General features: G+C 67.4%; 48 protein-coding genes (1 of these 48 running past the window's edge). 18 read left to right on the top strand and 30 right to left on the bottom strand.

All coding sequences use genetic code 11. The annotated features are described in order from the left end of the window. The 3 genes in view from Q0A27_RS11020 to Q0A27_RS11010 are tightly spaced (at most 47 nt apart) and all read right to left on the bottom strand, a layout consistent with a single transcriptional unit that may run on beyond the window. Positions 1–299: the 5' end (the start) of a phosphoenolpyruvate carboxykinase (GTP) gene (locus Q0A27_RS11020; RefSeq protein ID WP_291475450.1), read on the bottom strand. It extends 1,540 nt beyond the left edge of the window; 299 of the gene's 1,839 nt are visible here — the first part of the coding sequence; it begins with the start codon at positions 297–299; its stop codon lies beyond the left edge, outside the window. Between the two features lie 47 nt (positions 300–346). Continuing rightward, a complete protein-coding gene (locus Q0A27_RS11015) occupies positions 347–739 on the bottom strand; it encodes a DUF6802 family protein (RefSeq protein WP_291475449.1) in 393 nt (130 codons plus the stop codon). Continuing rightward, positions 736–1,692 carry a hypothetical protein gene (locus Q0A27_RS11010; RefSeq protein WP_291475447.1) on the bottom strand — a complete coding sequence of 319 codons (957 nt, stop codon included), beginning with the start codon at positions 1,690–1,692 and terminating at the stop codon, positions 736–738. Before Q0A27_RS11010 ends, Q0A27_RS11015 begins: the two co-directional genes overlap by 4 nt. Before the next feature lie 104 nt (positions 1,693–1,796). Between Q0A27_RS11010 and trmB the strand changes: the two genes are divergently transcribed. The 5 genes from trmB to Q0A27_RS10985 all read left to right on the top strand — a co-directional run bounded on the left by trmB (position 1,797) and on the right by Q0A27_RS10985 (position 7,331). Next, entirely contained in the window at positions 1,797–2,615 is an 819-nt protein-coding gene (trmB, locus tag Q0A27_RS11005) for a tRNA (guanosine(46)-N7)-methyltransferase TrmB (RefSeq protein ID WP_291475445.1), read from the top strand. Then, positions 2,615–3,280, top strand: coding sequence for an NYN domain-containing protein (locus Q0A27_RS11000; RefSeq protein ID WP_291475443.1), 666 nt, complete (start codon positions 2,615–2,617; stop codon positions 3,278–3,280). Before trmB ends, Q0A27_RS11000 begins: the two co-directional genes overlap by 1 nt. A gap of 42 nt (positions 3,281–3,322) precedes the next feature. Further along, positions 3,323–5,707 carry an MMPL family transporter gene (locus tag Q0A27_RS10995; RefSeq protein ID WP_291475441.1) on the top strand — a complete coding sequence of 795 codons (2,385 nt, stop codon included), beginning with the start codon at positions 3,323–3,325 and terminating at the stop codon, positions 5,705–5,707. Between the two features lie 94 nt (positions 5,708–5,801). Continuing rightward, entirely contained in the window at positions 5,802–6,896 is a 1,095-nt protein-coding gene (locus tag Q0A27_RS10990; RefSeq protein ID WP_291475513.1) for a YbhN family protein, read from the top strand. A gap of 9 nt (positions 6,897–6,905) precedes the next feature. Further along, entirely contained in the window at positions 6,906–7,331 is a 426-nt protein-coding gene (locus Q0A27_RS10985) for a DUF3054 domain-containing protein (protein WP_291475440.1), read from the top strand. On the opposite strand, the gene Q0A27_RS10980 is transcribed toward Q0A27_RS10985, so the two are convergent. Further along, entirely contained in the window at positions 7,315–8,241 is a 927-nt protein-coding gene (locus Q0A27_RS10980) for a LysR family transcriptional regulator (RefSeq protein ID WP_291475438.1), read from the bottom strand. The genes Q0A27_RS10985 and Q0A27_RS10980 overlap by 17 nt on opposite strands. 65 nt (positions 8,242–8,306) lie before the next feature. On the opposite strand from Q0A27_RS10980, the gene Q0A27_RS10975 reads away from it, so the two are divergent. The 3 genes from Q0A27_RS10975 to Q0A27_RS10965 all read left to right on the top strand — a co-directional run bounded on the left by Q0A27_RS10975 (position 8,307) and on the right by Q0A27_RS10965 (position 11,580). Further along, positions 8,307–9,494: an MFS transporter gene (locus Q0A27_RS10975; protein WP_367273323.1), complete on the top strand. Its 1,188-nt coding sequence runs from the start codon at positions 8,307–8,309 to the stop codon at positions 9,492–9,494. 131 nt (positions 9,495–9,625) lie between these two features. Next, the gene (locus Q0A27_RS10970) at positions 9,626–10,195 is read left to right on the top strand and encodes a DUF6230 family protein (protein WP_291475434.1); all 570 of its coding nucleotides are present in this window, start codon (positions 9,626–9,628) and stop codon (positions 10,193–10,195) included. Then, positions 10,195–11,580, top strand: coding sequence for a DUF6114 domain-containing protein (locus Q0A27_RS10965; protein ID WP_291475432.1), 1,386 nt, complete (start codon positions 10,195–10,197; stop codon positions 11,578–11,580). The genes Q0A27_RS10970 and Q0A27_RS10965 overlap by 1 nt, the downstream gene beginning before the upstream one ends. Positions 11,581–11,895: 315 nt before the next feature. On the opposite strand, the gene Q0A27_RS10960 is transcribed toward Q0A27_RS10965, so the two are convergent. From Q0A27_RS10960 to Q0A27_RS10870, 19 genes are all read right to left on the bottom strand, one after another. Next, positions 11,896–12,408: a hypothetical protein gene (locus Q0A27_RS10960; RefSeq protein WP_291475430.1), complete on the bottom strand. Its 513-nt coding sequence runs from the start codon at positions 12,406–12,408 to the stop codon at positions 11,896–11,898. A 240-nt stretch (positions 12,409–12,648) separates the two neighbouring features. Beyond that, the gene (locus tag Q0A27_RS10955; protein WP_291475428.1) at positions 12,649–14,256 is read right to left on the bottom strand and encodes an acyl-CoA carboxylase subunit beta; all 1,608 of its coding nucleotides are present in this window, start codon (positions 14,254–14,256) and stop codon (positions 12,649–12,651) included. A 16-nt stretch (positions 14,257–14,272) separates the two neighbouring features. After that, positions 14,273–19,213, bottom strand: coding sequence for a polyketide synthase Pks13 (pks13, locus tag Q0A27_RS10950; protein ID WP_291475426.1), 4,941 nt, complete (start codon positions 19,211–19,213; stop codon positions 14,273–14,275). A gap of 175 nt (positions 19,214–19,388) precedes the next feature. Then, on the bottom strand, positions 19,389–21,266 hold the full coding sequence (locus tag Q0A27_RS10945) for a FadD32-like long-chain-fatty-acid--AMP ligase (protein WP_291475424.1): 1,878 nt from the start codon (positions 21,264–21,266) through the stop codon (positions 19,389–19,391). A 105-nt stretch (positions 21,267–21,371) separates the two neighbouring features. After that, on the bottom strand, positions 21,372–22,322 hold the full coding sequence (locus Q0A27_RS10940) for a cutinase family protein (protein WP_291475423.1): 951 nt from the start codon (positions 22,320–22,322) through the stop codon (positions 21,372–21,374). A gap of 233 nt (positions 22,323–22,555) precedes the next feature. Further along, positions 22,556–25,372 carry an alpha/beta hydrolase-fold protein gene (locus tag Q0A27_RS10935; RefSeq protein WP_291475421.1) on the bottom strand — a complete coding sequence of 939 codons (2,817 nt, stop codon included), beginning with the start codon at positions 25,370–25,372 and terminating at the stop codon, positions 22,556–22,558. A gap of 493 nt (positions 25,373–25,865) precedes the next feature. After that, positions 25,866–26,405: a DUF732 domain-containing protein gene (locus Q0A27_RS10930; protein ID WP_291475419.1), complete on the bottom strand. Its 540-nt coding sequence runs from the start codon at positions 26,403–26,405 to the stop codon at positions 25,866–25,868. After that, positions 26,405–28,384 (bottom strand): alpha/beta hydrolase-fold protein, encoded by a 1,980-nt coding sequence (locus Q0A27_RS10925; protein ID WP_291475417.1) that lies wholly within the window; start codon positions 28,382–28,384, stop codon positions 26,405–26,407. The genes Q0A27_RS10930 and Q0A27_RS10925 overlap by 1 nt, the downstream gene beginning before the upstream one ends. Positions 28,385–28,730: 346 nt before the next feature. Then, entirely contained in the window at positions 28,731–29,444 is a 714-nt protein-coding gene (locus tag Q0A27_RS10920) for a hemolysin III family protein (RefSeq protein WP_291475415.1), read from the bottom strand. A 94-nt stretch (positions 29,445–29,538) separates the two neighbouring features. After that, complete coding sequence (locus Q0A27_RS10915; RefSeq protein ID WP_367273322.1) at positions 29,539–30,600, bottom strand: alpha/beta hydrolase; 1,062 nt, start codon at positions 30,598–30,600, stop codon at positions 29,539–29,541. A 166-nt stretch (positions 30,601–30,766) separates the two neighbouring features. After that, a complete protein-coding gene (locus Q0A27_RS10910) occupies positions 30,767–31,816 on the bottom strand; it encodes a decaprenyl-phosphate phosphoribosyltransferase (RefSeq protein ID WP_291475413.1) in 1,050 nt (349 codons plus the stop codon). Beyond that, positions 31,813–32,331, bottom strand: coding sequence for a phosphatase PAP2 family protein (locus Q0A27_RS10905; RefSeq protein WP_291475511.1), 519 nt, complete (start codon positions 32,329–32,331; stop codon positions 31,813–31,815). The genes Q0A27_RS10910 and Q0A27_RS10905 overlap by 4 nt, the downstream gene beginning before the upstream one ends. A 61-nt stretch (positions 32,332–32,392) precedes the next feature. Next, the gene (locus Q0A27_RS10900) at positions 32,393–34,444 is read right to left on the bottom strand and encodes a glycosyltransferase (RefSeq protein WP_291475411.1); all 2,052 of its coding nucleotides are present in this window, start codon (positions 34,442–34,444) and stop codon (positions 32,393–32,395) included. Positions 34,445–34,787: 343 nt separating this feature from the next. Next, the gene (locus Q0A27_RS10895) at positions 34,788–35,411 is read right to left on the bottom strand and encodes a hypothetical protein (RefSeq protein ID WP_291475409.1); all 624 of its coding nucleotides are present in this window, start codon (positions 35,409–35,411) and stop codon (positions 34,788–34,790) included. A gap of 59 nt (positions 35,412–35,470) precedes the next feature. Further along, a complete protein-coding gene (locus Q0A27_RS10890; RefSeq protein WP_291475407.1) occupies positions 35,471–35,716 on the bottom strand; it encodes a hypothetical protein in 246 nt (81 codons plus the stop codon). Between the two features lie 105 nt (positions 35,717–35,821). Continuing rightward, on the bottom strand, positions 35,822–36,655 hold the full coding sequence (locus Q0A27_RS10885; protein ID WP_291475406.1) for an ABC transporter ATP-binding protein: 834 nt from the start codon (positions 36,653–36,655) through the stop codon (positions 35,822–35,824). Between the two features lie 23 nt (positions 36,656–36,678). Then, positions 36,679–37,800: an iron chelate uptake ABC transporter family permease subunit gene (locus Q0A27_RS10880; RefSeq protein WP_291475405.1), complete on the bottom strand. Its 1,122-nt coding sequence runs from the start codon at positions 37,798–37,800 to the stop codon at positions 36,679–36,681. Continuing rightward, complete coding sequence (locus Q0A27_RS10875) at positions 37,797–38,891, bottom strand: iron chelate uptake ABC transporter family permease subunit (RefSeq protein ID WP_291475403.1); 1,095 nt, start codon at positions 38,889–38,891, stop codon at positions 37,797–37,799. Before Q0A27_RS10875 ends, Q0A27_RS10880 begins: the two co-directional genes overlap by 4 nt. A 290-nt stretch (positions 38,892–39,181) precedes the next feature. Continuing rightward, positions 39,182–40,270: an ABC transporter substrate-binding protein gene (locus tag Q0A27_RS10870; RefSeq protein ID WP_291475402.1), complete on the bottom strand. Its 1,089-nt coding sequence runs from the start codon at positions 40,268–40,270 to the stop codon at positions 39,182–39,184. A gap of 296 nt (positions 40,271–40,566) precedes the next feature. Here Q0A27_RS10870 and Q0A27_RS10865 point away from each other — a divergent pair, with 296 nt between their 5' ends. Further along, on the top strand, positions 40,567–41,037 hold the full coding sequence (locus Q0A27_RS10865) for a hypothetical protein (RefSeq protein WP_291475400.1): 471 nt from the start codon (positions 40,567–40,569) through the stop codon (positions 41,035–41,037). Here Q0A27_RS10865 and Q0A27_RS10860 read toward each other — a convergent pair. Together Q0A27_RS10860 and Q0A27_RS10855 are read right to left on the bottom strand one after the other, a co-directional pair. Continuing rightward, positions 41,030–41,869, bottom strand: coding sequence for an AraC family transcriptional regulator (locus tag Q0A27_RS10860; protein WP_291475398.1), 840 nt, complete (start codon positions 41,867–41,869; stop codon positions 41,030–41,032). The two genes, Q0A27_RS10865 and Q0A27_RS10860, sit on opposite strands and share 8 nt — an antisense overlap. A gap of 8 nt (positions 41,870–41,877) precedes the next feature. Further along, a complete protein-coding gene (locus Q0A27_RS10855; RefSeq protein ID WP_291475396.1) occupies positions 41,878–42,783 on the bottom strand; it encodes a siderophore-interacting protein in 906 nt (301 codons plus the stop codon). 223 nt (positions 42,784–43,006) lie between these two features. On the opposite strand from Q0A27_RS10855, the gene Q0A27_RS10850 reads away from it, so the two are divergent. Next, positions 43,007–43,798: a hypothetical protein gene (locus Q0A27_RS10850; RefSeq protein ID WP_291475394.1), complete on the top strand. Its 792-nt coding sequence runs from the start codon at positions 43,007–43,009 to the stop codon at positions 43,796–43,798. 215 nt (positions 43,799–44,013) lie between these two features. On the opposite strand, the gene Q0A27_RS10845 is transcribed toward Q0A27_RS10850, so the two are convergent. Further along, positions 44,014–44,997, bottom strand: a complete 984-nt coding sequence (locus tag Q0A27_RS10845) for an ABC transporter substrate-binding protein (RefSeq protein ID WP_291475392.1) — start codon at positions 44,995–44,997, stop codon at positions 44,014–44,016. Positions 44,998–45,185: 188 nt separating this feature from the next. Beyond that, positions 45,186–46,283 carry an ABC transporter substrate-binding protein gene (locus tag Q0A27_RS10840; RefSeq protein WP_291475369.1) on the bottom strand — a complete coding sequence of 366 codons (1,098 nt, stop codon included), beginning with the start codon at positions 46,281–46,283 and terminating at the stop codon, positions 45,186–45,188. Positions 46,284–46,490: 207 nt separating this feature from the next. Between Q0A27_RS10840 and Q0A27_RS10835 the strand changes: the two genes are divergently transcribed. Both Q0A27_RS10835 and Q0A27_RS10830 read left to right on the top strand, forming a co-directional pair. Next, on the top strand, positions 46,491–48,137 hold the full coding sequence (locus Q0A27_RS10835) for an ABC transporter ATP-binding protein (RefSeq protein WP_291475367.1): 1,647 nt from the start codon (positions 46,491–46,493) through the stop codon (positions 48,135–48,137). Next, positions 48,134–49,840: an ABC transporter ATP-binding protein gene (locus tag Q0A27_RS10830; protein ID WP_291475365.1), complete on the top strand. Its 1,707-nt coding sequence runs from the start codon at positions 48,134–48,136 to the stop codon at positions 49,838–49,840. The genes Q0A27_RS10835 and Q0A27_RS10830 overlap by 4 nt, the downstream gene beginning before the upstream one ends. A 24-nt stretch (positions 49,841–49,864) precedes the next feature. Here Q0A27_RS10830 and Q0A27_RS10825 read toward each other — a convergent pair whose 3' ends face one another. Next, positions 49,865–51,649, bottom strand: a complete 1,785-nt coding sequence (locus tag Q0A27_RS10825; protein ID WP_291475363.1) for a long-chain-fatty-acid--CoA ligase — start codon at positions 51,647–51,649, stop codon at positions 49,865–49,867. Positions 51,650–51,709: 60 nt separating this feature from the next. Between Q0A27_RS10825 and Q0A27_RS10820 the strand changes: the two genes are divergently transcribed. Together Q0A27_RS10820 and Q0A27_RS10815 are read left to right on the top strand one after the other, a co-directional pair. Then, entirely contained in the window at positions 51,710–52,144 is a 435-nt protein-coding gene (locus Q0A27_RS10820; protein WP_291475362.1) for a VOC family protein, read from the top strand. Between the two features lie 121 nt (positions 52,145–52,265). Then, positions 52,266–52,664: an elongation factor Tu gene (locus Q0A27_RS10815; protein ID WP_291475360.1), complete on the top strand. Its 399-nt coding sequence runs from the start codon at positions 52,266–52,268 to the stop codon at positions 52,662–52,664. A gap of 15 nt (positions 52,665–52,679) precedes the next feature. Here the strand turns inward: Q0A27_RS10815 and glf are convergent, their stop codons facing one another. After that, positions 52,680–53,840, bottom strand: a complete 1,161-nt coding sequence (gene glf / locus Q0A27_RS10810) for a UDP-galactopyranose mutase (protein WP_291475358.1) — start codon at positions 53,838–53,840, stop codon at positions 52,680–52,682. A gap of 36 nt (positions 53,841–53,876) precedes the next feature. On the opposite strand from glf, the gene Q0A27_RS10805 reads away from it, so the two are divergent. The 4 genes from Q0A27_RS10805 to Q0A27_RS10790 all read left to right on the top strand — a co-directional run bounded on the left by Q0A27_RS10805 (position 53,877) and on the right by Q0A27_RS10790 (position 56,944). Next, a complete protein-coding gene (locus Q0A27_RS10805) occupies positions 53,877–54,983 on the top strand; it encodes a zinc-binding alcohol dehydrogenase family protein (RefSeq protein WP_291475356.1) in 1,107 nt (368 codons plus the stop codon). A gap of 194 nt (positions 54,984–55,177) precedes the next feature. Continuing rightward, on the top strand, positions 55,178–55,360 hold the full coding sequence (locus Q0A27_RS10800; RefSeq protein ID WP_291475354.1) for an RNA-binding domain-containing protein: 183 nt from the start codon (positions 55,178–55,180) through the stop codon (positions 55,358–55,360). An 8-nt stretch (positions 55,361–55,368) separates the two neighbouring features. Beyond that, positions 55,369–56,169: a hypothetical protein gene (locus tag Q0A27_RS10795; protein ID WP_291475352.1), complete on the top strand. Its 801-nt coding sequence runs from the start codon at positions 55,369–55,371 to the stop codon at positions 56,167–56,169. Beyond that, entirely contained in the window at positions 56,090–56,944 is an 855-nt protein-coding gene (locus tag Q0A27_RS10790) for a winged helix-turn-helix transcriptional regulator (protein ID WP_291475349.1), read from the top strand. Before Q0A27_RS10795 ends, Q0A27_RS10790 begins: the two co-directional genes overlap by 80 nt. Here the strand turns inward: Q0A27_RS10790 and Q0A27_RS10785 are convergent. Then, entirely contained in the window at positions 56,886–57,389 is a 504-nt protein-coding gene (locus Q0A27_RS10785) for a YbjN domain-containing protein (RefSeq protein WP_291475347.1), read from the bottom strand. The two genes, Q0A27_RS10790 and Q0A27_RS10785, sit on opposite strands and share 59 nt — an antisense overlap. Positions 57,390–57,671: the final 282 nt, after the last annotated feature.

The following is a 57,671-nucleotide window of genomic DNA, read 5'->3' as shown; positions in this document are numbered from 1 at the left end:
CAGTTGTTGGTCGGGCCGGCGCCCTCCTGCTTCTCGGAGCAGATGAAGGTGCGGGACTCCACGCGGGCGACATCGGCCGGGTTGGAGCGGGCGAGGTAGCTGTTCGGCCGCTTCTCTTCGTTGAGCTTGATCAGAGTGCCGGCGTCGACGAGCTCCTGGGACAGTCGGTCGCGTTCCTCCACAGAGCCGTCAACGAACACGACCTGCGCCGGCTCGAAAAGAGCTACCGCGTCGATGATCCACTGCAGCAGTTCCTGATTCGTGGTGGGTGCCTGGCCGACGAGCCCGGGGATGGTCATGAATTCTCCTGACAAGGGTGGTGAGTTCGCGTCTTAACCACCCCAGCCTAACCCCATTCCCCCCGTTCCACACATTCCCACCCACCGGTTGTCCAGTTATCCGTGGGCCCGGTGGGGGTGACGGGGGGTTCAGCGTCCGTGTCACCGGCTTGTCCGCCGCGCTCCCAGTGCGACCAGGAGCCGTCAAAGCCCACGACAGACAGTCGGTCGACGTGTCCGTCTCCGTCGGTGTCGGAACAGACCGCCATGCCCCGGTCGTCGGTGAGGGTCACGGCGTCCTCCGCCGCGTCCTCTCCCAGATCGTGAGACGCCGGCAGCCCGTAACTCACGTCGCCGATGTCGAGGATCAGGTGCCCGTCCGTCGCCGGATCCACCGGCTCCAGACCGTCCAGCCCGTCGAGTCCGTCGAGCCCGCCCAGATCGAACCAGTCGCCGCTCATCGCTTCGCCCCTGTCGTTTCAGCCACCACGGCGTCCGCCACCGCCGGCACCCGCAGCCGGGAGACCACCTCGGTGGCCACCGCACCCCACTGCCGACGCAGCTGCGCCGCCCCCGCCGCCCGGTCACGTTCCCGGCGTGCCCCGGCGAGCATCCGCCGACGCACCAGGGCGAGTGCCGCGGCGACGACCACACCCACGAGGACGCCGACCAGCGGCCCCGCCAGTCGACCCACCGCCACGGCGGCGGCAAGGCCCGCACCGCAGGACGCCACGAGGACCAGCAGTTCCCGTTGCCGGTCACCACCGGACACCGGTGATACCCCGGCCGGGGCCGGAGACTCCGGCAGGTGCGGCCACTCCACACCGTGTTCCAGCACGGTGCAGCGCAGCCGGGCCCGGAACAGCGCGTCAAGCCGTCCCCGACCGTCCGACGTCGCGGTGTCCCCGGACGCAGGCATGTCGGTCTCCAGCAGGTCGGACGCATGACGTTCAGCGGTGAGACGGACGGCCACCCGTACCCGGTCGATGCGGTCGGCGTCTGCCCGTCGGGCGTCGGAGACCCACCGGGGTACGTCGATCCAACGGTCCATGACCACCTCGGCGAGCCGGTCGATGTTCCTCCGGTCGGCCGCGTCACCGTCCCAGGGCACGACAGTGACGCCGGGTTCGGTCGACAGTGGAGTCTGTGACGCCGGTTCTCCCCCGCTGTAGACGACACAGCCACCCATGGCGTCGCGGACCGCACGGACGATCGCTGCGTCCTTACCGTCCTCACCGTCGTTGTCTTTCCGACCCGCTGTCACGGCGATGACGCCACCGGCGGTGTCCGGTCCCGCACCGACGACGAACCGTCGGCCGGGAACCCTCTCCTGAAGGGCCGCGGCCACGGCCACCACCTCGTCACGCTCCGGCCCGATGACGGACACGACTGTCGGTACCGCTGGTGCACTCACAGAGTTCACTGGTGCCTCCCCCTTACCGGCGTCCCCGCCGGATCGTCTGATTCTGCCGGACCAGAAAGCCGGCGTTGTTTCCCCTGCGCTGCGGTTCTGCCACAATGACAGGGATGTCTATTACTGAAAATTCCCCGGAGTCCCCGCAGGAACCGGATTCCTCCCGAGCCGCCCACCGCGGTCGGCCGCTCCAGACCGAGTTTAACGACGGTCGCGATTATCCGCGACTGGGTAGTTTCAGCTTCCGTCGCGGCACCCTCACCGACAACCAGGAGAACACCTGGGACGAGAACTGGCCCCACCTCGGCCGCGTCCTCGACGAGAATCCAGTCACCGCCGACGACCAGGTCATCGACCTCGATGACTGGTTCGGCCGCACCGGCCACGACACGATCGTCGAGATCGGTTCCGGCACCGGCACCTCCACCGCGGCAATGGCCCCGCTGGAGACAGACCACAACATCGTCGCCGTGGAGATCTACCGCCCCGGGCTGGCGAAGCTGCTCGGTTCGGTCGTCCGCGGCGACATCACCAACGTCCGCATGGTCAAGGGTGACGGCGTGGAGGTCCTGCAGCGCATGTTCGCCCCCGGCAGCCTCGCCGGGGTGCGCGTGTTCTTCCCGGACCCGTGGCCCAAGGCCCGCCATCACAAGCGCCGGATAATCCAGACCGGCACGCTGCACCTCATCGCCTCGCGACTGAAGCCCGGCGGGATCCTGCACGTCGCCACCGACCACGCCGACTACGCCGCATGGATCGACGAACTGGTCAACGCCGAGGACGACCTCGAGTACCTGGGCTGGCCGGATGATCGCGACGAGACGGTCCCGGTGCTCACCGACCGGCAGATCATCACCAAGTTCGAGGGCAAGGGCCTCGACAAGGAACATGTCATCCGCGAGTACCTCTGGCGGCGACGCTGATGGGTGCCACCTTCTCCTACTCGGAGGCACCGGAGCGCCGTCCGGTCGTCCTGCTCGTGTGGGACGCCCCGAACATCGACATGGGCCTCGGTTCGCTCCTGGGATCCCGGCCGACCGCCGCCCACCGGCCCCGGTTCGACGCGGTGGGCCGTTGGCTCATCGGCCTGGCCACCGACATCGCCGAGGAGTTCCGTGGCGATGATGACGAGGCTCTCGCCCCCGAACCCGAGGCGACGGTGTTCACCAACATCGCCCCCGGCTCCGCCGACCAGGTCCGCGGCTGGGTCGACGCCCTGCGCAATGTCGGTTTCGCCGTCTTCGCCAAACCGAAGACCAGTGACGATTCCGATGTCGACCCGGACATGCTGGACCACATCCGGCGTCGCCACGCCGAGGGCGTCCTCGACGGGCTCGTCGTAGCCAGCGCCGACGGCCGCAACTTCCGCGACCTGCTCGAAGAGCTCGCCGACGAGATCCCGGTGACCGTCCTCGGTTTCCGGGAGCACGCCCACTGGGCGGTCGACAACCCCGTCCTCGAGTTCGTGGACCTGGAGGACATCGAGGGTGTCTTCCGTGAGCCGCTGCCGCGGATCAGTCTCGACACCCTGCCTGACGGCGGTGCCTGGCTCCAGCCCTTCCGTTCCCTCAGCACCCTGCTCGGCTGATCTTCTCCGGCCACTTACGGACTTTCGCGAAAGGATTCCACGATGTTCACCAGATGGGGAGACGCCGCCTACCGCTGGCGGCGGGTGGTTCCGGTCATCGTCGTCGCGGTGATCGCGCTGCTGTACCTGCTGCTCGGGACGAAGCTCGGTGACCGGATGAGTTCCGAGGGCTGGGACGACCCGCACAGTGAGTCCACCCGCGCCGCCCAGATCGAGCAGGACGTCTTCGGACGCGACGCCTCCGGCGACGTCATCCTGCTGGTCACCCGGGACAACCCGGACGTCGACCTCAGCTCGGAGGAGGTGCGCACCGACTTCACCCGCCAGCTCAACGCGATCTCCTCGTCCCACCCGGACCAGGTCCGCCAGACCCTCAGCTACTTCGACAGCCAGCAGGCCCAGCTGATCACCGACGACGGCTCCGCCGCCTTCGCCTCGGTGTCTCTGCAGGGCGTCGAGGACGAGGTCCTGAAGAACTACCGGGAGATCGAGGACGCCCTGCACTCCATCGAGGTGCCCGGGGCGACCGTGGAGGTCGCCGGTGCCACGGCTGTCTCCGGCGCCCTCGACACCGGTATGAGCGACGACATCGCCCGCGCCGAGGTCATCGGCCTGCCGGCGGTCGCCCTGCTGCTCATCCTCGTCTTCGGTTCGGTCGTCGCGGCCTGTATGCCGCTGCTCGTCGGTGTGCTGTCGATCCTCGGGTCGATGGGTGTGCTCTCCCTGCTCGCCGACATCACCATGGTCAACACCTTCGCCCAGTCGGTGGTGACGCTGCTGGGTCTGGGCCTGGCGATCGACTACGGCCTGTTCATGGTCTCCCGCTACCGGGAGGAACTAGCCGAAGGACGCGACGTCCGCACGGCGGTGCGCAACACCACCGCGTCCGCCGGAAAGACGGTGGTCTTCTCCGCCCTGATGGTGGCCGTGGCCCTGTCGAGTCTGCTGCTGTTCCCGCAGGCCTTCCTGAAGTCCGTGGCCTACGGCGCGATCTCCGCGGTCGGACTGGCCGCCCTGCTCAGCGTGATCGTGCTGCCGAGTGTCTTCGCACTGCTCGGCCAGAACATCGACAAGTGGACACTGTTCCGCCGTGGCCGGACGAAGGAGGACACGGTCAACTCCTGGTGGGGACGCGTCCCCGCGTTCGCGATGCGGCACGCCAAGGTCCTCACCGTGGGCCTGGTGGGCGTCCTGCTGCTGCTGACCATCCCACTGGGCGGGGTGAAGTTCGGCGGCATCAACGAGACCTTCCTGCCGCCGGACGACACCACCCGCGTCGCCCAGAACCACTTCGACGGGAACTTCCCCGAGCTGCGCACCGACCCGGTCAAGCTCGTCATCCGGCAGGACGACGGTGCCTCCGCGGTCGGCCAGGTGTATCAGCAGGCCAACGCGGTCGAGGGGCTCACCGGCCAGTTCCAGGTCACCCAGCCCACGAAGGACGGGGTGACGGTGCTCTCCGCCGGTATCGCCGACCGGGACGACAATGACCGCATCGTCAACGAGCTGCGCGACATCTCCGTCGACGGGGCGGAGGTGCTGGTCGCCGGCACTCCGGCGATGGAGGTCGAGTCGATCGACGCACTGTTCGACAAGCTGCCGTGGATGCTGCTGTACATCATCGTCGCGACCTTCATCCTGCTGTCTCTGGTCTTCGGTTCGGTGATCCTGCCGGCGAAGGCCGTGATCATGAATCTGCTCGGCACCGGTGCCACCCTCGGCATCCTCACCTGGATGTTCGTCGACGGCTTCGGTGCGGACCTGTTCAACTTCTCGCCGGGTCCGCTGATGAGTCCGGTGCTGGTCCTCATCGTGGCGATCATCTACGGACTGTCCACGGACTACGAGGTCTTCCTGGTCTCGAGAATGGTGGAGGCCAGAGCCCACGGGGCGACGACGAAGGAGGCGATCCGCTTCGGCACGGCGACGACCGGCGGGATCATCACCGCCGCGGCCGCGATCATGATCGTGGTCTGCGGCGCGTTCGGGTTCTCGTCGATCGTGATGATGAAGTACATCGCCTTCGGCATGATCGCTGCCCTGGTCATCGACGCCACGATCATCCGTATGCTGCTGGTGCCCGCCCTGATGGCGCTGCTGCGCGAGGACTGCTGGTGGGCTCCGGCGTGGGTCACCCGGATCTCGGAGAAGATCGGGCACAATGAGCGGCTCGAGGGGGTGGACGCCTCGACCGCCCCGGAGTTCGACGCAGCGGACAACCGGCAGTCCGCTGGCGAGGGCTCCGAGCGGAGTTTGCGTCACACTTCTGCCGTCTCCGTGGCGACGGATGCCGGAAACGGTGACGCAGACCCGGCACCCTCCGCGTCAGAGGTCCACGAGTCCGGCGCCCACGAGGACGGCCCCGTCCCCTTCGCCGAGCTCATGGCCCGGCTGGAACGCGACCGACGCAACGACAGGAAGGGCTGACCCTGTGGCCGCTGAAGAGACGCCGGATCACCTGGAGGACTCACACGGCATCATCGTCCGGGAGACCTCCAGCTGGAAGCGCCTCAGGCTGTTCATGAAGGACTTCCGTGTCCGCGCACTGTTGACACTCGCACTTCTCGTCATCATCGCCTTCGCCGCCCGCGGCCACTACCACCTCTTCTACGACGGCTGGGAGGCCATCAAGAAGGCGAACAACTGGTACGTCGTCGCCGCCTGCGTGGCGATGGCCCTGGCCATGATCGCCCAGGCCGAGGTGATGGTCGTCCTGCTCCGGTCTGCCGGCGTGAAGGTGAAGCGCACGACCGCCAACGCCCTCGGGCTCTCGGCGAACGCCTGGTCGGCGACCTTCCCCGGTGGCCCGGCGATCTCGGCGGCGATGATCTTCCGTGAACAGCTCAAATGGGGTGCCACCCCGGTCATCGCCAGCTGGTACATGGTGCTGTCCGGCGCGCTGGCCGGCGCAGGCATGGCGATCCTCGGCTTCGGCGCGATGTTCTTCCTCAGCGCCGACGTCCACCCGTACTCCATGGCCTTCACCCTGGTCATCCTGTGCCTGCTCGCCTGGGGCATGAACTGGGTCGCGAAGCATCCGCAGAAGGTCGAGTCCGGCCTGTTGCGCGTCCTGACCTGGTTCAACCGGAAGCGCAAGGCGCCGGAGGGCCGCTGGCACGACAAGATCCGTGGCTTCTCCGACCAGCTCAGCGCCGTGGAGCTTCCCCCCACGAAACTGCTGTGGTCGGTCATCCTGTCGCTGCTCAACTGGGTCACCGAGATCCTGTGCCTGCTGTTCTGCGTCCACGCGGTCGGTGCGACCCCGTCCATCGCCGGCGTGGTGCTCGCGTTCATCACCGCGAAGCTCGTCGGCCAGGCCCAGATCACCCCCGGTGGTCTGGGACCGGTGGACGCCGCCCTGGTGGGCATGCTCGTCGGTGCGGCACAGATGGGCTCGGCGAAGGCTCTGGCAGCGGTGATCGTCTTCCGCATGATCAGCTTCCTCGGCCTGGCGATCATCGGTTGGCTGGTGTTCCTCTGGAACTTCGTCCGTGACTCGGTGGATACCCAGCACTCCCCCACGCTGCGCCAGATCGCCAGCGGGACGGCGGCGCGGGGTGAGAGCGACTCCCCCGGTGCAGACGGTAAGGACACGGCCCGGCCTCCGTCGAACTAGACTGTCGGCATGTCCAACAGAGACGCCGGAAGCACCACCGAGCCCGTCGGTCCGACCTCCGCCACGGCAGGGCTCAGCACCCGCAACGCCATCATCGCCGACGTGATCGCCGTCCTGGTCTTCGCTCTCCTGGCCCGGATCGCGCACAACTCCGATGACCTGCCGCTGTCCTTCACCGGCTGGCTCGACACGACCTGGCCCTTCCTCATCGGCGTAGCCCTGGTCTGGGGCCTTCTCGTTGCGGGACGCATCCATCCGGCCCCCGGTTCCGGCTGGGTCATCGTCGGGGTCACCTGGGTTGTCGGCATGCTCTTCTGGGCGCTGCGCCATTCGGAGATCCCGCACTGGTCCTTCATGATCGTCGCCGCGGTGATGCTCATCGTGCTGCTCATCGGGTGGCGCGTCGTGATATCCCGGGTCACCGCCCGGCACTGACCCCACCGGTCACACCACCCACCACGAAATCCAGGAACGCCGCAACCGGTGGGGCCGGTGTACCGTGCGCTGACCACACGACACCGAGTTCGCGACGTCGGCCGGTGTCCAGCGGAATAACCTGCATCTCGGGCAACTGCAGGTTGGGGTCGTCCAGCGGCAGCAGGGCCACACCCAGCCCTGCCGAGACGAGTCCCGCCACCGTAGTCAGCTCCATCGACTCGAAGACCAGGGTAGGGCGGAAGCCGGCGTCCTCACTGAGCTGGTCGAGGATCATCCGGGTGCCGAAGCCCTCCAGCATCGCGATGAAGCGCTCGTCCCGCGCCTCGCCCAGGGCGATGGTGGTACGGGGTCGCCCCGCCGTGTCCACCGACAACGGATGGCCCTCCGGGACCGCCAGTCCGAGGCCCTGCTGGGCCAGTTCCTGCCACCGCACCTGACCGGCGCGGATCTGACCGACCGGCTCCGGACCGACGAGTGCGAGGTCGGACGCACCTTCCACCACGCGGTCGATGAGCTCGCGGGCCGCGCCCTGGACCAGCTCGAAGCGGACCGTGGGATGCTCCGCACGCCAGGACCGCAGCAGGTCGGGGACCATCCAGGTGCCCAGCGAGTGCATGAATGCCAGACGGACGGTGCCTCGTTCCGGGTCGACGGCCCGGCGGACCTCCTCGACACCGTCCCACCAGGTGTCGCGGGTGCGCCGCGCGGCCGCCGCAAGGATCTCGCCCCGGTGGTTGAGCACGAGGGTGCGTCCCCGCCGGTCGAAGAGGCCGGTACCGACCTCGGCCTCCAGTCCGGCGAGCCGACGGGACAGGGAGGACTGGCTCAGGCCGGTGGCCGCGGCGGTGTCCGCCATACTCTCGGTCTCCACGAGGTCGAGGAACCATCCCAGATCATCAATGCGCATAACGGGACAGTATCCTGTGTCTGTTGCATTTTGTGGAGGAAAACCCGCGGTGCACCATGGGATCCATGACTGAGACAGGACTCTCCCCCGGCGACCCCGGCTACCGGCGCGTCATGGTCGCCGCAGCGACGGCCGGCCTGGCGTCCTTCAACGCCATGTACCTCACCCAGGCACTGCTGCCCTCGATCAGCGAGAATCTGCACGTCTCCCCCACCACCGCCGCGCTGACCGTCTCGGCGACGACCGGACTGCTCGCCGTCGCCGTCGTGCCGGTGAGCATCATCTCCGAACGGGTGGGACGCCGCCGCGTCCTCCAGGTCTCCGTCCTCGCCGCCACCGTGCTCAGCCTGGTGCTCTGCCTGGCTCCCGGTATCGGATCCCTGATCGCTCTGCGTGCCCTGCAGGGCATCGCCGTGGCCGGGGTACCGGCCGTGACGATGACCTTCCTCGCCGAGGAGATCCACCCCAACCACCTGGGCCGCGTGATGGGCCTCTACATTGCCGGCACCACCCTCGGCGGCCTGCTCGGACGCCTCATCCCCTCCTGGTTCCTGGAGATCACCGACTGGCGTGGCGCGACACTTGCCGGCGCGGCCGTTGCCTTCCTGCTCGCCGTCGTGTGCGCCTGGGCCCTGCCCGCACAGCGCAACTTCACCCCGAAGAAGATCACCCTGCGTCACGAGATCAACGCTTTCCGCCGGCACTGGAGCAACCCCCGACTGGTACCGCTGTTCATCCTGCCGTTCCTTCTCATGGGAGTCTTCGTCTCGCTGTACAACTACCTCGGGTTCCGCCTCACCGACCGGTTCGGGCTCTCGGAACTGTGGGCCGGGATGGTGTTCCTGCTGTACCTCTCCGGCACCTGGTCGTCGGCACGGGCCGGGGCGCTGGCGACGAAATACGGGTCTGGACAGGTACTCACCGGGGCATCCTTCCTCTCGGTGGTCGGACTGCTCATCGCCCTGGTCCCGAACCTGTGGGTCACCGTCGTCGGCGTCCTGATCTTCACCGCGAGCTTCTTTGCCGCCCACTCCACAGCGTCCTCGCTGGTCGGGGCACGGGCAGAGGGTGACCGGGCCGAAGCGTCCTCCACCTACGTGATGAGCTACTACCTTGGGTCGTCGATCCTGGGCTGGAGTCTCGGCCATGTCTTCGACCTGGGATGGATTCCCCTGGTTCTGGCGTTGACGGGGATACAGATCCTCGCACTGATGCTCACGATCCGGGCAGGTCAGCGCACCGTCCGCCGATAGTTACGGGGAAAATATCCACATTGCGCAAGAAAAACGTTGCGGAGCGCTAGGATGATCCGGACAGGACGAGGCGGACTGACCGCCGACACCATACTGACGGACGCCGACGGGGCGTCTACGGAGGAAACACAATGGGACATATCAAGGGCAAGCGCTTCGCCGGCATTCTCGCCGTCGGACTCCTGGCCACCGGCGGCATGGGCGTCGCCGTCGCCCAAGGCGGTATCTCCGCCAACCTGGCACTGTCCAACACCATCTTCTCACAGACTGTCACCGGCCTCGACGGTGAAGGTGTCGCCATCTTCGTCGGCAACGACAAGCTCGAGGGCGGCGACGTCGCCGTCGCGAAGCTGAAATTCAACAAGGCCAAGGTCACCGACCTGTGCATGGCCGCCCCGATCAAGCTCCCGGGCCTCGGTGAGAAGAAGTTCCAGATGAAGGTCCCGGGCCAGAACTTCAGCGCCGACAATCTCGTCATCGGTGCCCCCGGCCTCAACGGTGGCATGACCCTCACCAACCCGCAGATCGGTGTGGACGCCTCCCAGCTCGACGACAGTGCCGGCGCCGGCCAGTGGGGTATCGCCGCCGACACGATCCACGCCTTCGACCAGAAGATCAAGGCCACCTCGATCGCTGCCGACGAGCTCACCGCCGCCGGTTCCCAGGTGTCCGTCGTCGATGCGGACAAGGCCGACTGCTGATGTCCGACGCCTCCACCCCCGACACCCCGACGGACGCCAACGCGCCCGTGAACGGTGCTGAGGACCCGGCGAAGGACTCCACCGGAGAGTCCCGGTCAGAGAAACTCGAGAAGGGGAACCGCCGGTTCACCCGTTGGCGTAGGCAGCGCGCTTTCGCCGCCGGTCTCCTCATGATCATCTCCGGAGCGTGGATCCTCACCCCGGCGTACCTCGCCCTCAGCGTCTCGAACATCCAGATCCAGGTCTCCACCATCGGTGGCGTCTCGACACTGGTCATCGGCATCCTGCTCATCGTCTGCGGGCTGATGACCTGGTTCCGTGGCGAAGGGCGCATCCTCACCGGCGTGGCCGCGATGATCCTCGGTATCGTCGCCCTGCCGCAGTCCAACCTCGGCGGTTTCTTCATCGGTACCCTCCTCGCCGTGATCGGTGGCGCTCTCGCTCTGGCGTGGGTCCCCCAGTCCAAGGAGGACGCGAAGGCCGAGAAGCAGTCCAAGAAGGACAAGAAGAAGGCGAAGAAACAGGCCAAGGCCGCCGGTGGTGCCGGTGCCGCTGTCGCCGCTGTCGTCGCTGCCCTGACCGTCGGTCTGGGTTCCAGCACTCCCGACGCCAACGCCCAGCTGCCGGCACTGCCGGATCTCCAGCTGCCGACGATCCCGGGCCTGCCCGGTGGTGACAACGGCACCGGCGACGAGGGCGACGGCGAGGACCAGAGCAACAACACCCCCCGCCTGCCGTCGCTGCCGGAGATCCCGACCCCGCAGCTCCCGTCTCTGGACGGCAATGACCTCCAGGACCAGATCGACGGTGGTCTGGATGCCCTCGGCGTCGAGATCCCCGGCCTGAATGTCGCTCCCCCGGAGCCCGTCCCCGGGATGGGGACTCCGACCGGCTCCCCGTTCGTCATCCAGGCGGACACCACCGCGATGACCCCGAACATGAAGATGTCCTTCGTGACCATCGACACCCTGCAGGGGCCGAAGCAGGCGATGCGGATCGACTCTGACGAGACGGTCCTGGGCAACCTGAAGGTGCAGTTCCCGAATGCAGCGGGTGGTACCGATCTGATGCAGGACACCCGGGGCGGCACGACCACCCTGTCCGGCAACTTCCACATCTTCGTCAAGAAGGTGACGATGACCCTGGAGTTGATGGGGCAGAACACCCAGATCCCGATCACCATTGACGCGGACTGGGCACCGGAACAGATCATGGCGGAGCTCTCGAAGATCGGTCTGGGTCTGCCGGATCTGCTGTCCGAGAAGACCCGCATCCTCAACGGACGCATGGACACCTACCTGGTCATGGCTGACAAGCTCGAAGCCCCGACCACAGAAATCCATGAGTGGAAGGACTCCGGTCCCTACCACGCGATCCGGGACTGATTCTTCCCTTCCCCGGCGCCGGTGAGCCCGGCATCCTCAGTCATGAGGGTGCCGGGCTTCTCCGTGTGCGAGGTCGGTATCAGTCACATGACGCTGCCTCTGTCTCAGTTGTCCCGGTTCCGCCCCAGCCCCAGCTGTCCGGAAGTAGTGCCGGGAGGTCGCTCGGAGGGCGCAGAGCCGACTCCTCGGCGCTACTTCCGTACATGTGGGGTTCCAGGACGCGAGCCTGTACGCCTGTGAACGGAACGAAGCCCGGCACCCCCTCCCAGGAGGGGTGCCGGGCTTCGTCCAAGCAGAAGGCGGTTGGGGCCGTTCTTACTCGGCGGGGGTCTCCGGGGTCTCGGGAGCTTCCGGGGAACCGGTGTCGTCGCCCTCATCGGAGCTGCCGGCAACGGCGTCGGAGACAGAACCGATGACGTCGTCCAGCTCGATGCCGGAGTCAGCGGAGAGCTGTGCGGCGTCCGCCAGGGTAGAGCTGGAGACGGTGCCGCTGGAGAAGGCCGCGAGGACCTTGAAGAGAGTCACCCAGTCGGTCTCGGCGAGCGAGCTGATGACGTCGGCGCCGTCGGAGCCCTCAGCCTCGGGAGTCTCGGGAGTCTCCGGGGCGTCGGTGTCGTCGCCCGGGGTCTCCTCGGAGGAGCCGGAGGACGGGTCGGCGGAGCCCTCGGAGTCGGTGTCGGTGGACTCGGAGGAGGGCAGCGCGGAGCCGGAGGCGTCCGCCTCATCAGCGGTGGCGGCCGGGACAGCGAGTGCGGCAGCGGTGGCCACCGACAGCGCGGCGGCACCGGCACGACGGGTGAAACGGGAGGAAAGGGTGGAACGAGACATGTGGTGAACCGTCCTTACGAGGTAGGGGAGAAAGTTGAGGTGTGCGGATCGTGAGAGGTGTACACGGCGGATAGTCACATCCGCCGCTCACAGTAACCGCCATCCCCTACCTCGCGCTGCCCGCTGTTCCCACTGAGTGGAATGCTTCGGAGCCACCAGCGTAAAGAGCCACCTGGCCACCCCTGAATCAGACCGGGTGGCCTCCCCCGAATCGACAGGTGGCCCTCATTGCCGCAATGACTACAACGGCATGATGGTGTGCTTCTTGGGCACCTCGGGCACCTGCTTGTTCGCCAGCATCCGCAGCGACTGACGGATCCTGAGCCGGGTCTCGGCCGGGTCGATGATGGCGTCCACGTAGCCACGCTCCGCCGCCACGTAGGGGCTGGTCATGTTGGCGTTGTAGAAGTCCATGAACATCTTCTTCGCCGCCGGACGCTGCTCCTCCGGCAGGGCGGCGAGCTGGCGTCCCTGGATCATCACCGCGGCACCTTCGGCGCCCATCACGGCGATCTGTGCGGTCGGCCAGGCGAAGTTCATGTCGGCGCCGAGGTTCTTCGACCCCATCACCGCGTAGCCACCGCCGAAAGCCTTGCGGATCACCACGGTCACCTTCGGCACGGTCGACTCCACCATCGCGAAGCCGAGCTTGGCACCACGGTGGATCAGGCCGACCTTCTCCTGCTCCAGACCCGGGAGGTAACCGGGTGTGTCCACGACGAACACCAGGGGCACGTTGTAGGCGTCGCAGATGCGGATGAAACGGGTGGCCTTGTCCGCGGCGTCCGCGTCCAGGCAGCCCGCCAGCTGCATCGGCTGGTTGGCGACCACACCGACCGACCGGCCGTCCACACGGGCGAAGCCGGTGATGATGTTCTGGCCGAAGTCCGGCAGCACCTCGAGGAAGTGCTCGTCATCGAAGATGCGGGTGAGGACGTCGGTCATGTCGTAACCGGCGTTCGGGTCGTCCGGGACGACGTCGAGCAGCTCCGCATCGACATCGTTCGGCTCGTCGCCCACCGCCCAGAACTTCGGCGTCGGCTCGAAAGCCGAGGACGGAAGATGGTCGAGCAGGTCACGGACGTAGGCGAAGGCATCCGCCTCGTCTGGCGCGACGTAGCTGAGATTGCCTCGCTCGGCCTGCACCCGGGCACCACCGAGGTCCTGCATGTTGATCTTCTCACCGGTGACGGACTCGATGATCGCCGGGCCGGTGACGAACATGGTGGTCTGCTCCTCGACGCCGACGAGGAAGTCGGTCGTCGCCGGGGCGTACACCGCACCACCGGCGCAATTGCCGAGCAGCACGGAGATCTGCGGCGACTGGCCGGACAGCGGCAGCTGACGCCGGGAGATCTCGGAGTACATCGCCAGACTCATCACGGCGTCCTGGATGCGGGCTCCGCCGGAATCGTTGATGCCGACGACCGGGCACCCGATACGGGTCGCGAAGTCCATGACCTCGCACACCTTGTTGCCGAAGGTCTCGCCCACTGAACCGCCGAAGACGGTCTTGTCGTGGGAGTAGACCGCCACGGGACGCCCGTTGACCCGGCCGTAGCCGGTGACGACGCCGTCGCCGTAGGGCGCCTCGTCGTCACCGGGGGTCCGCGCCAGAGCCCCGATCTCAGTGAAGGAGCCGGGGTCCAGCAGTTCGTCGATACGCTGACGCGGGGTGGTGTGACCTGCTGCATCGCGCTTGGCCCGGGCGCGTTCACTGCCCGGGTCGAGGGACTCCTCGGTGCGGCGCTGCAGGTCCGCCAGCTTCTCCGCGGTGGAGCGCCCGGACCCGGGCGCGTAGCGGTCGGCCGGCGTCTCTGCCGTGTTGTCTGCTGAATTCTCAGTCATACTCACGTCTCCCACGCTAGCCCAGTGCGGCGGTGATCTCGTCGAGGTGCTCGACGATACCGGCACCGACGATGCCGATCGCCGGCTCATCGGGGACGCCGAGGTGGTCGCCGGCGAGCTGGACGATCTCCAGGTCGTCGACGATGCCGCCCCAGCCGCCGTCGGGAGCGATCTCGGCGAAGCTCGGCTCCAGCTCGATCGCGCCCTCGTGCATGCCCTCGGACTTGTAGAGCGTCACCGGCGCGGTGACATCCGCCCAACGGTGGAAGTCGAGGGTGTTGAGGATGCGGGTGTCGACGAAGCTGGCGCGCTGGTGCTCCAGCACACCGGCGGCCAGGCCGTGCTCGGAGGCGTCGGTGTTCTGCAGGAACATCGTCATCATCCCGATGAGCGCCTCCTCGCCCTGCTCCTCGAGCAGGTCGTGCGGGACGGGCAGCTCGATACCGTAGGTCTTGGCGGCGAAGGCGGAGTAGCGGTCCCAGCGGGCATGCATCTCCTCCTTCGTGTCCGGGGCGGGGTGCAGCGGCTGGACCAGGTCGAGCAGCTCCAGGTGACCGACGGTGACGTCGGTCTTCTCCAGTCGGTGCGCGACCTCGTAGGCCAGGGCACCACCGAAGCTCCAGCCGCCGAGGACGACGGGCAGCCCGTCGGCCAGCCGGGTGATGTCGGCGACGTAGGCCTCGGCCCGCTCGTCGAGGGTGCCTTCGAGACGCTCGACGCCGTAGACCGGCACGTCGGCGGGCATGCGACGGGTCAGCGGTTCGTATACCACCGAGGAGCCGCCGGCGGGGTGGAACATGAACACGGCGGGGCGTCGGGATCCTTCAGGACGCTCACGAAGGACGCGGATATTCCCCTCGACCTCTGTCTCCAGTGACTCTCGGGCGATGTCGGACAGCGGCTCGACGGAGTCCGCCTCCAGCACCTGCGCGACGGTGATCTCCGAACCGGAACGTTCGTTGATCCGGTCGGCGATCTTCCGGGCGGTCGCCTCGTCGATGCTGTTCAGCGGGCTGGTGACTCCGGCCGGGGCGACGCCGGTGAGTGAGGCCCAGGTACCGAAGACCATGCGCTCGGCGGCATCACGCGGGGCGACGCCGACACCCTGGGGCTCGGCGTCCTTCTCCTCCGAGGACGCTTCGGCGGGTGCTTCGGCCTTCTCAGCAGGAGCCTCGGCAGCCTCAGCAGTCTCGCCGGTGGCCTTCGCGGCGACCTGCGCCTCGACCATGGCGATGACGGAGTCCACGGACCCGTCGCGCAGTTCCTGGACGTTCAGCGGCGGCAGGTCGAAGTCGTACTCGACCCGGTTCTTGATGCGCATGCCCATCAGCGAGTCGAGACCGAGGTCGATGAGCGGCAGCTCACCGGGCAGGTCGTCGACGTCGTAGCCCATGGACTCGGAGACGATCTCCTTCAGCCGGTCGGCGACGGACTGACCGGACTCCGGGTTCCAGCGCACGGCGTCCGTGTCCACGGTCGGCAGAGCGTGGGCAGCGGCGCCGGTGTTCGCGTGCTGGGAAGCGGCAGCGGCCGGGGAGGTGGTCTCCACTGCGGATGCGGTGGGGGCCGCAGCGGCGCCGGCTGCGGCAGCCGACCCACCGGTGGTCGGAGCGAAGGCCTCACCGACGAGGGTGGACGCCCCGCCTGTGGTGTCGTTGGTGACGGCGTAGATCTGGACGTTCAGACCGCCGAGGGTGCGCTGGATGATCGTGGTGATCTCGTCACCGGCACCGCCGGTGAGTGCACCGTAGGTCTCGGTGGCACTGACCTGCGCCCCGGCAACCACCGAAGACACCGCAGCCTCGGCCAGTGCGGCGATCGAGGTGACCTCGGAGACCGGCACGGAGAAGGCGGTCCGGCCGTCCGGCAGGGAGACCTTCGCACCCGGCATGCCGCGGACCGCGCCGCCCCCGGGTCGGGCCCCGGTCCAGTGACGGTGCAGGTTCCAGTGCACGCCCGGCACCTCGGCGTAGCGCTTCGCGCCGGAGAGTCCGGGCACGTCGGACAGTTCGGCGAAGTCGATGTCGGCGCCACGGACGTAGAGCTCGGAGACGGTGGCCAGCAGGGTGTCGGCGCTGGGCTCCTTGCGCTTGAGCAGGAACATCAGCGAGGAATCACCGGCATTGTTCGCGAAGGCCGTGTTCATCATCGGCATCAGCGCCACCGGGTTCGGGGAGAACTCCACGAAGGTGCGGAAACCCGCCTCGAACTGGGCGGCGGTCGCGGCCTCGAACCACACCGGCTGACGGGTGCAGCGCACGAAGTAGTCTGCGTCGTGCGGGGCGTCCCCGGGGCGGTAGACGACACCCTTGTCGACGGTCGAGTACAGCGGCGTGTGGATCGGGTGTGCCTCGACGGTGCAGATCTCGGCATGCAGCTCACCGAGGATCGGATCGAGCATGCTGGTGTGCCCGGCACCCTTGACCTGCATCTTGCGGGCGAAGCGTCCCTCCTCCTCGAAGTGGGCGACCAGGGCGTCCACCTGGGCGGCGGGGCCACCGACGGTGGTCATGCCCGGCGCGGCGTAGACCGCCGGCTCGACGGCGGCGAACTCGGGGTGGTCGGCCTCGAACTGCGTGAGTTCCTCGACGCCGAGGTCGATGACGGCCATCGCACCGAGCTTGTCCTCGGGTAGCAGCCGCTCACCCTCGCCCATGAGACGGGCGCGGTGGCAGGCGATGCGCACGGCGTCCGCCATGGACAGGCCACCGACGGCGTAGGCTGCGGCGATCTCGCCCATGGACTGGCCGACGACGGCGGCGGGTTTCGCGCCCAGCGACTTCATGAAGTCGGTGAGGGCGATCTGGATGGCGGTGATGCCGACCTGGGCGGACTCGAGGTCGAAGTTCTGGGCGTCATCGTCGATGAGCGTCAGGAGGTCCCAGCCGGACTCCGCGCGGATGACCTCGGCGATCTCGGCGACGCGGGCGGCGAAGCGCGGCGAGAGGGCGCAGAGTTCCTTGCCCATCTTGCGGTGCTGGGAGCCGTAGCCGGAGTAGACCCACACCGTGCCCTCCCGGTCGGGGCTGTCGGCCACGCAGATGCCTGCGCCCTTCTTCCCGTTGGCGAGACGTTCGAGACCTGCGGCGGCGGTCTCGGTGTCATGGGCGAGGACGATGCCGCGGGACCGGCCGTGGTTGCGGCGGCCCAGGGTGCGGGCGGTGGCGGCGAGGTCCGCCTTCGCACCTTTCCCGGTCAGCCAGGCGGCGACGTCACCGGCGGCGGTGCGGCGGCGGGAGGGCAGCAGCCCGGAGACCGGCAGCAGCTGCGGGATGCCCTCGGCCGTCGTGTCGAACAGCGGGAGGGGGGCGGCGTCCTTCTCTGCGTCCTTCTCCCCTGCCTCAGCGGCGCCGGCCGGGTCGACGACCACGACGTGGGCGTTGGTTCCGCCGAAGCCGAAGCCGGAGACACCGGCGACGGCATGGCCGGAGTACTCGGGCCATTCGCGCGGGTCCTCGACGACCTCCAGGTGGTCACGGTCGAAGTCGATGTAGGGGTTCGGGCCGGTGAAGTTCAGCGACTGCGGCAGCATGCCGTGGCGCATGGACTCGACGACCTTGATGATGCCGGCGACACCGGCGGCGGCTTCGGTGTGGCCGAAGTTCGTCTTCGCCGAGCCGAGCAGCAGCGGGTCGGCGTTGTCACGCCCGGCGCCGAGGACGCGGCCCAGGGCACCGGCCTCAATCGGGTCACCGAGGATCGTGCCGGTGCCGTGGGCCTCGACGTAGTCGACGGTGGCCGGATCGATGCGGGCGTCCGAGTAGGCCTGACGGAGCACGTCGACCTGCGCCTCGGGGTTGGGGGCGGTCAGTCCGTTGGAGCGTCCGTCCTGGTTGACGGCGGAGCCGGCGATGACGCCGAGGATGTCGTCGCCGTCACGGCGGGCGTCCGACAGACGCTTGAGGATGAGGACGCCGGCCCCGTCGGAGCGGACGATGCCGTCGGCGTCCTCGGAGAAAGCGCGGATGCCGCCGGTCGGGCTGAGCACGCCCAGCTCGGAGAAGGCGACGGTTCCGAAGGGGTTGGCGAGGATGTTCACGCCACCGGCGACGGCGACGGACGCCTCCCCGGCACGCAGAGCGGCGACGGCGTCGTGGACCGCGACGAGAGAGGAGGAGCAGGCAGTGTCGACCGCGATCGAGGGGCCGCGGAAGTCGAAGGCGTAGGAGATACGGTTGGCGATGACGGCGGTCGAGTTGCCGGTCAGCGCGTAGGGGTGGGCCGCAGTCGGGTCGGCGGCTATGAGCATCCCGTAGTCGTTGTTCGACGTACCCATGAACACGCCGGTCCTGGTACCACGCAGGGTGTTCGCCGGGATGTGCGCGTCCTCGAGGGCCTCCCAGGTCAGCTGCAGCAGGATGCGCTGCTGGGGGTCCATGTTCGCGGCCTCGACCGGGGAGAGTCCGAAGAACTCGTTGTCGAAGGAGGCGATGTCCTGCAGGTAGCCGCCGGTGAGCTGGGCCTCGCTCATGCGGCGGACCATCTCCGGGTCGCCGTCGAACTCGCTCCACCGTCCCTCGGGCAGCTCGCCGACCCCGCTGCGTCCCTGCTCGAACAGCGTCCACATGTCACGCACGGACTCCGCGCCCGGGTAGCGGGCGGCCATGCCGACCACGGCGACCTGCCGGTCCTCCGGGTCCAGTGCCCCGGCGCCTGCCGCCACGGTGAACTCCCCGGCACCTGTGATGCCGGCGCCTGCCTGGTTGATCACGTAGGACGCCAGATCGGCGATCGTGTTGTGCTCGTAGGCGACGGTGGCGTCGAGGCTGATGCCGGTGAGCCGTTCGAGGTCACCGGACAGCACGACGACATCGCGGCTGGAGAGGCCGAACTCCTCCATGAGGCGGTCGTCGGTGATCTCCGCGGCGTCCAGACCGGTGGTCGTGGCAACCCAGTCGTGCAACCAGGCACGCATCTCCGGGACGGTGGTGGGGGCACTTGCAGGCGTGGTCGACATAAAGCGGGAGCGTCGCCTTTCTGGGCGGTGATTCGAACGGATCGGACTGGGGCGGTAGGGGTACGCAACGATCGGAAGCGGCCACCGTCGAGGTTATATCGACGGTGACCGCTGGATCGCTACATTCAGCCGGATGTACAGCATACCGGTCAGAAACTGTGGCGGGCTGTGAACGCTATGCGAAAACGCCTTCAATCCAGAGCTTGGAGGCGACGCGACGGGCGATTTTGTTGGCCGAGGACCGCGGGATGCTGCCCTGCTCGACGATGCGGACCTCGGTGGGCTGGACGCCGTGGACCGAGGTGACGGCGGAGCGCACCGCGGCGACGGCGTCGGCGTCCCCGGCGGGGTCGGCTTCCGGGTCGCGCTCGGCGATGATGATGAGTTCCTCGACATCAGCGCCGGTGTCCAGCGCGAAGGCGGCGATGACGTCCCGGAGGATCTGGTCGGTGGCCTCCTGGGCGGTGGCCTCGATGTCCTGCGGGTAGTGGTTGCGGCCGGCGATCACGACGAGGTCCTTGATACGGCCGGTGACGTAGATCTCGCCGTCGATGATGGTGGCGAGGTCGCCGGTGCGCAGCCAGTTGTCCTCCGGGAGGCCGGCGGCGGCACTGTCGTCGAGGCGGTTGGCCTCCGGCAGCTCGTTGCGGAAGGTCTCGACGGTCTCCTCGTCGCGGTCGAGGTAGCCGGCGGCGACGTTGTTGCCGTGGATCCACAGCTCGCCGACGGAGCCCAGCGGTAGTTCCTTACCGGTCTCCGGGTCGACGACCACGACGGCCTCGTTCGGGCCGGGGGCGCCGACGGAGACGATGGCCATGGCCTTGTCGGAGTCGCTCTCGGACTCCGGCAGCTCGACGATGCGTCCGGCGGAGAGCTCCTCGCGGTCGAAGACGCGCAGCAGGGGGCGGTTCTCGGTCTGCGGGGTGGAGACGAACACGGTCGCCTCGGCCAAGCCGTAGGAGGGACGCATGGCGGAGCGGACGAAACCGTAGGGGCCGAAGACATCCTGGAAGCGGTCGATGGACTGGAGGCTGACGGCCTCGGCACCGTTGATGACGCCCTCGACGTGGCTGAGGTCGACATCGGCGAGATCCTCACGCTCGGCAGGGTTCGCGTAGCGGGCGGCGAGCTCCAGGGCGAAGTTCGGCACGGCGGCGTAGACGTTGACGGCGTCCTCGCCGACAGTGCCCTTCTCGGAGAGCTGGCGGATCCAGCGGCCCGGGTCCTGGATGAAGTCGCGGGGGCTCATGATGTCCTGCGGGATGCCGAGAATCAGACAGAAGGACGCCAGGATGATGCCCATGTCGTGGTGGAAGGGCAGCCAGTTGACCAGGCGCATCGGCATCTGGAGCTGCCCGGCCTGGAAGACCTGGAGCACATTGGTGACGACGTTACGGTGGGTGAGGACCACGCCGGCCGGGGCGCGGGTGGAGCCGGAGGTGTACTGCAGGAAGGCGGGGTCCCCGGCCTTCGGGGCGAGCTCCGGGTGCTCGGCGAAGAGCGTCATCGGGTTCTCCCAGTCCTCGGCGAGCGAGTCCGGGAGGGCGTCGACGGTGAGGATGCGGGGACGCTCACCGGAGGGCAGGTCGGAGAAGTGCTTGCGCACGTCCGCCGCGGAGTTCTTGTTCGTCAGCACCACGGTCGGGGTGGAGGATGAGAGAACGGCGGTGAGGTGGGCACCGTGACCCGGCTCGGTGGGGTCGTACAGCGGCACGGGGACGGTACCGGCGTAGAGGGCGCCGACGAAGCCGATGAGGTACTCGGGGCTGTTGTTGGCCAGGATGGCGACGCGGTCGCCGGGGGTGGTGACCTGCTTCAGGCGGACGCTGACGGCCTTGATCTTCGTGTTGACCTGGGCGCGGGTCCACTCAATGACCTCACCCTCACGGGAGGAGGAGAAGTCGTGGTAACGGAAGAGCACGTCATCGGCGGTGCCCTGCATGCCGGCCAGTGCGAAGAGCATCTCGTTCATGCCCGAGAGCGTCAGCTGGTCGGGGATTCTGATGTTTCCCTTGTCGTCGTAGAACTGCTGCATCGCTGCGCTGACGTCCATGTGGTCTCCTGTGGTTCTTGTCTGGGCGGGGAGTGATCGAGTTTCTCCCAGAAACCTTAACGGTTCGCGGCGCTGAATTGTTATGGACACCGCTACAAAACGGATCTAACTGTCGATAATGTCCTTCGCCCAGTTCACGATCCACTCGGGCACGGTCGCGTCGGGGACGACATTGCCGTTGGTGGAGTACTGGGCGTGGACGCCGTTGGCTGCGATGAGGTCATTGGCGCGGGCGACGGCGTTGCCGATATCGCGCGGGGCACTGCACACCAGGTCGGCGGGGTCGCAGAACTGGTTGACGCGGTCCTGGAGTTCGCCGAAGCCCGTCGGCCTGGGGCCACGCATGGTCGCACCGGGGACGATCGGCTGGACCAGGAGGTTCACGGAGCTCAGTGCGATCTCCGCACCGATGCCCTGGACATCCGGGCTGCCGACGAGAGTGCCCTTGCCGTCTTCGCGGCGGCCGTCGGCGATGAGGGAGACGCCGGCGACGTTCGCGGCGGGGACCGGCCCGTTCCCGTTGCCGATCTCGGTGGCGAGATCACCGGTGAGGACCGCGCCCTGGCTGAATCCGGTGAGGATGAACTGCGTTCCGGGACACTCGGCGTAGGTGGCGGACATTTCCTCCACGATCCGGTCGTAGCCCTGGTTGCGGGAATCGTCGTAGCTCATCTCGCCGAGGGCGTTGATGTTGCGGAACTGTGCCGCGTACGGGAGGGTCCATACCTTCACTCCCCCGTTCGCGCCGTCGGCGGTGGCGTCTCCGCCGTAGGCCTCCTGCAGCGGGTTGGTGACACCGAGGAGCAGCGAGTTCGGGTTGGCCGTGGGGTGGACCGGGTCATCGTCGGCATTGGACTCCCAGGTACCGGGCGCGGAGATGACCTCGTAGGCCGGGCAGCTGTCCGGCTGGTCGACATCGGTGCCGGGCGTGGGCGAGGCACCGGTAGTGGTCGGACCGGGCTGGCCATCATCAGTGCGGGACATCCACTGACCGACGCCGACAATGAGGATGACGACCAGCACGATGACACCGAGAACGGTGAGAGTCTTCTTCATTGATACGACGCTACCCGTGCGGGCTGGCAGGTCGCTGGCAGGCACCCGTGATCGGGGTGGTAGTCGTGGGGCTGGTGGGTTCTAGGTATGACGCCAGGACGCGCCCTCACCCGCCCCTTTGCCGGGCTCCCCACCCCATGTCCGCGTCGTGGGGCCGCAGGATGGTCTCCGGCCGATGTCCCATCCTGCCGTCCCACGATGCCGACACCCCTCCCGTGTCGGCAACGGGGCAACTAGGAGCGGGTGACGTTCCCGGCTGCATTGACAGTCAGCGTGCCGCCCTCGAACTCCACGGACCCGGGGGCGTCGTCGATTCCGGTGTAGTCGCCCTTGATGAAGCCGAGATCACTGGACTCGTGGCCCCGTGCGGCGTAGTAGTCCCAGATCTTGCCGTGCATGATCACGTAGGTGCCGAGGTCAGAGGTGTAGATCACGCCGTTCTCGTAGTTGCGGTACCGACCGGAGGTGCCCTGCGGAGACTTGGGCGTCGTGCCCGAAGACCCCGCTTCACCGAGAGCCTCCCTGACTTCCTCGGAGAGGCCCTCGAACTTCGCGTCGATGGCGGCAGTGGTGCCGGTCTCGATGGCCTTGCCATCCTCCTCGGTCAACGTGCCGCCCTCGAAGGTCGCAGTGCCGGTCCCGAAGTAGTCACCGGTGATGAAGCCCAGCGGACCGGACTCATTGCCCTGTGCGGAGTAGGCGTCCCACACGGTACCGTGCACGATGACGTAGGTACCAAGGTGCGAGGTGTAGATGACGCCGTTCTCGTAGTTCTGGTAGCGCCCGGAGGTGCCCTGTGGGGAGGCCGGGGTCGTCCCCGAGTCCCAGGGATTGTTGTTGACCGCGGTACCGAGAGCCTCCTTCTGCTCCCGGGTCAGCGAGTCGTACTTGTTCTCGACGGCAGAATTGGACTCATCCGTGGTGATTTTGCCGTCTGCGTCCGCCCGCACGGTTCCGCCCTCGAACTCCGCCACGCGGGAACCGTCGGCGTTGATCGTCTCGTCGGAGACGAGCTTCCCCAGGTCACCGCCCTCGAAGCCCTGGCCCTTGTAGTGGTTGAAGATCGGGCCGTGATACAGGACGTAGTCACCGTAGCTCGTGGAGTAGACGACACCGTGGTCGAAGTCGTTGAACTTTCCGACGTTGTCGTACATCGTGCCGGTCGAGTTGGTCGGCCAGCCGAGCCGGGCGCGGTCGGCGGCGGGAAGGTCCTCGAAGCGCTCGGCGATGCCGCCGGCCAGCAGACGCACGGCTCCGGAGGTTTCGTCGTCTCCCGGCAACCGGACCGCAGCACCGTCCTCGAAGTCCTGGATCTGTCCGGTCTTCCCGTCGACGGTGATGTCCCGTTCCCCGGACACCGGGTAGCCGTAGGGACCGTACTCGTGGTTCGTCTTCGCCCACTCGTCGTAGACATCCATCTTCATGGTGACGGGGCCGGCGCCCTGCTGGACATTGGACCAGTAGATGAAGCCCTCCTCGAACTGCGCCCAGGCGCCGCCTCCCTTGCCCCGGGAGTCGGGCTCGACCGGCCAGCCCAGCCAGCCGGCCGGGCCACCCTCGGTACGGTACTTCGCACTGGTCCGGCCCCAGGTGGCGACAGCCTCGTCGGCACCTGCGGTCGTGTCATCGACCTCGCCACCCTTGAGGTACAGGACACCGTTGCGGTAGTCCTGAGCGGCACCGATGACCTCGCCGTCGTCGTCCTTGATTTCATAGACCTCGCTGATGCAGTCGCCGAGGTCGTAGTTGTTCTGGTTGGTCTGGTAGCGCTCAACCGCCTCAGCGAACTTGCCGGTGGACTCGCACTCCACAGCCTCATCCTCTTCCCCGAGACCGAGATACCGGGCCGCCATCGGCCAGGACTCCTTCATCTCGTGGGTCCAGTACGGCCAGATGTGGGTACCTGTCGGGCGCCACCGGGTCGTCACGTCGACGCCGGCGACCTTGGCAGCGTTGACGAAGCTCTGCGAGGTGACACGTGCCATCGACTCCATGGTCGCCGACCGCAGGTCAGCGGGAACCGACGGCAACACGCCCGGATTGTCGTGGGCGCCGGTGAACCCGTTACCGGCGGCGACGTAGATACCCATGCCCTTCATACCGCGGACCAGCAGTTTCGGATCATGCTCACGCCACTGACGGCTGTAGTACGGCCCCCACATGTCGGTGACGTCGTAGCCGGCCTCCTTGTCGATCATGCCGAAGAGCTGCGGCATGCCCACGGACGTGGTGTCCAGGTATCCGGAGAAGGACGCCATGAAGTTGAACTTGTCCGGGTGTCGGGCAGCGAGGACGGCGGCACTGGTGCCGCCCATGGACAGGCCGTTGATGCCGCGCTTGTCATTGGTGCGCCACTGGGTCTTCAGAATCGGGATGAGTTCGTCCATGAGGAAGCTCTCCCACTTGATGGGCTTACCGTCGACGTCGTTGACCCAGTCGGAGTAGAAGGTTCCGCCGCCGCCGATCGGCATGACGACGTTGACGTTCTTGTCCGAGTAGAAGCTCACGGCATCAGTCGAGTAGGACCAGGCGGATTCGTCCTCACGGCTGTACAGCGGGCCGAGCTGCCAGAGGGACGGGAAGGTCCGCTCCGGGTCCTTGTACCAGTCGCGGGCCAGGTGAATCTGGACCTGCATCGTCCTGCCCGGCATGTTCGACGAATGGATGTAGAGCTTCACCCACCGCTCGGTGATCCACTCGACCTTCTCGACGGAGGTGCCGTCGGGAAGGCCGGAGTTGTCCGGCACCGTGGTTCGCATGATGCCACGGTCCGGGGCATCACCCGGGTCCATGAAGGCCAGCGGAGAGTTCTCCGGTGCGCGGACACCACGACCCTCGTCCTGAATCTGATCAGGCGAGTCCATGAGCGCCTCTGGAGCGTCCTGCAGGGTCTGAGCGCGAGTATCGCCGACTGCCGCCGGCTCCTCGTCTGCGCCGGCAGACGGAACCGCCACCGGCACGGCGAGTGCCAGAGCAAGTGGCAGGGCGAGAACGGATCTCGGGATACGGCGAGACTTGCGGTGACGGGACTGCTGCGAGGTGGGGCGCATGGGGAACTCTTCCTGAAACGACAGCAGCAACGGCACGGAGGCCGACGCTGTGACAGATGTGACGGAAGTAAAAGTAGCACGGCGTCAAAAACCCGTCACCGACCCGATGTGCTGCACAGGCGCTGCATTGCCGCCGGATGATCCCACCGGAAGACCGGGTAGAAGGACGCCTGGCCGCCGACCGGCAGGACCAGCATGATGTTCTTGTCGCCGTACGTCGACCGGATGTCGCCACGGTTCTCCTGTAGCCAGGCGCTGGAGTACCCGCTGCCGTAGATGCCGTTGAGACCCCACAGGGACAGGGAGCAGAGAACCGGGACCGCGGCAACGGCACCGCGACGTCTTAGGTCAGGAAGTGTCAGGTTCTCCTGATGATCGTAGCGTGTTCACCCCCCTCACGGACGCTTCAGGTGACCCCGACGGTCACAACTGGCGTCCACCCCGCTTGAACATGGAATGACCAGCGCCTGGTCGGCAGCTGATCAGATCCCGATCATCCGCAGTAGTTGGCCTCTGCGGCGGCCTTGATGGCCTCAGCCACAACCTCCGGGTCCTCGTCGGTCTCGCCGAGTGCCTGCAGCTGGCCGGCGATGGCCGGGACGGCGAAGCTGTCGCGTCCCTCCTCGTTCGCCAGGCACTGCTCGTGGGCGGCGGCGATCATCTGGTCCTGCAGGACCTGGTCTCCGATGTCGATGTTCTTGCCCTTGAGCTCATCGAGGAAGGCGTCGTCCTCCTCGCCACGCACGGCGGACGCCTCGGGCAGCTCGGTGATCTCGGAGATGCCGCCGTCCCGGGCGTCGCCCGAACCGGAGTCACCGCCGTCCGAGTGCGGGTTCGGGGTCGTGGTCACGACCTCACCCGAGGTGGTCGGGTTGGCCGGCACGACCTGCGACGGGCCGGAGGACGCCGAGTCGTCGCTCTCCGCGGTGGAGGAGTCGTCACCGCAGGCCGCGAGGGCCCCGGCGGTGGCCAGCGCGAGGACGCCGGCACTCAGTGCACGGGTGGTACGGGTGGCACGGAAACGCATGAGCATCAGCCCTTGTAGTCCTTCTCGATCTTGCCGTCGACCATCCGGATCTCACCGTGCTGGAAGGTGACCTTCCGCACGCCGTTCTCCTCGGTCTCGTCGGAGGTCGGGTAGCCGAACTTGCCCTGCTCGTAGTCTTCCTCGCCCCAGGCATTGAAGATGTCGCCCCGGGAGAGGCTGTGCGCACCCGTGGAGGCAGACCAGTAGATATTGCCGCTGTCGAACTCGCTGAAGGCACCACCGTTGATCTTGTTCTCACCCGAGGTCGGGAAGCCGAGACCGGACTGCGACGGGCCGCCGTCGGCGATGTACTTCGCCGCTATGACGCCCTGGACGTAGTTCACCTTGCCGTCCTTGTTGCGGAGGATGACGCCGTTCTCGAACTTCTGCCACTGACCGCCGTCGATGTCGACTGCCGCCTCGGTCGGGAAGCCGAGCGGGCCGTTCTCCCAGTTGGTCTGGCCCCAGGAGTCGATGATGTCCTTCTTCACGGGGACAGCGCCGGTCTCCGGGGTCCAGTAGATCGCCCCGTTCTCGAAGTTCACGAAACGGCCGCGACCGTTGGCGATCGTGATCTCCTCGGAGGTCGGGTAGCCGAGCCAGGAGTCCGCGCCGCCCATCTCGGAGTAGCGGGCGCTGATCCGGCCCCAGGTGGCGTGGGCGCCGGTGGACGGCTTCCACCAGACACGACCGTTGCGGAAGTCCTGGACCTTGCCGCCGTCCTTGGCGTCGTACTCGTTGGTGATGCAGGTACCTAGCTGGCTGCTGTACTTGTCGGCGGTCTTGGCGATGTCACCGACCGGGGCACAGGTGGCGCCGGTGTCCTCGTCGGAGAGACCGAAGGTCTTGGCCATGTACGGCCAGGCCTGGGTCATCTCGTACTGCCAGTAGGGCCAGTCGTGGGTGCCGGACGGGCGGAACTTCTCGATGACCTCGACGCCGGCTTTCTTCGCGGCGGAGACGAAGGTGCGCGAGGTCAGGTTCGCCATCGCCTCAAGACCCCAGGCAGCCGGGTTCTCCGGGAATCCGGGAATCGGGCCCTCAACGTCATAGGCACCGGCGTTGCCGTTGCCGGAAGAGACGTAGACGGTGGAGTCCTTGAGCTTGTCGACCAGCTGCTTCGGGTCGTTCTCGTTCCAGCGGGCGGAACCGTAGGGGCCCCACATGTTGGTGGCGGACAGGCCGCTCGTGTCGTTGACGGCGTAGTCGATGGCCATCGGCATGCCGAAGGAGGTGGTGTCCAGGTAGCCGGAGAACGAGCCGACGAACTGGAACATGCCCGGGTTGTGGGCGGCGAGGTTCACCGCGGCGGTACCGGACATGGACAGGCCGGTCAGTGCCCGCTGCTCGTTGGTGCGCCAGCCCTCGCGGAGCACCGCAGGGAGCTCGTTGATGAGGAAGGACTCCCACTTGTAGTTGACGCCGTTCTGCTCCTTGTCCCAGTCGGTGTAGAAGGAACCGGCACCGCCGACAGGCATGACGACGTTGACGTTCTTGTCGGCGTAGTACTGCGCGATGTTGGTGGACAGCGTCCAGCCGGACTCGTCGTTGCGGGCGCGCATGCCGTCGAGGGCCCAGACGGACGGGAAGGTCTTGTCCGGCTGGTTGTACCAGTCGCGGGCCAGCAGGATCTGGACCTTCACCGGCTCGCCGGGCATGGCGGCGGAGTTGATGTAGACATTCGCCCACCGGTCGGTGAGCCACTCGACCTTCTCCACGGAGACGCCGTCGGGCAGCCCCGGAAGATCCTGCTCCTGGATGGACTGCGGGATGCGCTCCGGGACCGAATCGGGGTCGACGATGTCGCCGAAGATCGACGGGTTGGGCTGCGGGGCGTTCTCCTGGGCGGCGGCCGGGGTGGCCAGCGGCAGGGCGACGGCCACGGACAGCGGCAGGGCGAGCACGGCAGTGGTCACCCGTCGCGCGCCACGGATACCACGGGTATCACGGGCCCAGGGGGACTTCTTCGCGGCGAATGGCTTCATGTTCCGTTCTTTCCTCTTCAGGTCTCGTACATCAGGGGCCGGCGGGCCACCTGCCGCGTCCGCTCCGAGCGGGTTCCCCTCCCACTCGGAGTGTCGACGGCACGGGCCCGAACTCACCGGCGGAGGCCGGAGTGAACCGGGGGTGTGACAGGAGCCATTATGGACGCCTGCCCCGGCGTCTCAGTGCTGACACGCCAGAAGTCTAAAGTTTTAGTTGAAGGTTAGGGTCCAGAGTAACAGACCCGACGTGGCGCCAGAACCCGCACACAGAACACCAACGGATACTGTGCCCCGGGTATTACCACCCCACTCCCCCGCGTCCGACCCGGCGCGCGCTCCGCGGCACTCAGTCGAGGATGAGCAGCCAGATCGCCACATGGTGCAGCGCCGCCGCCACGACCGTCGCCGCATGGAAGACCTCGTGGAAACCGAACCACCGGTCCGAGGGATTCGGACTCTTGCGCCCGTAGACCACCGCCCCGGCCGAGTAGACCAGACCACCGACGACGATGAGAATGCCGGCGACCGCAGGCAGAACGTCCACGAAGCCGGGAAGACGCAGCACCGCGACCCAGCCGAGGACCAGGTAGACCACCACATCGACCCAGCGGGGATGGCCGATCCAGAAGATATTGAGCGCCACGGCGGCGATCGCCGCGACCCAGCACACCGGCAGTACCCACAGACCGTCCGACCAGGAGCCGAAACTGTAGACCACCACCGGCCCGTATGTGCCGGCGATGAACACGGCGATCATCGAATGGTCGGCGCGTCGCCACGCCTGCACCGTGGCCTCACTGCGCCACGGCGCGCGATGGTAGAGCGCAGAGACGGTGAACAGACCCACCAGGCAGGCGACGTAGAGCAGCGTCACCCAGGACAATGTGCCGGCGCCGTGGAGGCTGAACGCGGTGACCACCAGTGCGGTGCCGGTACCGGCGAAGTACCAGGCCGAGTTCTCGTGGAGCCGGCCTCGCAGTAGCGGACGTAGCCCCCGGTCGACGGGAGGGCGCCGCGTTCTGTGGGAGGGCCGGGAATCGGGCACCACGGGTGAGGTCATGTGCACATTCTAACGGGAACACCCCGGGGTGGTTTCCTGACAGAGGAAACCGCCCCGGGGTGCAGGTGGCCGGACAGCTCGCCCGGACCCAAGGTCAGCAGATGAGCTTGCCACCGCGGTAGCAGACGTTCAACGCATCGAGGATGGAGTTGCGCGCCTTCTGCAGCTCCGGCTTCCACAGCGTCCAGTTGTGGACTCCGATCAGCGGGTAACTCGCGGTGACATTCGCACCGGCGACCCGCGCGGCGAGCTCGTAGCGGACAGTCTGGCTTGCGGCCATCTGTTCGAGCAGGATGCCGGAGACTCCACCGATCGGGTCGTTGAAGAAGTTGGTCATGTCTTGCCCACCGTTCGGGATACCGGCACCGGAGGCCAGGTAGACCGGCATACCGCGCAGCGACGCGACGTTGAGCATCGGGTCGTTCTGGAAACGGACCGGGTCAACCGGGCTGCCCCACATGTCCCAGATGTTCGCGCCCTGGGAACCCTGGTTCATCGCGAACTGCAGGGCCAGGTACATGCCCGGCCAGGTGGTGTTGAGGTAACCGGAGAGCGAAGTGACCTGCTTGAACTGGTCACGGTGACGGCCGGCGAGGTTCAGAGCCGCTGTGGCCCCCATCGACAGGCCGACGACCGCATTGCGGTTCTTCGAGATTCCGAAGCCGCTCTGCAGCTGGTCGGGCAGCTCGCGGGTGAGGAAGGTCTCCCACTTCGGGTTCTTCGGGGTGGTGTTTCCACCGAAGTTGCCGACCCAGTCCGCGTAGAACTGCGAGGCACCACCGACCGGCATGACCACGTTCACGTCGTCGTTCTCGAAGACGTCGCCGATCCTGCCCTGCCAGGTCCAGCCGTTCCAGTCGTCACGGGCACGCAGACCGTCGAGCATGTAGACCGCGGCGTCGCTGTTGGAGCGCTTGATCTGGACCTGAATATCCTGACCCATGGCGTTCGAATAGAACCAGCAGTTCTGGATCCAGTAGTTGTAGTTGCTCCAGCTGCAACGCGGTCCCAGGATCGCCCGGTCGTCGGCGGAGGCCGCCGGGGTGGCGACGGCGGCGATTCCCAGCGCAGCGGCCACAGCGGTGATCAGGGCCACGACCTTGCGCCCCAACGAGCCGGTGGCGGACCTGTGCTTACCGGTACGTGTCGTCATCATTCTCTCTTCCTGGTGTCGGCTCCGGACCAGCGGGTGTAACCCAGGTCTGGACGGAACTCTCGTCTGTCACGGAGCCTATCGCGTCATCGGCCAGGGATGTTACCAAACGGTGACAATCCGAGCCAAAAGTTTCCCGGTGTCCGGTACGGCGGTCGCCGGGGCGGGATCAACTGACCCCGGGAATCACGTACACCGCCACGGCGATGGTGACGACCCAGATCAGGGCCAGCGCCTGGAGCGTCCGGTCCCTCAGGGCGATCTCGTCGGGGGCACCGCCCTCACCGCGGTCGACGTCCGCGGCGTACCGCAGGATCGCGACGGTGAACGGGACCATCGAGACCTGGTACCAGACCGAGGCATGGCCCGGGTGCTGCTGGCTCATGTCGAAGCCCCACAACGCGTAGAACACGACCACGGCCGTGGCCGCCATCGTCCACACGAAACGAAGGTAGGTCGGGGTGTAGCTCTCCAGTGACTTACGGATCTTCGCACCGGACCGCATCGCCAGCTTCAGCTCCGCGTAGCGCTTGCCGGCCGCCATGAACAGCGAACCGAAGGCGGCGATGAGCAGGAACCACTGGGACAGCTCGATGTCCGCGGCAACACCACCTGCCATCGTGCGCAGCATGAATCCGGAGGAGACCAGGGCGATGTCGATCACCGGCTGGTGCTTCCAACCGAAGCAGTAGCCCAGCTGCAGCGCAATGTAGATCGCGATGACGAGCGCCAGCTCCGGACCGTTGGACGCAAGGAAGCTCAGGCCGATCGACGCGACGATGAGCACCACGGCCATGACGTAGGCCAGGCTGACCGGCAGCACACCGGCGGCGATCGGGCGGAACCGCTTCGTCGGGTGCGCCCGGTCGGCGTCGACGTCACGGGCGTCGTTGATGAGGTAGATCGAGGACGCACCGAGGCAGAACACCACGAAGGCGATGACGATGTCGCGGATGACGTCGCCGTGGAAGAGCATGTCCCCACCGGCGGCGGCGGGGGCCGCGACCACGAGGACGTTCTTCACCCACTGCTTGGGGCGCAGCGCCTTGATCATGCCGTCGAGCAGGTTCTTCGGCGGCTTCGGGGTCTTGCCTTCACCGTCCTGCGAAGTCTCGGTGTGTCCCTCGGTCCACGTGGCCACCGACTCGTCGTCAAGACCCGCGGTGTGCGGTTCGGAACCAATGAACCCGCCGTCGGGGTTCTGGTTGTTCTGGCTCATCGGCCGTTCTCCTTACTGGTGCCGCCGCCGGAACATCGGGCGGCGAGCCGGTGGACAGTCTGCTCGGTCGCGACGCCCAGCGCCACCCCCGCGCACACATCGGTCGGGTAGTGGACGCCCAGCACGAGGCGGGACGCCATCATGACCGGAATCCCGGCCAGCGGTGCCTTCGACCCGGAGATCCGGGACAGGGCGACGAGTGCCGCCGCAGTCGAGGTGGCGTGCGAGGACGGGAAGCTCAGCGAGCTCGGCGTCCCCACACCCACGACGATCCGGGGATCGTGGGGACGCTTACGGCGCACGATGCGCTTGACCACCACGGACGCCGCGTGTGCGGTGAACGCGGCAGCACCCATCGCGATCCAGGCGTCCCGACCCGTGCGCGCGTCGGAGTCACCACGGTGGACGACGGCACCGGCGGTGGCGATCGCCAGCCAGCCCAGGGAGTGCTCACCGAAATGGCTGAGCCCCCGGGCGGCGGCCTGGACCGTGTGGCCGGACGGGTTCTTCACCACGGCGTCCTGCAGGGAGACGAGCAGGTCCGCTTCGTAGGCTCCGCCCCGCCATCCGCCGCGACTACTCAACGACCGACTCCGGTTCGAAGATACGGCCCCAGGCCTCGGTGCTGGTCAGCTCGGTGTGGGCGACACGGTAACGCTGCCGCATCTCGTCGAAGCGGGCCGCGACCTCCTTCTGCAGGCGAGCGGACTCCTTCGCCAGCTCCACCGCCTTGTCCCGGTCACGCTTGCGGTAGACCACGCCACGGCCGTCGGCGGTGGTCACGGTCGCACCGTCGATGCGTCCGAGCGAGAACCAGCGTGCCTCGATCGGGGGCAGGTTCACCTGTGGCACCTCGTGGTGGTGCGGATCAGCGGGACGCAGGTTGTTGCGTACCACCTTGGCCAGCGTCGTGATCTTCTTCAGCGGGTTCAGCGGGATATCGGTGAGACCGGCGGGGCCGCCGTCCGCCTTCGGCAGGGCCTGGGCGGAGGGGACGACCACGGCGTCCGGGTAGTTCTTGCGCAGCGCATTGATGCGCGGCAGCGCGGTCTCCAGGATGTCGAAGAGCTGGTCCGGGCCGGCGAGGAAGTCCTTCATCGCCTCGTTCTGGATCGCCACGGTCGAGTACTCCAGGCACATGAGGTGCTTGGCGGTCGCCTTGGTCATGGAGGCCACGATGCCCTTCGGGCTGCCCTCGTGCTGCAGGGCGGCGACGATGAGGCGGTTGCGCAGGTGGAAGTAGGCCTGCCAGTCGATGGCGTCGTCCTTGTCGGACCAGGCCATGTGCCAGATGGCGATGCCCGGCCAGGAGGCGGTCGGGAAGCCGTGGTCACGGGCGCGCAGACCGTACTCGCCGTCCTCCCACTTGATGAACAGCGGCAGCGGCTGGCCGATCGTGTCGGCGACGACCCGCGGGATCATGCACATCCACCAGCCGTTGTAGTCGGCGTCGATACGGCGGTGCAGGTCCTTGGAGTCGATCTGTTCACCGGAGGCGTTCTCGCCGTACTCACCGCGGTCACGCAGCGGGTGGTTGTAGAAGTCGTGGTCGTAGTGGGTGTGCGGCGCGGCGGTCCACATGAAGCTGCCACGGTCGATGATCTCGCCCATGGTGTGCAGGTGGGAGCGCTCCTGCAGGTTGAGCATCTGGCCACCGACGAGCATCGGGTTGGCCGCGTAGCGGGCGGCGGCCAGGGAGCGCAGGACGCTGTCCGGCTCGATGGCGATGTCATCGTCCATGTAGAGGATGAAGGGGCTGTCGGTGCCGCGCTCGGGGTGGCGGGCCTCGTACATGATGCGGGAGTAGCCGCCGGAGCCGCCGAGGTTGCCCTGGACCGGCATGCGCAGCCGGTCACCGTAGAAGGCCTCGACCTCGGCGAAGCCCTCCTCGTCCTTCGGGTGCTTCGTGCCCTGGTCGGGCATGATCAGCGCGTCCACCACGGAATCGACGACCGGGTCGGAGGAGAGGGCCTCGAGGGCGGCGACGGCGTCCGTCGGGCGGTTGAAGGTCGGGATGCCGATGGTGACGCGGGGCTCCGGAGCGGGGATCGTGTCCCCGGCGTGGCGGGTGACCTTCTCACCGGTGGCGGGGTCGGTGACGACCGCGTCGGCGACGAGAGTCTGCTCCGCGGCGTCCTCCGTGGCGTACCAGCCGGCCGCGTGGACGGTGGTCTCCGACTCACAGGTGAGGTCGAACCAGATCCAGCCGCCGTCCTCGAAGGGGGCGAGGGAGACGGTGAACTCGGCGACACCGTGGCCGTCCTCGTCCGTCTCGACGACACCGCCTGTCACCGCGATGCGGGAACCGTCGATCTTGGAGCGGTAGATGTCGATGCGGGCGTCGCCGGTGAGCTCGACACGCAACTGGACCTCGTCGAGCTGGCTCCACCGACGCCAGTAGGACGCCGGGAACCCGTTGAAGTAGGACTCGAAGCTGACCTCGGTACCCGCCGGGATGCTGGCGGAGGTACGCGACAGAGCCGTCACGCGCCCGGGGGCGGCCTCATTCTCCACGATGTACAGGGACCGGACGTCCCGCGGCTCACCACGCTTCGGCAGAATCACCCGGGCGAGACGCCGCGGGTCGAAGGTGTCGTTCGTGATGCTGTTGTCGCTGGTTGCGCTCATGTAAGTACTACGCCGGCTTCCGATAGACAGTTGTTCGCCGACGATTATCCCCTATCGGGACGCGCTCGCGTAGTCAGGCACGCGGAACCGTGCTGTGAATCACCTGTCAGAGGGGGGTCCGACCTCTTCCGTCTGCTCGTCACAACTCAAGTCCCCTACGAGGATAAGTGTTACCGGGCGTCGGTACCATAATCCGACATTTCCCCAGGTCGTGAAAAATACTACCCGCCAGAACCGGTAACGCTTTCCCGAGCCGGAGCAGCCCGAGCCCACGTCCGGTCTGGAGCCGGTGGCGGATACCGCCACAACAGACGCGAATGGTGCGACCGGAGAAAAGTGCAGGTCAGCCGAGGGTCAGGCCCAGGCCCTCGAAGTCGCTGCCGCCACAGGTGCCGAGCGTGTTGACGCAGTACCCGGCGAGAGTGTCGGAATCCAGGGGGAGGTACTGGTCGGCGAAGAGATCGTCCGTCGCATCCCCATCATCTGCTGCATCCTCACCGGACCCGGCGTCCGGCACGCCACCCGAGAGCGTCTCGCGGGCCAGGCGTGCCGCCTCCGCCCCGTCGGCGACCTCTGCCCGGTCAAAGACGGCGAAGACCGCCTTGGTCAGCACATCCTCTGCACCCGGGTTGCAGGTCGCGCCCGGCTTTCCGGTGTAGGGGTCTGCCCCGGGGATGCAGTTCCACCCCGCAGCGGTGGCGGTGGTGACAAAGGCGTCCACGTTCTCTGAGACGGCGGTCTCCCCCGGCGCATCCGACGCATCGGGCGCGAAGGGCGCATCAGGGACTGCGGACAGGTCGGCAGACGGGGAACCGTTGCCACCGTCGCCGTTGTCGCCGTTGTCGCCGTTGTCTCTGTCATCGTCATCTCCCACCGTGCAGGCGCCCAGGGTGAGCGTGGCCGCAGCGGTGACGGCGAGAACGGCACGACGGGAACGGGAGATGCGCTGGGTTTTCACGGTGTCCATTCGACCACACGTGACCAATACTGTCAGTAGCCGGACCGGAGTCGCGGTCAGAGAAAGGCTCAGGGACCGGGGACGCCCGGGACGTCGACCACGTTGCCGGAGTCCACGGTGACACCGCTCTCGTCGGTTGTGACGGCGGGTTCACCGTCGGTGGTGGCGTCATCGTCACTGTCGTCACCGTCACTGTCGTCACCGTCGCAGGCCGCGAGGCCGGGGGAAGGCGACGAGTGCCGTGGCGGCAGCAGCGGCGCGGAGGGAACGGGAACGGGTGGTCTTCCTGAGATCCAACATGGGATGAAAGACACAGCACGGCAAGGAAACAGAGCACCCCTTCAGGGAGAGTTCCACGGACGCGGGGGCTCGGGATGCCGGGATCGCAGACGATGTCCTTTTCTGCATGGGGTGGAACATCAGACCTCGTCGACGACCGGCGTCACCGGAGCCAGACCACCCTCCGCCGAGCGCGGATCCAACGGCACGATGCTGGGCGTCCCGGTCACCGGATCCGGCACCACCAGGGCACGCAGCCCGAACACCTCCTCCACCAGGTCGGGTGTCATGACGTCCGCCGGCGCACCGGTGGTCACGATCCGACCGTCGCGCATGACGATGAGGTGACCTGCGTAGCGGCACGCCTGATTCAGGTCGTGCAGCACCGTGACCACGGTCTTTCCCTCGTCGTGGAAGGTGCGCAGCAGTTCCATCAGCTCATACTGGTGGGCGATGTCGAGGAAGGTCGTCGGCTCGTCGAGCAGCATGATCGGCGTCTGCTGTGCCAGCAGCATCGCCACCCACACCCGTTGCCGCTGACCACCGGACAGTTCCGAGACCAGACGGGCCGAGAGGTTGTCGGTCCGGGTCGCGACGAGCGCCTCCTGCACCGCCCTCTCGTCCTCGGGGCTCCACTGGTGGAACAGGGACTGGTACGGGGCACGCCCACGGGCCACGAGATCCGCGACCCGGATCCCCTCCGGCGCCAGCGAGGTCTGCGGCAGCAGACCCAGCTGGCGGGCCACCTCCTTCGCGCCGTGGGACGCGATCGGCTGACCGTCGAGCAGCACCTCACCCTTCACCGGGGTAAGGACGCGGGCGACCGCGCGCAGCAGCGTCGACTTGCCGCAGCCGTTCGGGCCGATGATGGCGGTGAAGGACTCGTGGGGGATGTCCACGGTCAGGTCGGTGGAGATGATCCGCTGGTCGTAGCCGATGGTGGCGTTGCGGACCTGAAGTCGTGCGTCAGTCATTGTTCCCTTCAATTCAGCGTCGCTCATGTCGGCGTCCCGTACTGCTTGCGTGCCTCGCGGATCAGCAGCCAGATCATGTAGATACCGCCCACGCTCACGGTGAGCAGGCCGACCGGGATCGACCGGTAGAAGTGGGCGATCACCAGGGACAGGAAGTGGGCGAAGGTCAGCAGCGCCGCACCGACCGCGGCAGCACCCGGCACCGTCACACCCGGCGTCCCCGCGATGCGTCGGGCCAGTTGCGGAGCGACCAGGGAGATGAAGCTGATCGGCCCGGCCGCCGCGGTGACCAGCGCAGTCGTCGCCACGCCGACGACCATGAGCATCAGGCGGGTGCGTTCGACGTTGACGCCCTGGGTCGTGGCGGCGTCATCCCCGAGTTCCATCTGCTTGAGCGCCGGGGCGAGCAGGGCGACCAGGGCCACCACCACTGCGGCGAGGATCAGCACCGGGACCAGGGAGTTCCACGTCACCCGGTTGATCGAGCCGGCCGACCAGAAGCCGACCATCATGGCGTCCTCCACGTCCGCGCGGGTGATGAGGTAGGAGTTCAGCGATCCGAGCGTCGCCGAGACACCGATGCCCACGATGATCAGACGGAAACTCTCCACCTTCTTGTTCTTGCGCGCGAGCATGAAGACAGTGAAGGCGGTGATGACGCCACCGAGGATCGCGGCGACGGCGATGTTCCAGTACGCGGTCGTACCGATGACCAGCATGCAGATGGTGACGGCGGTGTACGAGCCGGCGTCGAAACCGATGATGTCCGGGCTACCCAGCGGGTTGCGCGTCATCGACTGGAAGATCGCGCCGCCGATACCGAGCAGAGCCCCGAAGACCACCGCGGCGATCGCCACCGGCATGCGCCATTCCACCACCACGATGCGGTGGAAGCGGGTCTCCGGTGCGCCGAAGATCGCCTTGGTGATCTGCCACGGGTTCAGCGGGTAGTCGCCCATGCCGATCGCGATGATCGCCAGGACGGCGGCCGCGAGGATGAAGGACACCGCGACGACCGCGAGGCGCACATGGATCCGGTTACTGGCCTTCGGGGTACGCACGACGATGGTGCGGTAGCCGAAGTCGACCGTCGAAACGGAGGTGTAGTCCGAGGTGTTGCGGGAGAAGCGTTCACGGATACTCACAGGCCACTCGCATTCTTCCGCCGGACCAGGGCGATGAGCACCGGGGCACCGATGACGGCGGTGAGGATGCCGACCTCGATCTCACCGGGACGCGCGATGACGCGGCCCAGCGTGTCCGCCAGCAGCACCAGGACCGGGCCGCCGAGCAGACAGTAGAAGAAGATCCAGCGTTGCTCGGGCCCCACGATCCAGCGGACCACGTGCGGGACCATCAGGCCGACGAAACCGATGCCACCGGTCAGGGCGGTCGCGCCACCGGCCAGCACGGTCACCGCGAGGATCGTGACGACACGGGTGCGCACCACCTTCGTGCCGAGGGACGCGGCGAGGTCGTCCCCCAGGGCGATGGAGTTCAGGTCGGTGGAGACCAGTACCGCCAGGACGAAGCCGAGGAGCAGGAAGGGGATGACGAAGCGGGCGTCATCCAGGGAAGTGCGGGCGACCGAACCGAGGTTCCAGTTCCGGATCGACTCGAACGTGTCCGGGTCTATGAGGGTGAGGAAGCTGGTGATGCCGCCGAACACCGCACCGAGGGCCACACCGGCGAGCACCAGGGTGGCCGGGTTCGCACCGCGGGCGCCGCCGGCCACACCGATGATGTAGACGAGAATGGTCGTTGCGGCTGCACCGATGAAGGCGAACCAGATGTACTGGGTGATCCCGGCGATGCCGAAGATGCCGACGCCGACCGTCACCGCCAGCCCTGCACCGGCGTTGACGCCGAGGATGCCGGAGTCCGCCAGCGGATTGCGGGTCAGCGCCTGGATCAGTGCACCGGCCAGGGCGAACGCCGCACCGGTGAGGATGCCGATGACGGTGCGGGGCAGTCGCTGGTCCCAGACGATCCAGGACGCCTCGTTCTCGCCGCGGTGCCAGATCACCTCCCACACGTCGGAGTAGGGGATCGGGTTCGCGCCGTTGGCCAGGCTCAGGAGGAAGGCGATGACCAGGGCTGCGGCGAGGCAGATGAGTCCGATGGTGCGTCGGGCGTAGAGGGAGGTCTGCTTCGGCGCGTGGTCGGCACCGTCGGAGACGCCGTCAGGGTTGTCGCCTGGGACGCCGCCGGAGGCACTGGTCGTCTGTTGTGTCATCTCGGCCTGTCCACTTCACTGACTCGGTTCACTGTGTCGGGGTCGGGGCACGACGGTCTGCCGCGTCTGCCGTTTCTGTGCTGTCCGTCGTGAGGGCACGTTACCCACCACTCCGCGCGTAGTGTAGCCTGCCCTCCCCACACGTAGTTGTCCGGAAGTGACAGGTTGTTGGCATGCCACCACCGCATTTCCCCTGCAGCCCCATGTCCGCATCACGCAGTCTGAGGTCGCTGGCGAGGTACCCGCAACGCCCTCAGCCTGCGTGATGCCGACTACCCGAGGCGCCCGGATCACGAGTTGGCGCGGACCACGGCACCGCCGTCGACGGCCTTCGACAGGTCGGCGAGGAAACCCTCGTCCAGCGCCCACCGGATGCTCAGCGGGCTGGGTGCGTTGGTGGCCATGGCCAGCGCCTCGTTCTCGAGGATGTAGTACCGGCCGTCCCTGATCGGCGACCACCGTGCCATCGCCGGATTCTCCAGCGTGTTCTTCGTGTACTCCGCCCCACTGGACCAGGCGACGAAAAGGTCGGCACTGAGTTTCCCGATGCTCTCCAGGCTGACGGCGCCACTGAAGTCGTCCGGCTTGTCCAGCCCCAGCTCCTTCTCCAGGTTCGGGCTGTCTACCAGACCGAACTCCCGGAGGAAGGCGACGCGCGGATCGTCGGAGACGTAGAGGCCGACCTCAGGGCCGTTGCCCTCGAAGGTCAGACCGTAGAGGAAGGACGCCCCCTTCAGGTTCGGGTACTTCGCCGCCTCGGTCGCCATGGCGTCCTCGGTCCCGGAGACGAGGTCGGCGACCTTGTCCTCCTCACCCAGGGCCTTCGCGACGACAGCGGTGAGATCCTGCCAGCTGCCGGACTTCCAGGGCGACTTCTGATATGCCACGGTCGGAGCGATTCTGCTGAGCTTCGCATACTCGTCATCGGTCACCCCCGAGTGCGGGGCGAGGATGACGTCCGGTTCCAGTGTGGCGATCTTCTCGATGTCCAGGGCGCCGTCGTCCTTGTTGGTGATCTCGGGCATGTCACCGCCGATGACGTCCTCGACCTGGTGGCGGAACCACGGGCTGAAGCCCTCCTCGTCGCCACCCCAGGTGCTGTCCACCCCGATCGGGTCGACACCGAGGGCGGCGACGATGTCATGCGTCATCCAGCCGACGGTCACGACCTTCTCCGGCTTCTCCGGGATCACCGTCTCGCCGTAGACGTGCTCCATGGTGACGGGGAAGCTCCCGTCACCGTTGCCGCCGGGTGCGGCATCCTCATCGTCATCGGATGAGCAGGCCACCGCCGCTGACAGGGTTGCCGCGGCGAGGACGGTTGCCGCCACCCGTCGCATCAGGGACGCCGGGCGTCGCAGGGTCGTTGTCGTTGTCATTAAGTCTCCTCAGGGTAGGTTCGCCTCAGATGAGACTAGTAGTGCGGGTGAGCGTCGGGACGACAAGGATCTTCGCGTACCGGACACGCCCTGACGTGCGCATACCCTGGGCTATCGTCCGTGCCCACCACCGCTGCCCGAGGAGGACACCGTGACACCATCCCGCATCACTGAACTGCGGATCCCTCCTCGCCACCCCACAGCTTTCCGGTGCCGGGTTCCACCACCCGGCGTGAGAGGCACCACGACGTCCACGAACTGCTGCGGACGACGCTCGCCTACGACGATGAGCCGACATGACGTCCGAGGCCAGGTTGCGGCTCCAGACCGTCATTCTCGCTATGCCGGAACCGGTGCCGCACCACTCATTCGACATTCCGCTGCCGCGGAGCGATGACCTCCTCGCCGTGGCCCACGAGCACTGCCTCCATCCCCGCGCACTGTCCCGACGGTTCGCCGCGGAGACCGGCCACACCTTCACCCAGTGGAGAATTCTGGCCCGGATGCACCTGGCCGTGCAGAGACTCGTCGGTGGCGGCACCGTGGTCTCCGCCATGTCCAGCCGGGACAGGATCCGGCGTGCGACCGCCGACACCCGCGGGGACGCCGGCATCCGCAGGTCGACGACCGTACCCGGCACCGATGTGAGCGGTTCCACGACCACCACCGCGTCCGGCAGCGTGGTGGCGTCCGTCCAGGAATGCAGCCGGGGAACGTCGAAGCGGACCGTGGTGAGCAGGAGACCGGTCACCGTGCCCGTCACCTAGACCGGAATTCCTGCGGCGCACGGCCGGTGATCCGCTTCAACGCCGTGGCGAAGGCACTCGGGTTGGCGTAGCCGACCCGGCGCGAGACCGTACCGACCGGAGTCCCCTCCCCCAGCAACCGCACCGCCGAGGACATCCGGGCGACGGTCCGCCACTCGCTGAAGGTCATGCCGGTGTCCGTCCGGAATACCCGCGCGATGGTGCGCCCGGAGGTGGCGAGCAGCCAGGCCCAGTCCTCGAGGGAGCGGGCGTCCTCCGGGTGCTCCAGCAGTTGTCGGGTGATCGGCTGGATCAGCGGATTGCGGGGCAGCGGCAGTTCCAGGCCCGGCGTCGCCGGCTCCGCCATGAAGTCGAGGCACAGCCGTTGGGCACGGAAACGCTGGTCACGGGATATTCCCCGGTACGCCAGCAGGATCAGCATCTCCCGGGTGGCGGTGTTCACGGTGACGTCCCGCACCGTGCCGACCACCCCCTCCCACGCGGACGGGCGGATGTAGACGGCCGTGAGCGTGCTCGTCGGGGACGTGTCCGCGGTGTGCTCCACCCCGGCGGGGACGAAGACGCCCTGGCCGAGGGTGAGGTGGTGCCGACTGCCGGTGACATCGACTTGCGCGGTGCCGCGCACGGCGAAGAACACCACATGGTGGTTGTCGTGCCGGTGCGGCCGGTCCGTGCACATCTCCGGTTCCAGGGGGCTGCGGTAGCGCAGTTCCCGCAGGGTGAGCAGGTAGTCGCCGGGGATGAGGGCGTCCGCTGCGTTTTCCAGGTCGTCCCGTGCCGACGCCTCCTCGGCGACGATGTCCGCCGCCGTCCGGTTCCCCGGGGTGCTCATCGCCGCGGTCACAGGCCGTTGCTCTCGTAGAGCTCATCGACGACCGCGATCATCTCGTCCTCGTCCCGGTCACTGTCGAAGACGTCGCGGACCTTGTCGGCGAAGTCCGGACCGAGGGCGTCATAGGCGGCACGCCACTGCTCGGAGTCGTGGATCCAGTACCCCATCGTCGTGGCCGCACCGCGGGCCAGGCCCTTGTCCTGCCGCAGGATCTTCCGGATCGCCCGGGAGGTACGCGTCTCCGTCGCCGCCCAGACGGCGTCCTGCCCGGTGATCTCCATACCGGCGAGCACCTCCGGCAGACGACTCTCCGCCACCCCGTTGCCGGAACCGGGCAGCCAGATGCACTCGACATCGTCCCTGGTCGGGGCGATCTCATAGCCCTCGGCGCGAACCTCGCACACCAGGGCGGACGCCACCCCCTCCGGCGCGGTCTCCGCAATGCGCAGGGCGGCGGGCAGGCCGGGTTCGTCGCAGAAGAGGACCTGCCGGGTGACATTGCCGGGGCGGGTGTAGACGTCCACCGGTGGGGTGACGCCGACCTCACCACCGGTGTCGACGGTGGTGGCCCAGGTCGTGGCGACACCGTTGCCGTGGACGACGAAGTCCACGTCGATCTCTCCGGGACGCCACGCCCGGACCGTGTAGGCGCGCATCTCGGAGGGCTCGATACCGTCGGCGTAGTCCCAGCCGCGGCCCTCCAGGGTCGGGAGGCGGACGGGGTCGGCGGGCGCGTCGGGGAAGAAGACCCGGATCCATTCGTCGCCGACGCCGGTGGTCGGGTAGTCGGCCATGTCCGGCCCGCCGAGGGTGACACGCACCATGGCGGTGCCCACACGTGTGACGGCGAGGACCTCAGCCCGGTGGATGCGGGGCGTGTAGTCGGCGGGGTACTTCTCTTCTGCGCTGGTCATGATCTGTTCTCTGCGTCTTCTCCGGTGAGTGTGGTGCGTCGACGGGCCCGTTTCCGGCACACCCGGACGCCGGGTTCAGTGAGGCAACCCTACTTGGATTTATCTTCGCGGGGCGGACAGGTGCCGTCGTGTGGCGGGCAGCAGACGCATCACCGCACGACGTGTCCGCCGGACGCCACAGCATGGCCCGATCACGCGACGACCCGCCGATAGCCTCATCGTCATGACCTTCACCAGGACCCTCCCCGCCGGCGTGGCCGCGGCGACTCTGCTCACCGTGACCGCCTGCAGTTCCGGAGACAACCCCGCCGAGGACGCCGAATGGCCCCAGCCTCTGGTCGACCGGGCCGACCAGATCGGGAGGAAGGCCGAGGCGGAGCAGAGCATCGCCGACTACAACGCCACGATCGACCGGCTCTCACCGACCGTGAGGATCGAGGGGATGACCGTCGCCGTCGTCTCACTCCAGGATGACCAGTTCGTCCTCGAGGACGAGGATCAGCCGATCGAGGTCCTCACGGACCTCGGATTCACCCTGCTCACCGATTCCGGCAACCGCGAGGCCGACGGTTCCTTCCAGTTCTACAGCCGGGAGAACCTCAACATCCTGCAGGTCGCGGACGTGATCTTCGTCCAGAACCCGGACAATGTCCTGTCCGACGACGTGCTGTGGAAGAGACTGCCGGCGGTGGTCGCGGGGAGGACCCCGCAGCTGCTCTACAACCACCGAGCCGGATTCCCGAAGGTCGGCGCGAACTTCGCCGAGTACGTCGCCGAGCAGCGCGCCGACAACAGGCGCGAGAAACGGATCATGGACGGTCGGCACCTCCGCACCGTCAAAGCGGGCGTCCGCGAGGAGTTCGAGGCAGACCTGCCGGGCACGGAGCCGTCGGTTGTCCGGCATCTCCCGGTCTGCGAGATGCAACAGCAGTTCCCGCAGGGACGCCGGGACCGTCACGGTGCGGACCGTCGTGCTGACCACCCCGGAGATCTGCGCGGTGCATGCTGTCCGTGACCAGGCATCCGGGTCGATGGACAACGCACAGAGTTGCTCCTCCTCACCGGACGGTCACGCGTGCGCTGTGCCCGCCGGGAACAGGACCGTGTGGTCGACGTGCGCGTGGTGGCTGCGTCCGCAGAGGTCGGCGTCCTGCCAGCCAACGACGGAGCCGCAGTTCGCGGGCGGTGAGCAGGTACCCCTCGGGGACGACCGGTGCGGTCAAGACCGCGTCACTTCTGCAGCGGCATGAGGATCTTCTCCTCGATCGTGTCGAGGTACGCCGTCGCAGATGCATAGTCCGTGACCTCGCCGAAGATCGGGAAGACGTGGTCGTTCTTCGTCGCCTTGAGGTTCTTGAACAGGGTATTGTCGAGGATCGCCTGGATCGAGGGGTCGATGGCACCATCGGGACGCTCCGGAATGATCACAGCATCCGCATCTCCGAGCAGGTCCCCGATCTTCTCGGTGGAGTACTCCTCCCATCCCTTGGGGAACTCACCTGTCGGCAGCGAAGGCGCCGGCTTCATCCCGACCTCCTCATAGACCGCACCGATGATCCCCGAGGGGTAGTTGATGAAGAACTTCGCGGCGTCCTCCATGGCGCCGATGGAGGCGAAGGTGTTGTCGGCGAGAACGTCCTTGTAGTCCTCCCGCAGCGTCCCGAGCCGATCCTCGTAGGCGGCCTTCGATTGCTCGAGCTTGTCCTCGGCGCCCACCGCGTCCGCCAGCATTCCGACGATCGGCTTCCAGTCGCCGCGGGTCTCCCCCTCGACGATGACGGTCGGCGCGATCTCGGAGAGCTTGTCGAAGAGCTCCTGGTCGATCTCCAGGACATCGCCGACGATGACATCCGGGTCCGCCTTCGCCACTGCCTCGATGTCCAGCTCGAAGAACTTGCCGACGGTCTCGACCGGCTCCAGGAACTCCTTCTGCTCCGCGGAGATACCGTCGCTGTAGTCGGAGTAGTCCTGCGCGGCGACCGGGGTGACGCCGAGCGACTTCAGCTGCCACGGGGTGTCGTAGGAGACCGCAACCACGCGCTCCGGGTTCTCAGGCACCTCGACATCACCGTAGGCACTGGCCACGGTGTGCGTGTCGTTGCTGTCGCTGTCATCGTCGGAACTGCAGGCGGACGCTGCAAGGACGCCGACAGTGGCGGTCAGGGCCACGGCGATCCGACGGACGCGGCGGGTCGTGAGTGGGCGAAGGGTCATGACATTCTCTCTCAGTCAGGGGTTCCGTACCGCGAGAAAGTATAGACAGGCTCACCTTTGTGTAGCGGTCAAGATCTGTCCGCTGGGTGACGAAAGGGTGGGCACGGCTGTGTCCCACCTCGTCATGGAAGGAGGTGAGGCCGATGGGGGGTTCCAGGAAACGCCGTGGCCGGTGTCGCCGGGGCAGGCTACAGTGCAGCGGACAGCACGTCGGCGATATCGTCGATCGCCCAGGCCAGGCTCAACGGAGTGGACACCGACAGCGCCAGGTTCACGTCGGAGTCCGTCATCAGCGCGGCGTGCCCGTCCCTGACCGGACCCCAGGCGGCGAAGGCACGGTCCGAACGCGACGCCGCGTCCCACTTCTCCCGGTCGGCGCCGGTCACGTACAGGTCAGCGGTGGTGGCGATCAGTTTCTCGATCGACACATTGAAGCTGGACACACCGTCCGACTCCTCAGCGAGTGCCGCGAGATCCGGCGAATCCACCAGCCCCAGCTTCTGGAGGGTCTTCACCCGCGGATCGGTGTCGGAGAAGATGACGGTCTGCCCGTCCTCCGGGAGGAACCCGTAGAGGAAGGTCTTCCCGGCGAGGTCCTCATGCTTTCCGGCGGTCTCGGCGATGCGGTCATCAAGTTCCCCGGTGACCTTCTCCGCCAGGGACGGGCGTCCGAGAGCCTCGGCCACCATGTCCAGATGGTCTTCGGCGGAGGTTCCCCACGGCTCGTCAGGGAAGGCGACCGTCGGGGCGATGTCGGAGAGCATCCTGTACTCGTCCGCGGTGATGCCGGACTGCACCGCGAGAATGAGGTCGGGGTTCTGCTTCAGGACGAACTCCGTGTTCACATCGCCGCGTTCCAGTGAGGGATCGGTGGCGGGAAGTGGGGCACCCAGGTCACTGACGGCGTCCCGGAACCAGGGGTAGAACTCCGCGCTGTCGCCCGTGCCGCCCGCGGGACCCTGCGCCACGGGTACGGTGCCGAGCTGCACCGCGAGGTCTGAGCCCGCCCACCCGACAACCACCACACGCTGGGCCTGCGACTCGATAGTGGTCTGCCCGTAGGTGTGCTGGACCGTGACGGGGAAGGCGCCGTCCTCGGCCTCCGCGAAGACGCGCTTCTCCCCGTCCGCCCCCTGACCGGAGGAGCCGCAGGCGGCGAGGCCGAACAGGGACACACAGATGACGGCCAGTACCGCGGCCAGGGCACGGACCGGAGAACGGGACGCGAGACGGTTTTCTGCGCCGGGGTGTTCGCGGCTGCTGCGGGTTACTCGGATGTCGGACACATGGACTCCTTCGTCGTCAGATGGCTGCCGGACAGACAGCACCGGAGACGCTACGGTTGACCGGCAGGGCCACGGGGGACAACGTTCTTCGCCCGGCGGACAGATTCTGTCCTGTCCGCGGTCCGCCGACAACCGGCACCCACCCCTGTCCGCCCCGCGACAGCGGTCGTCCGCCAGGCGCGTCCGGCAGGCCGTAGCGTCGGATCCATGCCCGCTCCCCCTCTGACCAGCGCACTCCCGACCACAGTCACCACCGCCGCGATCCTGCGCGCCGCCCTCACCGCCGACGGACGCGCCTGGCGCCTCAGCGCCTGCACCCTTGGCCTGATCGTCCACAGCCTCGGAGAAGCGTCCGTCCCGCTGCTCATCGGCCTCGTCATCGACCGCGCCGTCATCCCGGGCGACGTGTCCGCTCTGGTCACCTGGCTCGGCGTTCTCGGGGCGTCCTACCTGGTCATGTCGCTGAGCTACCAGCGCGCCGCGCTCGGCATGGTCCGCGTCTACGGCCACGGGGAGCATGACCTGCGCCAGCTCGCGGCGGGTCGTGTCCTGCACCCGCGCGGCACCACCGGGAAAGACCGCCCCACCGGAGAGGTCCTCTCCGTCGCCACGAATGACACGTACCAGGTCGCCGGCGTCGCCTGGTCGATCGTGCAGCAGGGTGCGACGGTCGCCGGCCTGCTCGCCGCCGCGGTCGCCCTGCTGCTCATCTCCGTACCGCTCGGGGTGGGCGTCCTCATCGGCGCGGTGGGCGTCCTCGTGCTCATGCAGCGACTGTCGCGCCCCATGTTCGCCCGCGGCCGGGCGGAGCAGAGTGCCGTCGCCGACGCCTCCGAGGTCGCCGCGGACGCCCTGTCCGGCCTGCGGATCATCCACGGGCTCGGCGCGCAGGACGAGATCAGCCGCCGCTACCGGGCAGCCAGCCGGCGGTCCCGCGACACCGCCGTCGACTCAGCCGTCTCCCTGCGCACCTACGACGCCGTCAGCGAGATCATTTCCCTGCTCTACCTGGGCATCCTCACCTTCGCCGCGGGCTGGCTGACCGTCGGGGGCCTGATCACCCCCGGTCAACTGGTCACGGTCATCGGCCTGGCGCAGTTCCTCAAGGGGTCGCTGGCGCACATCGGCACCTTCGGTGCGAACTGGGCGTACAAGCGGGCCTCGGCGGCACGGTTGAAGGACCTGCTCGCCGAGGATTTCGGGCTGCCCCCGGGAACGACCGGGGAGGACGCAGCGACGGACGCACCGCAAACCGGCTACCTCACCTGGTCGACCGGCGGAGTGCGCGTCCACGCGGTACCCGGGCAGCTCACGGGCGTCCGCGTACCGGATGCCGCATCGGCCCGGCGCGTCTCCGACCGCCTGGGTTTCCGCACCCTGCCCGACCCCGGCGAGCTGCACTTCTCAGGGTGTGACGCCCTGGCTCTCGGCCCGGACGCGTGGCGTCGGCAGGTAACCGCCCCGCCGCATGAGGCGACCATCTTCACCGGGTCACTGAGGGACAACGTGACCCTCGGGGACGGGCCGCTCGATGACGCTGTCGTCACATCCACAGCGCTGGATGACGTCATCGACCATCTCGGCTCCGCGGACGTCGAGTTGGGTGAGGGCGGGCGCCGGCTGTCCGGTGGGCAACGCCAGCGGGTGGCGCTCGCCCGGGCACTGCACACAGCGGGCCCGGTGCTGGTGCTCGATGAGCCGTTGACTGCCCTTGACCCCGTGACCTGTGGTGATGTGGCGTACGGCCTGGCTGGTCTGGTGGCGTCCACCGGCCGGGTGGTCGTGGTCGTCACCTCCGACCGGCTGCTGCTGGACGCCTGCAGCGTGATCGTGGACGCGGCGGTGACGGCATGAGCGCGCGACCGGCCGGCAGACTGCCGGAGACACGACTGCCCGAAGCCTCCGTCGCAGAGACCACCCGCGCCACCGGGGTGCTGCTGCGCCCGTACCGGGCGGGACTGTCCGCGTCGGCGGTGCTCCTCGTCGTGGGCGCGGCCGCCGGACTCGGCGTTCCCGCGCTGCAGGGACGCATCGTCGACGACGTCATCGCCGGGGCCGGGCTCACACGACTCGGGGCGACCGTCGGCCTGATTCTCCTGTGCGGCGGGTGTGCCGCTCTGTTGGTGCTGTGGGGTGGCCGGATCCTGGTCCGCGCCCTCCAGAGTGCCCTTGCTGACCTGCGCGAACAGGTGGTGGACGCCGCGGTCCGGCTGGACCCGGGACTGGTGGAGACCGCCGGGAGCGGGGACGTGGTCTCCCGGGTCACCGGGGACGTCGAATCGGTCACCGGCGCGGTCACCGAGGTCCTGCCGCGCACCACACAGGCGGTGGTGACACTGCTCGTCACCGCCGCAGGCTTCGCTGTGCTCGACCCGTGGCTGGGCCTGGCGGCACTCGTCGCACTGCCGGTGCAGCTGTTCGCCGGTCGCCGGTTCCTGCGCAGGTCACGACCTCTGTACGTGCGCCAGCAGCGGATGAACGCCGACCGTGGCCAGGCACTCATCGAGTCCGTCACGGGTGCGCCGACCGTGCGTGCCCATGCCCGGGAGGCCGGGCGGCTGGGGCTGATCGCGACCCGTAGTCTGGCGTCCGTGGAGATCGGCCGGGCGGTGACGAAGGTGCGCAATGTGTTCAACGGCGGGATCAACGTCGCCGAGTTCCTGGGGCTCGCCGCGGTTCTCGCGGTCGGGTTCCGGCAGGTTGACGCGGGCCTGCTCACCGTCGGCGCGGCGACGACCGGTGCCCTGTTCTTCCAGCGGTTCTTCGCCCCGGTGAGCGTACTGCTCGCCGGCATCGACGACCTGCAGCGTGCCGAAGTGGGGTTGTCACGCCTGGTCGGGGTACTGCGGGTGCCGGTGCGGTCCGCGGTCCCTGCCACGGACGTGCCGGAGGGCGCGGTGACTCTTGAAGGGGTCTGCTTCTCCTACCCAGGCACCACCCGGCGCGTCCTCGACGGGGTGTCCCTGGAGGTTGCTCCGCGGTCGCGGGTGGTGCTCGTCGGGGCGTCCGGGTCGGGGAAGTCGACGGTGGCGCGGCTGGTCGCCGGGTCGTTGCGTCCTGACGGGGGGTCGGTCCGGGTCGGTGGGCGGACACTGCTGGTCACCCAGGAGATCCACCGGTTCACCGGGACAGTGGCGGAGAATCTGCGGCTGGTAGCCCCGGAGGCGTCGGATGAGGAGCTGCTCGCCGCGACGGACGCGGTCGGGGCAGCGTGGGTGCGTACCGGCGGCCTGGATTCGGACGCGGTGCTCGACGAGGCGGCCGTGCAACAGTTGGCCCTGGCGAGGGTGCTGTTGGCGGACCCGCCGGTGGTGGTCCTCGACGAGGCGACGGCGCATGCGGGCACCGATGACCGGTTGGACGCCGCGGTGGACGCCGTGACCTGCGGCAGAACCTCGCTGATTGTCGCGCACCGGTTGAGTCAGGCGGCCGGGGCGGACCTGGTGGTCATGCTGGACGCGGGGCGGATCGTGGAAGCCGGTCCGCATGAGGTGCTGGTCGCCGGGGGCGGACGCTACGCGCGACTGTGGGCGGCGTGGCGGGCGCGGGCGCGGTGAGCAGCGCCGATATCCCCCGACCCCCTACTCCTCCAGCATCTGCTCCCGGACCTCCACACGGCGCACCTTGCCCAGCTGGTCCGCCGGCAGCTCGGCGAAGACCTTGAACACGCGCGGGACCTTGTAGCGGGCGAGTCCCTCACGGCAGTGGTCCTTGAGGACCTCCTCGTCCAACCGCGCGCCCTCGGCAAGCACCACACCGGCGGCGACGGTCTCGGAACCGTCCGACCGCGGCAGGCCGACCACACTGGCGGCGGCGACCGACGGATGCTCGCACAGCACCTCCTCGACCTCCTGCGGGTACACGTTGAAACCGCCGGTGACGATCATCTCCTTGATGCGCGAGACGATCTTCACGAACCCGTCGGCCTCCATCACGGCCATGTCCCCGGTCCGGAACCAGCCACCCAGACCGTCCTCGCCGGTCACGAACGCCTTCTCATTGGCGTCCTCCCGGTTGAGGTAACCGCCGAAGACCTGCGGGCCACGGACGACCAGCTCACCGGCCTCGCCGTCGGGCAGCACCACGGTCGGATCATCCTGCGAGACGACACGCACCTGCGTGTCCTGGAAAGGGACGCCGACATAGCCGGGACGCCGGGCGTCGCTCATCGGGTTGCCGATGACGATCGGGGAAGTCTCGGTGAGGCCGTAGCCCTCGACGAGGCGTCCTCCCGTGAGGTTCTCCCACCGCTTCACGACCTCCACGGGCAGGCCGGAGGCGCCGGAGAAGGACGCCCTCACACCCGAGATGTCGATACCGTCCTTCTCCGCGAGGTCCATGATCGTCTGGTACAGCGCGGGGACGCCGGGGATCCACGTCGGCTTCTGCTTCTTCATTGCGCCGGTCAGCAGCGTCTTCTCCGGGGCGGGCAGCAGCAGCACCGTGCCACCGATGAGCGGGCCGAGGGTGATGTTCATCGTCAGGCCGTAGGCGTGGAAGATCGGCAGGGCGGCGAGCATCCGCTCCGGCTCCTCGTCCTGGCCGAGGCCGGGAACCCAGTTGCGGCCCTGGATGATGTTGGCGCAGAGGTTCGCGTGGGAAAGCGCCGCACCCTTCGGGGTGCCGGTCGTGCCGGAGGTGTAGAGCACCAGGGCGGTGTCCTCCGGGGTCACCACCGCGGTCTCGATCAGAGCGCGACCCTCGGACGCCGAGGCATCCTTCACCAGGTCAGACCATTCGGTGAGCCCCTCGGTGGAGCCGGCGAGCTTGTTGCGCATCGCCTTGAGCGGCTTGACCGGGATCTTCAGCGCGGTCTGGAGGTACCAGGGCATTGAGCGGGTGATGGTCACCGGGATGATCTGCTCCAGCGGGGAGACCGTGCGCAGCTCACGGGCGACATCGACGGCCTTGTCCCAGAACACGCCGACCTTCGCGCCGTGATCCTTGAAGGCGACGGTGAGCTCACGGGCGGTGTACAGCGGGTTGTGCAGCGTGGCGGTCGCGCCGAGGGAGAGCACGGCGTAGAAGGTGATCAGCGCCTGCGGGCAGTTCGGCAGGGCGATCGCGACCCGGTCACCCTTGCGCACACCCCGGTTGTGCAGCATCGCGGCGGTCTTGTCGACCTGGCGTCCGTACTCCCCGTAGGGGACGGTGGTGCCGAAGAACGTCATCGCGGGACGCTTCGGCCAGGTCTTCACCGCATGGTCGAAGATCTCGGCGAGGGTGCGCTCGTGCCCGGCGTGATAGTCGAGCTCGGGGTTGACCCACTCCGGGTAGGCGTCCCACCAGGGGTGGTCCTTCCAGGTGGTGGACGGGTTCTTCGGGGCTTCCTGGTCGTCCGGGGTGGACGCACTGTTCTCGCTCATGCTGAGTCAGGGTACGCCGGGGGTGGTGTGCAGGGTGAGTCCCGGCGGTAACGTCGAAGCATGAGCACCTGGCTGAATCCCTATCTCAAGTTCCGCGACACCGCTGCCGAGGCCCTGGCGTTCTACCAGGAGGTCTTCGGCGGTGAACTGCAGACGCTCACCTTCGGTGCCGCCGGTGCCACCGATGACCCGGCACGGGCGGACCTGATCATGCACGGCCACCTGGAGACCGCCGACGGCTGGACCTTCATGGCCTGTGATACCGCGGAGAACGACCCCCGTGATTTCGCCGCCCCCTCCGTCGACATGTGCATCGGTGGGGATCCGGAGGAGTACGACAAGATCGCCGGCTGGTTCGTCCGCCTCGCCGAGGGCGGGAATGTGTTCCTGCCGCTCGAGAAGCAGATGTGGGGCGACTGGTTCGGACAGCTCCGTGACCGCTACGGTGTGAGCTGGATGGTGAATGTCGCCGGCGACAGCGCCCAGGGAGCGTGAAGAGTGACGGGCGCCCCGACAACGCCTGTCCCGTGGTCCGGACCAGAGTCCGCTGCGGACAGGGATGCGGCGGGGATCCGTCACCGGAGACCTGCACCCGTATCGCCGTTATGCTGGGCGCATGGGCCTGTTCAGCAAGAGTTCGAAACCTCCACCGGAGACCGTCGATGTGGATGCCCCCTTCAGTTTCCGCGTCGACGATGTGTTCACGATCACCGGCAGAGGCATTGTCTTCACCGGAACGGTGGAGTCCGGCGCTGTCACGGTCGGCGCTCCGGCGTCCCTGATCGTCGAGGACCGCATCCTGCCCGGACAGGTCAGGCACCTCGAATCCCGGAAGCGCCGGAAACCTGCCGTGCTCAGCGAGGGCGACGGGTGTGCGATCGGTCTCGCCGGCATTGAACTCGACGACCTCCCGCTCCGGCCCTACGGTGGACACATGATCCTGGACAGCAGCTCGCTGAAGGGCGCTGTGATCCGTTCCCGGCAGGCCTCCGACATCCCGCCGGCCACTGCGTGACCCGCCCTCCCCGGCCTAACCCAGCAGCGGGGCGATCTTGTTGTCGTAGGTCGACAGTGCCGCGCCGATGGCCATGTGCATGTCGAGGTACTGGTAGGTACCGAGACGCCCGCCGAAGAAGACCTTGTTCTCGGCCGTCTCGGCCTCCGCCAGCTCGCGGTAGCGCAGCAGTTTCTCGCGGTCCTCGGGGGTGTTGATCGGGTAGTAGGGCTCGTCCTCGCCCTCGGCGAAGCGGCTGAACTCCTTCATGATGACGGTCTTGTCGTCCGGGTAGTTCTTGCGCTCCGGGTGGAAGTGGCGGAATTCGTGGATGCGGGTGAAGGGGACGTCCGCGTCGTTGTAGTTCATCACCGGGGTGCCCTGGAAGTCACCGGTCTCCAGCACCTCGGTCTCGAAATCCAGGGTGCGCCAGCCGAGGTGGCCCTCGGAGTAGTCGAAGTAGAGGTCGAGCGGGCCGGTGTAGACGACCGGGGCGTCCGGGTTCTGCTCCCGCAGCTCCTCGCGGACGTCGAACCAGTCGGTGTCCAGGCGGACCTCGATGAGATCGCTCTTCGCCATGTTCTCCAGCCACGCGGTGTAGCCCTCGACGGGCAGACCCTCGTAGGTGTCGTTGAAGTAGCGGTTGTTGAAGGTGTAGCGGACGGGCAGGCGGGAGATGTTCGCCGCCGGCAGCTCCTTCGGGTCGGTCTGCCACTGCTTGGCCGTGTAGTCGCGTACGAAGGCCTCGTACAGCGGGCGGCCGATCAGGGAGATACCCTTCTCCTCGAGGTTGGCGGCGTCCTCCGGATTGAGCCCGTCGGTCTGCTCCTTGATCAGTGCCTTGGCCTCGTCCGGGGTGTAGTACCTGCCGAAGAACTGGTTGATCAGGCCCAGGCCCATGGGGAACTGGTAGGCGGTGCCGTCATGCATCGCGAAGACGCGGTGCTGGTAGTCCGTGAAGTCGGTGAACTGGTTGACGTAGTCCCAGACCTTCTTGTTGGAGGTGTGGAAGAGGTGCGCGCCGTACTTGTGGATCTCGATGCCGGTGGTGGGCTCGGCCTCGGAGTAGGCGTTGCCGCCGATGTGGCTGCGGCGCTCGACGACGAGCACCTTCTTGTTCAGCTGGCTGGCCGCACGCTCGGCGACAGTCAGTCCGTAGAATCCACTGCCGACGACAATCAGGTCATAATCGCTCATGGCCGTCCACGTTACAGGTCGCCTACCCTGGAGGGCATGAGCGACCTGCCAGCACTGCCAGCCACGATGCCCGCCGTCGCCGTGACGGAGGCGTCCCCCGTCACCGACCCGCGATGCCTCACCGATGTCGTCACCGATGTCCCGACACCCGGCCCCCGCGATCTGCTCGTCGAGGTGGCGGCGGTGTCCGTCAACCCGATCGACACGAAGATGCGGCGCCGTGCCGCAGCGGCCGTCGCCGCCGGTGAGCAGCCGGTTCTCGGGTATGACGCCGCGGGGACCGTCGTCGCCGTCGGTTCCGGGGTCGTCGGCTTCGCCGTGGGAGACACCGTGTTCTACGCCGGATCGCAGCTGCGTCCGGGCACGAACTCACGGTTCCATGCCGTCGATGAACGCATCGTCGGTCGCGCCCCGTCCTCGGTTCCCGTGGTGGACGCCGCCTCGCTCCCCCTGACCGCACTCACCGCCTGGGAGGCCTTGTTCGAGCGCCTCGGCATCGGGTTGGACTCCGGCGTCGCTTCAGGTGCACAGAACCCGGCCTCCCTGCTGGTCGTGGGTGGTGCCGGTGGCGTGCCGAGCATCATGATCCAGCTGGCGCGCGCACTGACCGGACTGACGGTCATCGCGACCGCCGGTCGTGAGGAGTCGCGGGAGTGGGTGACGCGGATGGGGGCCCACCATGTGCTGGACCACAACAAGGAGCTCGCCGGTCAGGTCGCGGCGCTGCAGAAGCCGGTCGCCGACGGTGGCACAGGGGTGCCGCCGGTGCGCTACGTATTCACCTCACAGTCGGGTGGGCGCTCCGGTGACCTCGCCGCGCTGATGGCGCCGGCGTCCCACCTGTGTCTCATCGACGATCCGGAATCCTTCGAGCTGGGCGCGTTCAAGCGCAAGTCCATCTCGGTGCACTGGGAGTCGATGTTCACGAAGGTGATCTTCGGGGACGGGGACGCCGGTGATGCCACAGTGGACCCGGCGTCCCAGGGGCGGATCCTGGACCGTATCGCCGATCTGGTGGACGCCGGGCGCATCGTCCCGACCACCGGGGAGACCCTGGCGGGCATGAACGCCGAGGCGATCGCGGACGCCCACCGTGACCTCGAGAACGGTCACGTCACCGGCAAGATCGTGGTGCGGGTGTGAGTGTGTGAGTGGCACTATGTGAGACACACTGAGCACACGACAGACAACAGCGTTTCCGCAGCACAGACCAACACTTCATTCCGGAACCCCACACTCCGGTGCTGATTCCTAATGTTGGACATTAAACATCAACAGTGTTGACACTGTCGGTATGATCCGGATCCAGTGAACGCATCCGCACAACGCTGTCGGACATGCGTGCCTTCGGCGACGACCTCACCCTCGTCGAAGTGAAGGAAGCTGCCGGAGGGCTACCGGAGAACCTGCCGGAGACCGTCTGCGCCTTCGCCAACATGCCCCAGGGCGGTACCGTGCTCCTGGGCGTGAGCCAGCGACAGAACTTCACTGTCACCGGTGCCTCCTCCCCAGTGACATGATCCAGGCGGTGACCAGCCAGACGAGGGGTTCCGTCACCCCGGCACCACACATCGAGCCGTACCCGGTGAGCGTGGACGGGCACACGGTCGTCGTCGTCGACGTCAAAGCCCTCACACCGTCACAGAAGCCCGCGGAACACAAGGGGGAGGCCTACCTCCGGCAGGCCGACGGTGACTACCGGATGAACTCCGACGACCGTCGGATGATCGAGGTCGAGGCACTGCATGATTCCGAACGCGCCGACTACGACCTCAGCGCCGTCCCCGGGACCAGCGTCGCTGACCTCGAACCGGAACTTCTGCCCCGGTACCTGGCGTCTGTCCGCGCCAGCCGCCGTCGGTTGAAGGACAAGGAAGAAGAGGACATCCTCCGGCTGCTCTCCGTGACGACGCCGACGGGCGAACTGACAACTGCGGGACTGTACGCACCGGGCCTTTATCCGCAGGGTAAACTGCCGTCCCTTGCCGTCACAGCGGCGGTCCAGCTGCCCCACGACGGCAGCGGAGCCCGTACCCGGAACCGACAGGATTTCGACGGTCCACTGCCCGCGCTCCTGGAGGAAGTTCAGGCATGGATCGTGGCGAACACCGGCACCTTGGACGTCTACCACCCTGATGGTCACATGGTCCGACGGCCCGCGTTCCCACCCAGAGCGGTCCTGGAGTTCATTACCAATGCCCTGGTCCACCGGGCACACACAGAAAGCGGTCAACCAACGCCTCCACGAAGTGGCGAAGCACCTCACCACCACCGAAGGAGCTGGCGTTATCGAAGTCGAAGGCGGCGGAATTCGCGAGGCTCTCGCTGAGACAAGGGACGCGGACCTGCACCGGCCCCGGTTCTCCGACAACGGAGTCCGGTTCACGGTCCAGTTTCGCCGAGGCCCGGTGTTCACGTCATCTGATCTGCAACGGATCTCCGAGCTGGCGCCGGATGTCCGGTTGTCCCATATCCAGAAGGTTCTGCTGCTCTCGCTGAGCGACGGAGAGCCCTGGAGCATCACCCGAATGCGCGAAGAGTTCTCACCGCTCTCCCGGACCGAAGCACAGATCCAGATCGACGGTCTGGTGAGACAGGGGCCGGTCACGGAAACTGCCACGGGGATTCACCTGACCGGAGAAAATGTACCTGCCACAGGCGCCGAATCAGACGCCGGCGAATCCCCTGCCTCACCGGAGACCCCGGCGGTAACGGAACAGGCCGGAAAGCCCGGACAGCACGATAAGGCGCGCGGTGGTGCAACCGATCAGGACGTGCTGCGGTCGATCACCAGGCACGGCCCAGCCGTGGTGGCAGCTCTGGATGCCGATGCCCCCGGTCCCGGAACCACTCACCCGCCGGTCGGCGCCCAGGCCATCGCCGACCGCGTCGGCCTGTCCGTGTCCACCACCCGATACGCGCTCAACCGGCTCATTGCTGCCGGCATCGTCGAGATGGTCGGCGGCCAGGGCCAGCACGACACCGGATACCGCCGATGCCTGGTTCAGGAGCAGTTCCTCACGGTGCACCCCAGGTGTCGTTCGCTCAGTGCTCCAGCGCCTCCGGGAACTGCCCACGGAGCTGGTCGAAGAGGCTGTCAGTGACCGCCACTGCGGTGGTGATGTGCTGGTAGAGCTGCTCATCGGTGACGCCGAAGGCGTAGTCCACGGTGTGGTTGGCGAATACACGCCCGTCCCCGTCCCCGTCGACGACCACGTACGCGTTGGGGAAGAACATCTTCTCGTTCCACGCATTGCAGGCCTCCAGCAGCTCGTCTCGGCGGTAGTCAGGTAACCAGCCGTCCCAGCATCCGGTGACAGACAACAGGTTACCGTCCTTGCCGGTGATCTCGAACCAGATGCGTCCCCCGTCCCAGCGTGAGCTGATCTCGCGGTCGCGGTCGACGGTGTAGACGACGTCGGAGGCTTCCAGGGCGTCCATCAGACGGTGGCGGGTCGGACGGCGCAGCACCATGTCCGGGATGGCTGCACCGAGGTCGTCGGTGCGGAAGTCATTGACGCCGCTGAAGTCCTGGTCAGTGTCGCTCAAGGTGGAGTCTCCTTCGTGTGGGTGCGCGGTGGCGGAACACCTCCTGTTCTACCGACCGCACCGGACACCGCTGCTCTGTGTTCGACCACCGTATTCGACCACCGCGTTCGGGTGCGCCGTTTGGGTGCAACGTGCGAGTGCGCTCCCCCGTTCACCTCGGATACATCACAGCCTATGCCGGTTCCAGACCTGAAAAGTGACTCAGCGTGTGATGTATCCGAGGTGAACGCGGACGACTCCGGAGAATGGAGTAGAGGGAACTCCGCTGCGGTACCGCGACCG

This window comes from Corynebacterium sp. (assembly GCF_022712275.1).
Lineage (GTDB): Bacteria > Actinomycetota > Actinomycetes > Mycobacteriales > Mycobacteriaceae > Corynebacterium.
The sequence above is the reverse complement of the archived record's forward strand: the minus strand, read 5'-3'. Positions and strand labels throughout refer to the sequence as shown.

Bases quoted from the DNA above. Each gene is read 5' to 3' on its own strand.
- Q0A27_RS11015 (WP_291475449.1), bottom strand. From the start codon at position 739: ATGAGCGGCGACTGGTTCGATCTGGGCGGGCTCGACGGACTCGACGGG.
- trmB (WP_291475445.1), top strand. From the start codon at position 1,797: ATGACAGGGATGTCTATTACTGAAAATTCCCCGGAGTCCCCGCAGGAA.
- Q0A27_RS11000 (WP_291475443.1), top strand. From the start codon at position 2,615: ATGGGTGCCACCTTCTCCTACTCGGAGGCACCGGAGCGCCGTCCGGTC.
- Q0A27_RS10995 (WP_291475441.1), top strand. From the start codon at position 3,323: ATGTTCACCAGATGGGGAGACGCCGCCTACCGCTGGCGGCGGGTGGTT.
- Q0A27_RS10990 (WP_291475513.1), top strand. From the start codon at position 5,802: ATGAAGGACTTCCGTGTCCGCGCACTGTTGACACTCGCACTTCTCGTC.
- Q0A27_RS10985 (WP_291475440.1), top strand. From the start codon at position 6,906: ATGTCCAACAGAGACGCCGGAAGCACCACCGAGCCCGTCGGTCCGACC.
- Q0A27_RS10980 (WP_291475438.1), bottom strand. From the start codon at position 8,241: ATGCGCATTGATGATCTGGGATGGTTCCTCGACCTCGTGGAGACCGAG.
- Q0A27_RS10975 (WP_367273323.1), top strand. From the start codon at position 8,307: ATGACTGAGACAGGACTCTCCCCCGGCGACCCCGGCTACCGGCGCGTC.
- Q0A27_RS10970 (WP_291475434.1), top strand. From the start codon at position 9,626: ATGGGACATATCAAGGGCAAGCGCTTCGCCGGCATTCTCGCCGTCGGA.
- Q0A27_RS10965 (WP_291475432.1), top strand. From the start codon at position 10,195: ATGTCCGACGCCTCCACCCCCGACACCCCGACGGACGCCAACGCGCCC.
- Q0A27_RS10960 (WP_291475430.1), bottom strand. From the start codon at position 12,408: ATGTCTCGTTCCACCCTTTCCTCCCGTTTCACCCGTCGTGCCGGTGCC.
- Q0A27_RS10955 (WP_291475428.1), bottom strand. From the start codon at position 14,256: ATGACTGAGAATTCAGCAGACAACACGGCAGAGACGCCGGCCGACCGC.
- pks13 (WP_291475426.1), bottom strand. From the start codon at position 19,213: ATGTCGACCACGCCTGCAAGTGCCCCCACCACCGTCCCGGAGATGCGT.
- Q0A27_RS10945 (WP_291475424.1), bottom strand. From the start codon at position 21,266: ATGGACGTCAGCGCAGCGATGCAGCAGTTCTACGACGACAAGGGAAAC.
- Q0A27_RS10940 (WP_291475423.1), bottom strand. From the start codon at position 22,322: ATGAAGAAGACTCTCACCGTTCTCGGTGTCATCGTGCTGGTCGTCATC.
- Q0A27_RS10935 (WP_291475421.1), bottom strand. From the start codon at position 25,372: ATGCGCCCCACCTCGCAGCAGTCCCGTCACCGCAAGTCTCGCCGTATC.
- Q0A27_RS10930 (WP_291475419.1), bottom strand. From the start codon at position 26,405: ATGCTCATGCGTTTCCGTGCCACCCGTACCACCCGTGCACTGAGTGCC.
- Q0A27_RS10925 (WP_291475417.1), bottom strand. From the start codon at position 28,384: ATGAAGCCATTCGCCGCGAAGAAGTCCCCCTGGGCCCGTGATACCCGT.
- Q0A27_RS10920 (WP_291475415.1), bottom strand. From the start codon at position 29,444: ATGACCTCACCCGTGGTGCCCGATTCCCGGCCCTCCCACAGAACGCGG.
- Q0A27_RS10915 (WP_367273322.1), bottom strand. From the start codon at position 30,600: ATGATGACGACACGTACCGGTAAGCACAGGTCCGCCACCGGCTCGTTG.
- Q0A27_RS10910 (WP_291475413.1), bottom strand. From the start codon at position 31,816: ATGAGCCAGAACAACCAGAACCCCGACGGCGGGTTCATTGGTTCCGAA.
- Q0A27_RS10900 (WP_291475411.1), bottom strand. From the start codon at position 34,444: ATGAGCGCAACCAGCGACAACAGCATCACGAACGACACCTTCGACCCG.
- Q0A27_RS10895 (WP_291475409.1), bottom strand. From the start codon at position 35,411: ATGGACACCGTGAAAACCCAGCGCATCTCCCGTTCCCGTCGTGCCGTT.
- Q0A27_RS10885 (WP_291475406.1), bottom strand. From the start codon at position 36,655: ATGACTGACGCACGACTTCAGGTCCGCAACGCCACCATCGGCTACGAC.
- Q0A27_RS10875 (WP_291475403.1), bottom strand. From the start codon at position 38,891: ATGACACAACAGACGACCAGTGCCTCCGGCGGCGTCCCAGGCGACAAC.
- Q0A27_RS10870 (WP_291475402.1), bottom strand. From the start codon at position 40,270: ATGACAACGACAACGACCCTGCGACGCCCGGCGTCCCTGATGCGACGG.
- Q0A27_RS10865 (WP_291475400.1), top strand. From the start codon at position 40,567: ATGACGTCCGAGGCCAGGTTGCGGCTCCAGACCGTCATTCTCGCTATG.
- Q0A27_RS10860 (WP_291475398.1), bottom strand. From the start codon at position 41,869: ATGAGCACCCCGGGGAACCGGACGGCGGCGGACATCGTCGCCGAGGAG.
- Q0A27_RS10855 (WP_291475396.1), bottom strand. From the start codon at position 42,783: ATGACCAGCGCAGAAGAGAAGTACCCCGCCGACTACACGCCCCGCATC.
- Q0A27_RS10850 (WP_291475394.1), top strand. From the start codon at position 43,007: ATGACCTTCACCAGGACCCTCCCCGCCGGCGTGGCCGCGGCGACTCTG.
- Q0A27_RS10845 (WP_291475392.1), bottom strand. From the start codon at position 44,997: ATGACCCTTCGCCCACTCACGACCCGCCGCGTCCGTCGGATCGCCGTG.
- Q0A27_RS10835 (WP_291475367.1), top strand. From the start codon at position 46,491: ATGCCCGCTCCCCCTCTGACCAGCGCACTCCCGACCACAGTCACCACC.
- Q0A27_RS10830 (WP_291475365.1), top strand. From the start codon at position 48,134: ATGAGCGCGCGACCGGCCGGCAGACTGCCGGAGACACGACTGCCCGAA.
- Q0A27_RS10825 (WP_291475363.1), bottom strand. From the start codon at position 51,649: ATGAGCGAGAACAGTGCGTCCACCCCGGACGACCAGGAAGCCCCGAAG.
- Q0A27_RS10820 (WP_291475362.1), top strand. From the start codon at position 51,710: ATGAGCACCTGGCTGAATCCCTATCTCAAGTTCCGCGACACCGCTGCC.
- Q0A27_RS10815 (WP_291475360.1), top strand. From the start codon at position 52,266: ATGGGCCTGTTCAGCAAGAGTTCGAAACCTCCACCGGAGACCGTCGAT.
- glf (WP_291475358.1), bottom strand. From the start codon at position 53,840: ATGAGCGATTATGACCTGATTGTCGTCGGCAGTGGATTCTACGGACTG.
- Q0A27_RS10805 (WP_291475356.1), top strand. From the start codon at position 53,877: ATGAGCGACCTGCCAGCACTGCCAGCCACGATGCCCGCCGTCGCCGTG.
- Q0A27_RS10800 (WP_291475354.1), top strand. From the start codon at position 55,178: ATGCGTGCCTTCGGCGACGACCTCACCCTCGTCGAAGTGAAGGAAGCT.